This is a genomic window from Cyclobacterium sp. 10D3-21 (genome assembly GCF_055809755.1).
In genome coordinates this window covers 1,787,815-1,845,485 of the sequence record NZ_CM147924.1, presented here as the reverse complement: position 1 = coordinate 1,845,485, position 57,671 = coordinate 1,787,815, and the positions used below count along the sequence as shown (strand labels likewise).

The window sequence follows — 57,671 nt, the reverse complement described above, 5'->3', positions numbered from 1 at the left end:
TCCTCACGCTTCCGATTAATATTATCCAAAACGATGATGGCATTGTCAATAAGCATTCCAAGCCCCAAGGCCAAACCGCTCAGAGAAATCACATTTATGGAAATATTGAAAAAATAAAACACCATAAAACTGATCACAAGAGAGGCCGGTAGGCTAATACCAATAATGATTGGCGTCCGGTAATTGCCCATAAAAACAAACAGAATAGCGAACGCAAACAAACCTCCGAAAAGCAAACTGGTTTGTAGGTTATTTATTCCTGCATTTAACAAGGAAGACTGGTCCTGAGTCAATTCAAAATCTACCTGTGGGTAATCGACCTTAAATAATTCTACTGCCTCATAAATCAAAGGCATGGTTTCATTCATTTTGGCTGAGGTTTGTTTGTGCACTGTCACCACAAGTCCTTCTTTGTCTTGGAACAAATGGAAACCTGTTGGTTTAGATAGCGCAAAGTTAACTTCAGCTACTTTCGATAGGGTTACGGTATTTCCTGATGGCCCTCTGACGGGGAGATTTCCCACGTCTTCCGCAGTTTCAAGCTTTGAAGCCAAACGCAAATAATACCTGAATTGCCCATCTTCAACACTGATCCCAGGCAGCTCACTGTTCCCATCCTTGATCGCACTGATTAAGTCTGCTTCTTTAAGACCTAAACCAGTCATTAAAGGTTTATTTGGCGTCACCGTAATTACCTTTTCCTGCCGCCCATTTATATCTACAAGCGCCACTCCTTCCAATTGCTCCAGCCGCTTTTTAATCACATTCTCTGTGAGCATCGAAACTTCAGCGAAATCAACCCCTTCTTTTGGAATTACCTGCAATCGAACAATCGGAATATCATTGGAATTGATTCGGACCACTTGTGGCCTAGGCAAATCCTGCGGGAGACTGTTGGTAAGCCTGTCAATTTTTTCATTGACCTCAATATAAGCCAGCTCCATCCTGGTCTGGAAATCGAAAGTCAAACGAACATCCCCTACTTCAGAACCTGCCTTGCTTTCTAAATCTTGAAGGCCATTTAAGGTAACCATGCCTTCCCGGATTGGTCTGAGCACATTCCGTTCAATCGACTCTGGGGAGGAATTGGGATAGCTTACTTTTATGACAATTTGCGGCACATCTATAGGAGGCAACAATGAAATGGGCAATGTCCGAAACAAAATCACGCTAAAAATAAGCAATGCCAGAAAGGTCATTCCAACTGCAATCGGCCTTGAGAGTAAAAATTTTACCATAGCTTATTCAGTTGTTATCTGCACCGCTGCCTGATGTCCTAGCTGCACGTTATTGCTTACAATAACTGTTTTATCAGCTTCCAGCCCATCCAAAACCTCTATTTCTCTTCCATTGTCTTTCCCTACCTCTATATAATTCCAAATGGCTTCATTGTTGTCTATTGTAAAAACTACAGGCCGGCCAGATCGATAAACCACTGCCTCTTTTGGGACAACGAGGTTATTGTTCTGTGGTGCCCTGATGACTGCCCTTGCATTCATCCCTGGCAAAAGGCTTCCACCTTTGCCTAGTTTTAAAGTAACCTGAACCAGTCCGTTTTCATCCACCTTGGGATTGATGCTTGTAACTGTACCAGTTATACTTTCACTTGCTCCTGAGACGGGATAAACTTCTGCCTTTTGCCCTTTTTTTACATAGGAAATGTCTGACTCCAAAACTTTTACTTTCATCTCCAGTAAACCAGTGCTTAATACCAAGCAAATTTCATCGCCGGCATTGACAAGGCTTCCTTTTTTAATTTTCAAGTCGGCAATTGCACCCGTAATAGGCGCTTTGACTTCTGTTTTTGAGAGGTTATTTTCAGCTTCTCTCACGGCAATTTCTGCAGCCAACAATCCACTAGAAGCTTTCCAAAATTCATCTCTGGCATTTCTGTCCAGGTCCTCCGAAAAGGTGGTTTCTACTGTGGATACTATTTTTAGGCTTTTATACTCTGCACTGGCAGTTCGCAGGTTCACTTGGGCTTTCTCCCATTCCAGCTCACTGTCTGTTTTATCCAATAATGCGATAATCTGTCCTTCCTTTACTTGCTGCCCCTCTTCAACTTTGAGGTCAATAAGGTACCCGCTACGTTCTACAATGGACATGACTTCCTTCTCGGCTTCTATTTTCCCCGAAGCATTGATCAGGTAATCAAAGGACTTTTTTTGAGATACACCGACCTTCACAGGGGTAGCTTTAACTTCATCGCGAAAAGTCTCCATGGGAATTTCCTCTATCTCCTGGGTTTCTTCACCACAGGCGAAAAAGAAAATCAAGGAACAAAATAAGAGTGTTTTGTTCATGTCTGTATTTGGCTAAAGGGTTAATATTTTCTTTGGGATTAATGGAAAGAATTTAATTAACTAAAAATTTAAATCTCATCCAAATATTCTGTTTTATTTTTTGTCAAAAAGCAATGTTAAAGCCAGAATTGGCATCTTATTCCTTTATCCTGCTTTAGAATACAAGCTAATTATCAGTTCTGAAATGGCACAACACATAGGTCTACGCAAGCGAAGAGAATAAATAAAGCCCCAACAGGATTTTAATAGTAATGTTGCCTTTTTCGATTAAAGGTAAGCAACCAAAGTCACACACACCAACTTACAATGCTTTCCTAAAGTCAAAATCAGGTGAATTCGATAAAAAAAGGCATAATTCCTTCTCACCTTGGAAATTTACTCACTGCTACAAACAAAAAAAAACCGGATTGAATAAATCAACCCGGATCAATAGCTCTTGTCAACGCAAATTTTATTTAAACACCTTTTCATCTGCATGAACAAACTCAGGATCATCTTCTGTGTAATTCACGTGAATTATAGGACTAGCCTTGTGTAGCAATGCCCTACTGGAAGTGTCAAGGTGTCTGATATAAACCGTTTTCCCCAACTTATTGTACCTCTCAGTCACTTTATGTACAGCTTCTAAACCGGAATGATCCACTATCCTACTTTCCTCAAAATCAATGATGATTTCATCAGGATCATTTAATGGATCAAATTTCTCCCCGAAAGCTGTTACTGAACCAAAAAACAAGGGACCAAAAATATCATAATGTTTGACACCTTGCTCGTCAATACGTTTTCTAGCACGAATCATTTTAGAATTTTTCCAGGCAAAAACCAATGCTGCTATGATCACTCCTATCAATACTGCCAAGGCAAGATTATGTAAAAACACAGTCACCAATGTTACCAAAATCATTACCAAAACATCAGATTTAGGCACTTTTCTAAAGACCTTGAAGGATGCCCATTCGAATGTTCCTATCGCTACCATGAACATCAAACCTACTAAGGCTGCCATTGGTACCATTTCTATATATGAGGAGAAGAACAAAATAAAGGTCAGTAAGCCCAAGGCAGCCACTATTCCCGAAAGTCGTTTTCTACCACCAGCATTAACATTTATAAGTGATTGGCCGATCATGGCACATCCACCCATTCCACCAAAAAATCCAGTGGTAACATTTGCTACGCCCTGAGCAATACATTCTTTATTGCCACTTCCTCTTGTTTCGGTAATCTCATCCACAAGTGTCAGGGTAAGCAAGCTTTCAATCAAGCCTACTCCAGCCATAATCGCAGAATAAGGCAAAATGATCCAGAAGGTCTCCATAGTTAAAGGAACCAATGGAATATGGAATTCAGGTAGACCACCGGAGATAGAGGCCAAATCGCCTACTGTTCGGGTATCAAAATCACCAAAAATCACAATTAAAGTAACGGCAAGTATAGCGGCCAAGGCCGAAGGAACCACTTTGGTCAACTTGGGAAGGTATTTGATAATGACCATCGTGATCAGCACAAGGCCAATCATCATGTAAAGAGGCGTGCCAGTCATCCATTCAGTTACTCCCTCTGAATTAACTGTTTTGAACTGCGCAAACTGAGAGGTGAAAATAATGATCGCCAAACCATTTACAAACCCAAACATAACCGGGTGAGGCACTAGTCGTATAAGCTTTCCTAATTTCAGAACACCTACTAAAATCTGGAATAATCCCATTAATACAACTGCAGCAAAAAGGTACTCCACACCTTGATCAATAACCAAAGCCACCACAACTACAGCGATGGCACCAGTGGCACCAGAAATCATTCCTGGCCTACCTCCTAAAATAGAGGTGATCAAGCCAATAATAAAGGCCGTATACAAGCCGACCAAAGGGCTGACACCAGCAATTAATGAAAAAGCTACCGCCTCTGGAACCAATGCCAGGGCAACAGTTAAACCTGAAAGAACTTCATCTTTTAAATTTGTTTCTTTTGGTTTGAATAAGTTGTAAAAGGCCTGCGTCATAGGTCTGAATTATGTGTGAAATTTTAAATGAATTTTTGATGTACTAAAAAATTGGGCATTTGGGCAATTAGCTCTTAAATAAGGCGCAAAGATACCAAAAATATATTTAATTAAAATATTATATGGTTTTTTAGGAAGGGAATAAACTGAATGAAAGCATTATAGCGCTACCTTCAATGTCCTGCTACATAAGCATAAATCAACTGGCTGATCTTTGCAATACAATCTTTCCCTGCCTCTTCGTCCACAAGATTTTTACTCAAAACAACCAAAACATAGCGTGAACCATCCTCCAACTTCACTATGGCAGCATCATGTTGCACACCGGTAATGGCCCCTGTTTTATGCGCTACTTTCGCCGTTTTGGGCAAAAATTTAGGAATCAAACCATTGAAATGTTGGTCGGAAAGAATCTCTATCATTTTTCCGGCTCCTATTACTTTATTTTCGGCAATGGCCTCCATGATCAACATCATGTCCAGGGCGGTTGTGGTGTTGCTTAATCCGGCATCAAAAGCTTTCAAATCCTCCACTCCACGGAGAACCTGTATGTCATTTGCGCCCAATTCCCGCATGGTTTGGTTTACGTTTTCCGCAGCAACCATTTCAATCAATAGGTTTGTGGCCAGATTGCTACTGTTGACAATCATTTCATACATCAATTCATAGATGCTGCCTTTTTCACCGATTCGGCGGTATAAAGCTTCCTGACTGTCTACTCCCAGATCCATACTAAAGGTACTTCCATCCAAAATACTCTTGAACTCATTTCGAATCAATATGGAATCCTGTAAAGAGAAATTACCAGCCTCCTCCTGTTTAAAAAGCTCGATCATCACAGGAGTTTTCATGGTACTGGCAGCATGAAACACCTCTTTTTCATTAATAAATAATTCCTTGGCCGTATCATCCAAAAGCCTGAACGCAAGAGCAAAATCTCCTTCAGTAGCCTGCATCAGGTTGCGAATTTCATTCTCCAATTGATCCAATGCCTGTTTTTCCTTCGGTCCAGAACAGGAAAGCAACAGAAGTAAAGGTAACAACAAGTATAATTTCATAGCAATTCTTGGTTAAAGTAATACCATGACCCATACCATAACGGCCAAAAATGCCACTATTGGGCCGAGAATAATAAAGAACAAGCCACCAGTCCGGAAATCTTTTTGTTCCACCATACCTGTTGCAAAAGCAATGGCATTTGCGGGTGTAGAAACAGGGAGCAATAAAGAACATGAGCAACTAATGGCAACCATCACCGGTCCTGCTATTCCATAAATCCCTGGAAGGGCAAGACTCAGCGGAACCAGTATGGAGGCTGCTGCGGTATTGCTCATCACATTGGAGAGTAAGACCGCTATCAGGCAAAAGATAATGGCTATTAGAACTTTGGGCAAAGGGAGTGCATTGATTTTTTCCATGACGATTTCTGCCAAGCCCACCTCCACAAGAGCGATGCCCAGGGCAAGTCCTCCTGCCACCAACATAAGTGTGTCCCAGGGAAGGCTCCGCACGTGTTCAGAGTGAATCACCTGGGTCATGGTAAGCAGCACTATGGGGATTGCAGAAGTAGCTGCGACAGGTATCCCATGCAAGGGTTCAGTCAACCACATCAGCACCGTAACAATCAAAGTGAAAATTACTGCGTTTTTCTCAAACCGTCCCACATTCCCATTTCCTTTGGGCAAAAGGGAAAGATCAAGTTTAACGCCAGAGAAATCCTGCGTTTTGCAGAGAAATTTCCAAAACAGCCATACCAACAACAATCCAGTAGGAAAACCCACCACCATCCAGTCTACAAAGGTGATGCTAATCCCCTTTTCCTGTAATGCCCCCACGGCAATCGCATTGGGGGTGCTCCCTATAATAGTGCCTATCCCTCCTACCGATGCGGAAGCAGGAATAGCCGTCAACAAGGCCTTGCCATAAGGAGAACTTTTACCTATTAATCCTACCAAAGGAATTATGGACGAGATCATCATGGCCGTAGTGGCGGTATTCGACATCACCATACTTGCAATGGCTGTGGTCATCATCAGTCCGAGCAATAAACCCTCTGGTTTGTGCCCAAACTTTTTAACGGTAAATTGAAACAGTTGCTGATCCAATTCTACCAAACTCATGGCTTTTGCCAGGAAAAAGCCTCCCAAGAGTAGCCAGATAACATTGCTGGTCCAGGTACTTATATAGAGCTCGGCCGGCATGGTTTTATCAAAGAAGAAATCGGTACTAAATCCAAGCAACAAGGTCGCAATGATAAAAATACCCACGGCAAAAGGAGGCAAGGCCTCAGTAATCCACAAACCTATGGCCAATATGCTGATAAAAAACACAAAGTTAACAGGGGGATCATAACCTATTTTACTGAAAAAATAGGTTATCAATAAAGCAATTAGAAAATTCCCAATAAAAGAAGAAGTACTGAAAATCCAGTTTAATTTGAGTTTCCTATAGAGAATACGCGCTCCACTTCGGGAATCTGCATCGAACATGCACCATTGACTTTAAAGGTAAAAACCAGATTACTATCACTTAGTCAAGTGACTTGAGTTGGACCAGGTTTATATAACCTCCAACCATGGAGCAATTTAGCCCTTTTTTTAAAAGATTTAGCCTCTAATTTCTGTAATCCTTCTAAAGATCTTCTTAAAAGCAATGGTATATTTTTGTCCAAAACGAGTAAAACAAAAGCAAGGTCCAAAGCTATCCTTGGCACATTTATTGAATTGGATCCCCATAACCACTATAACAATTCCCGTCGTTTGTGGTTGGGAGAGTAATATGAATAACTGTCAGCTAATTATAGAATAGCTAAAGCAATAAAAAAATAACGGCTAAAATATTTCCCTTAAATCCAGAAAATGTCAGTTCTTCGTAACTGTTGAAGTGATCAAAATTAAAGCTGAGATAAAAAAAAATCAACCGCTATTATTAAGTGTCAAACAATATTTGAGAAAGTAATTTTTTTATCTTATCAAGTTCAAAGGCCATGGCTACGACTCCATGGCCTTTTTTTTGTAATAGACTTTTAAAATTGTAAGTCTATTCTGTATTGGAAACGACCTATAATTTTCAAAAACAAATTAAAAACCTAAGAAGGCCTATTGTGGAAACAGTCTATTTTTTTTCTGCTAAAAATATTTAGGTTTTGGAACCAAATTTGTGTTAGCTTTGTCAACTTAATTCAAATGGGGCTGACCGGTTTTGACAGTAGGAGTGAAGATTGGGCTCGCATGCAGGCTGGAGTATGTACTGCCTTGAACGATTCATACAAACCATAATTGGCGAATCTAATTACGCCATGGCTGCCTAATCTTACCCTTCGGGGACTAGATAATGCTTAAAGGGTTGAGTTTCGATAGATGCTCCCCGGCCACATCCCGCAACCCTGTGTCTTTTCGGGGTTGATACTGGGGTGTCGATAAGGAAGGACTAGTGCTTGTGATACTGCTAATCAGGTGCGAAATTAAGCAGATAAGCTGAAAGTAGGTGTGTCAACCAGCGGCTTTCGGTCGACAATTCAATAGTTGACTAAGCATGTAGACGGTACGGTGTTTCCCTATCTGGACGCGGGTTCGACTCCCGCCAGCTCCACAAAAGAAGCCCTGATTACTTTAAAAAGTAGTCAGGGCTTTTGTTTTTTTAGGTAAGGGGCGGATTGCTTAACGGTTCGGTTAAAGTATTTCATTTTTCCATAAAATATTTGCATACGTAAAAATGTTTTTAATCCATTATTTGAATATCTACTTATCTTAGTAGAGGTATGTGGATTAAAAATAAATTGTAACAAAATATTTATTGGTATATATAAAAATTTACCCACCTCCCGGCCAGTTGGGTTGAAAAATATGAAACGCCTTTTTCCAACATGTCAAAATTATCCGCTAAGCGCAAATCCTTGAACGTCCGGTTTGTTTTTTTTATGAAGGTAATGTCGAGAGAAAATTTATCGAATAGAAGAGACGATGATAAATTACTTGAATACAAAAGCTTAATTGACATTAATCCTTATCTTGGGCTCTCTGTCTCTGAAATTGGAGACAGAGACAAAGAAGCCATTAAAAACAGCATTACCACAAAAGCCAAACAGTTACTCCAATATTGCATAGAACCAAAGTCTAGGAAGGCAATTTTCGATAAAATTGGGATGTTCAATAACACCAAAAATTTTCGAAATCATGTCAAACCGTTAATAAATGCAGGTTGGCTTCAACTCACGCTTCCTGAGACACCCACGAGTAGAGACCAGCAATATCTTAGTACAGAACTTGGTAAGCAATTGCTATTAATTTTAGAGGAAGATAATACAGGAAAAACAGGACTCATTCCCGTAGTATCTTCCAATATTGCCTCTGTAGGCTATGATGCAGAAAAAAAGGTTTTAGAAATAGAATTCCACCATGGGGCTGTTTATCAGTATTTTGATGTACCGGAAAGGGTATTTGAAGCGTTGGTAAGTTCAGTATCAAAGGGAAGTTACTATTTGAATGAAATCAAGAAAAGGTATAACTACAATAGTAAATGAACTAATATTGCTTTAAATACGAAGGAAGACAAAATCGGCAAAGAAATTTTGAAACAATTGGAAAAATAAATCCTATTAATGAAATTTAACCAAGATTATTTGAAACGCTTTTTAAGCCAGGAAAATTAACCAAAAAGGACTTGCGAGACTTTTATTCAGGAGAAGATGGAAAGGATGAATACCGATTAATTGAAAAGGAGATCAATGAGTTGTAATTTACAGGAATACGCATTTTAATTTTAGGCTATGGCAACAAAATCACATAAAGCATTTAACGATTTACCTCTTCTTCCTCCAAAACAATCCTTGGTAGAGACAATTGCTATTCTCAAACAGGAAAGTAAATCTGCAGTTGCACTGGCAGAATTAAAAGGTCTTACAAATACATTACCGAATCCAAATATTCTCATCAATGCTGTTATTTTAAAAGAAGCTCAAGCGAGTTCAGGAATTGAGAACGTGATTACAACCCAAGACAAACTTTATCAGGCATTATACGCCAAATCAGCAAAACCAGATGTTGCAACAAAAGAGGTTTTACGATACAGAGAAGCACTTCTGATGGGTACGCTTTTAATCAAAGAAAAAAGATTTCTTAATACAAACGGAATAATTACCATTCAGAAAGAATTGGAAGAAAATAATGCTGGGCTCAGAAAACTTCCTGGAACGGCATTAATCAACGACTTGACTAATGAAGTGATTTATACTCCGCCTGATAATTTTGATTCGATTAGTGGCTTAATGAAAAATCTTGAAGAGTATATCAACATTGATGAAGATGATGTTTCTCCATTAATCAAGTTAGCCATTCAACACTATCAATTTGAAAGCATCCATCCTTTTTATGATGGTAATGGTAGAACTGGAAGGATTATCAATGTCTTGTATTTAATTTTGAAAGGTTTATTAAACGAACCTGTATTGTATTTGAGTTCTTATATTATCCAAAACAAGGGAGATTACTATCGGTTATTACAGGAGGTTCGGACTAAAAATAACTGGGAAGATTGGATTTTGTATATACTCAAAGGTATTGAGCAGACAGCGCTGAGTACAATTGAGCAAATAAATAAAATCAATCAACTGTTCAACGAAACACAAAAATTGGTGCAGGAGAAATTACCTAGAATCTATTCGAAAGATTTGATAGAGCAGCTTTTCGTTCATCCTTATTGTAAAATAGAGTTTTTGGTGAAAAATTTAAACTTAGAACGTAAAGCAGCATCCAGACATTTGAATAATTTAAAAGAAATAGACGTTTTAAAGTCACTTTCAAAGGGAAAAGAGGTTATATACGTAAATGAAAAACTGTATAATTTACTGAAAAATGGCTAAAAAAAACGTGGGACATTTTGGGACACGTCCTGAAAACGTGAGACAATTTACACCTTTTTAGGACATATAATAAGCAACTATGGATACAGACGATTTATCAATACCTACTTATAAAGGAATCATTTCAGAAGCCGAAAAATTCAATCACGAGTTGACTTTGCAATTTGGTATTCTGGCGTTCAGTTGTAAAGATGATGACGACTATTTGAATCAAGCGGAAGCCTTAATAAAAGATTGGCTTCAAGTGAATGATTTTGAAGATATTATTGATGGTATTTTCTTTGGGCAAAAAGTAAATGAAAATGCGTTCAGAAAAACTTTAAACATAATCCTATTCAATATTGCTGAAATCAGAAAAACACCAATGAAACAACGGGAATTTGAAGATTGGGAATAGGTATTATCAATAAAATGGTTTCCAATCACGAAAATATCAACCTTTTACGCTCCCTCTTCAAAGGGCGTGAAGACCTATTTGCCGTTCGTTGGGAGAAAGGAAACAAATCGGGCTATATGCCAGCCTATTTTTATGACCCATTTCGTTTAAGGGCGCACAAAATGAATGGAGGGACATTTCAGAATTTTACCGAAAAGTCTTATCTGAAATATACAGAAGAACAAATCCAAAAGCATTTGGACGGCTTTCATCATATTGGAATTTACCCTCTATTACAAGACAATACCACTTGGTTTTTAGTAGCAGATTTTGATAAAGCGAATTGGCAAGATGAAACCGTTACTTTTCTTAATGCTTGTAAAGAAAAAGAAATTCCAGCCTACTTGGAACGTTCCCGGTCGGGTAACGGTGGACACGTTTGGATATTTTTTGACAAACCATATCCTGCCATAAGAAGTCGCAAAATATTTATTTCCATTTTAGAAGAATCGGGTGCATTTTCATTGTTCGACAAATGTTCCAGTTTTGACAGATTGTTTCCCAATCAGGACTTTCTTTCAGGCAAAGGCTTTGGAAACTTGATTGCATTGCCGCTTTTTAAGCCAACTTTTGAAAAGGGAAATAACTGCTTTATTGATCCAGAAACATTTGAACAATTTACAGACCAATGGGATTTCCTGAAAAATATTCAAAGGGTTTCCACAGATTTTTTAGACGAGCTATGCAAAACATTATCACCTGATGTTCCGAAAATAAAATCGCAGCCAATAAATGGAAAACTTAGCATTTCTTTAAACAATACGATACGAATCAGCAGAAATGGATTAACGCCAACGCTTACTCATTTTCTGAAAGAAGAATTAAATTTTCCAAACTCTGAATTTTTCATCAAAAAGAAATCAGGAAGAAACACCTTTGAAACAGTTCGTTATTTTAAACTGATTGAGGAATCAGAAAGTGAAGTTTTCATTCCTCGGGGATTTATCGGAAGACTACTGCGCTTTTGCAAGGAATCACAAATCGAATTTGGGTTTGTTGATGAAAGAAAGCTAAAACCAACTATTCCTTTTGTGTTTAATGCTGCTTTGCGAAATCATCAACTTGGAGTAATAGAAGCGGTTTCTAAAAAGGACTACGGAGTGATAGTTGCACCACCAGGTTCAGGAAAAACAGTGATTGGATTAAAAATAATTGGGGATAAAGGACAACCTGCACTCATTATTGTTCACCGAAAACAGTTGTTGGAGCAATGGACAGAACGGATTGAAGCATTTTTGGGCATTCCCAAAAGAGATATTGGAGTTATCGGTCAAGGAAAATCTAAAATAGGCAAACAAATTACCGTGGCAACAATTCAAAGTTTGCCAAAACAAATAGAATCTGTTGAAAATCAATTTGGAACTATCATAGTGGACGAATGCCACCACGTTCCTTCCGAAACTTCCAGGAAAACAATTGAAAAACTACAAGCATATTATCTTTATGGATTGACTGCTACCCCTTTCAGAAAGTACAATGATGGGAAAATGATTTTTACACATTTGGGAGAAATTATTGCCAATATTCAACCCACTGAAATTGAAAATTATAAACAGGCGAAAATCATCATCCGCAACACTGAATTAAATGTTCCATATAATTCTAAGATAGATAGTTTTGAAACATTGTCAAAAATTTTAATTCACGATACTGCTCGAAACAAACTGATATTGGAAGATGTAAAAAAAGAACTGAATCAGGGTAAGAAAGCGGTTATCATCACCGAACGAAAAGAGCATATTGATACGCTGTATTTATTTATAAAACAATCGTATGAAGCTATTACTCTGAGCGGAGAAGATTCAGAAACTTCTAAAAAGGCCAAATGGAAAACATTAAAAAAAGGGAATTTCCAGGTTTTAATTACAACAGGACAATATTTTGGCGAAGGAACAGATTTACAAAATGTTAGCTGTTTGTTTTTGGTCTACCCATTTTCTTTTGAAGGCAAACTGATCCAATATATAGGCAGGGTGCAACGCTCGGAAATAAATCCGACCATTTATGATTATCGAGATTATAAGATTGATTATCTCAACAGACTTTTCTTAAAGCGAAATACGTATTATCGAAAAATCGATAAGCAGGCAACTTTTTTTGATGAACCAAAGGACGAAATCACAACTTCAAACCATGTTATATCCATAGAAAAGAAAATCAAAGTTCCAATTGAAGAATTGGATTTTCATTACGGAAGTATTGCGTTCAAATATTCAGTTGTAGAGATGAATACCGAACTTCAATTTCAGGTCGAAAACAACGAAATTAGACCCGAATTTGAGGTGCTTAAACCCTATTTCATCAAAACATTGAAGTCCAAAAATATTACCGTAGAATTGTTAGCCGAGTTTGAAAACGGAAAATTGGTTTCTCAATTAGCACTATCAACTGATATTGGCCGCATCAATAAAGAAGTGGTTGAGGGAGTGAAATTTCAATTTTTAAATAATGGATTGCTCAAAAAATTCAGACCCAAAAAGCAAAACATTCTGACTTCTGATGAATTACAAGAGCAGGATAAAATTTATTCAAATGCAGAAGAATTGTTGAATGAAATTCTGAAAAATAAGCAATACAAACATTCCCAACACATTCAATATTTAGCAGAAAGACATGAGAGTTTAATAATGAAAATGCGTTTTGTCCTCAATCCATTTTCATTCGTATTTCTGCTTGCAGGAGACCAAAGTTATTTTGTTGTTTTGGAAACCTTAGACACAGAAGAGGCAACTTACATTTGGCATACCCTTAAAAATAAATCGTCATTAATTGAGGAAGTAAAACAAATTGACAGCCAATTAAGCACTATTAGAAAAAAAGGAAGACAGACATTTTTAGAAAACTGCCCAGAAAACTTTGCTAGAATTATGCACGATTATTCAGATAAAAAAAAAGGATTTATAATATGGAAATCTGCATTAGAAGAGATTGTTTAGTATAGTACAAGGTGGTTAATATATCACACGGTCGCTGCTCTTTTTGCACATTAGTTTCTTTCCTAAAAGTTATCGTTCAATATTTTTCATTTCTTTAAGATTTCAAAAGAGAGTAAATTAAAGCTCCAAAGTTTTTTCTTGGTTTTAACGTACAATTAGGTATTCCTATGAAAGTAAGTGGGTGAGCCTCCCCCTCTAGCATAGGCCTACTGTGACAGAGGGTCCATCAGGAAGGTGTTGAATTATAAGCAGTCCCTGTCACTAACAATGATCAGAAAATTTAGTCAGTTGCTGAAAATACTGGCAGGATGAGGCTCATAATGGAATTCCCCCTAAGAAAAGTACTTTAAATAGGTTTTAGTTAACACTTTGATTTAATATCCTCTTTTTGTGGGATAAAATAAGCATCTACTAATTGCATTGGCTAACCTTTCATAGAACCGACTACAAACATTTCCAGGTATTTTTGGAGCTTTGAATGTCATAATGGTTTTGGTGGTCGAACTTTTTAAATTCACAAGTTTAATTCATTCATGAACTCCCCAAGCTTTCTGCATCTCGTTTCTTTTTCTTTCTTCAGTAACTCTAACATTCCTTTGAAAACTTTTATAATCGACATGCCCGGTTATCTTCATCACCGTTTCTGCAGGGGATTAAATAAATTGAGAAAACTGTAGCAATTCCTCGGTACCATTCGTCTTAAATGTATGAAGATTTATAAAGTTAAACCGTTACTATTTTTTCTCTTGCTGATTTTCTCCTGCGAAAATAACATTGGCCCAAATAGAGAGGGTACCGCCGAGGTGGCCATCTCAGTAGCTTCAAGGGGAGGGTATCAGTTTCTCATCGAATTCGACGGCGACCTTTATTTTCCTGAAAACTTACCAGAAGAATTTAGGGTAGTATCTCAGGAACCCATACCTGTAAACATCAAATTTCAGATCCAGGATAACAAGGAAGACATCTTTCAACCAGCTCCAAATGATGTGCCTATTTTTCTAATGTCTGTACCTGTGATCACGATAATATCGATCGAAAAAATTTAACCCGAAATATGCAATAGAAAATCTATTACGTGCTGAAATCGCTTCAAAATACCCAATCGTTGCTATTTTCAATTCTACCATAGCGTTGCTATGCTAAAATCTCCAAACCGCCTGATTTTCTTTCAATTGCAACACTTCCCGTAAACATGGGAAATCCTATTACATAATCCGGGTTTAAAAAGTAGTCAGGGGTTTAATTTTTTCACATCTATGTACCACGCAAGAGGGATTTGCGGAAAAATGAAAATTTAAAGGGTATTAAAGACATTGATACCGGCTGAGGAATTGCAAAATCAGGCACGAACTCGTCAGTCCTGAAAACGCCCCCCCATCAAAAAAGGAGGACAAAGAGCTTGTCCCGACCAAATTCTGGAGGGATTTCTGACGCAAACTTTCTAAATTATCAAGTTGAAATAGAATTACTTTCCCGTATAAATCCCCCTGCCCCCTTGTCAAGGGGGATTTGCGGCAAAAGAAATTTTATTGCTGAATTGATGGAATTGAAACGGGCTGACTCAATTTAAAGTCAGTAACGGAACTCGTCAATCTTCATTATCTGCTTTTTCTGTGGCTATCTAATGGAGGATGCTGCTTGACTAAATAAACGCCATCTTTCCTGATGGGATCAAATCATTCCCTACTCCTTTTCCATATTCACCTTTACCTCCCTGTCAAAGGCTTCCAATATGCTTTCGGGCAGCTTGGCTTTTTCTTTCCATGTCTCATCACCATAAACACCGCTTGCATCAAGATCAAATGGTTTAAAGTCAATGCGCTTAATGGCTTTCTTGCTACTGAATTCAAAGTTGAAATTTTCAGCATCTTTAAATTGGGGGTTCATGATCCTACTGTGTTGATCATGACCAAACTTCTGCCATTCCGAAAAAGATTTCCCATTGTAATCATATTTCTCTCCTCCCGTATTCCAATACATATTGTTATCCATGGCAATGTCAATCTTTTCCCAGGCACCTTGCAAGACAGCGCCTTCATCGAAGACGATAATATTGTTCATGAAATCAAAAGACCTGTGTTCCTCCACCCTGGTACACTGGGCTTGGTACATTTTGGCATAGGCGAAGATATTGTTTCGAATGGTATTGTTTGCACCGTAATGCTGGTGAAAACCTCCTGTTTTGGTGCTGTATACCAGGTTATTTTCCATCAGAATACCTGTAGAGCCTTCATCTGTATACAGGCCCCAGCCACCATAAGAGTAAGCATGCACATGATGGACAATATTGTTACTGATCACTGTTCCTTCTGATTTACCCAAGGTATAAACCGCTGCCATATCGCTGAGAAGGGTCCAGCCTATGTGGTGAATATGGTTATTAACTATTTTATTCCTTTTGGCATTGCTTTCGGCATATCCCCAAACCCAGCCTACAGAAATTCCTGTATAATAAAAATTCCCGATGTCATTGTTGCTGATTTCATTGTCAGAACTATGGCCTACCCAGACCCCCACAGCTGTAGGATACTCCAAACCACCGGTCTGTAAGATATTATTGTGCAGTTTGATGTGGGAAGTATGGTTGACACCTTCATGGGCCCTGGTCTCTCCAAGGTAAATTCCCCCTCCTCCAAGATCATGTAAATAACTGCGTTCTACGCTACTGTTATGACAGCCTTTGCCATACCAAAGAGCATGCTGGCCAGTTTTAGAAATTTCACAATCCACAAAATCAACATGGTTGGCCCCTTCGAGCATTACCGCGGCATTGATCATTGTTGCTGCCTGACTGGGTTCAGCACCGGAAGGAGGAACCGCATAATGGCAATGCATAAAAGAAAGACCTTCAAAACTTACATGTTCAACCGGTTTACCATTGGCAGCATCCCCTTTGACCAAAACCAGATTATCCAGCACCGGAGCAATTACTTCCGCATTTTCTGGTTGCTCACCCGGAAGAGGAATATAATACAAGGTTCCTTTCGAATTCAAATACCACTCTCCTGCTTCCTCCAATGCTGCTGCAAAATTTTCGAATACAATCCGCCCTCCTTCTTTGATTGGGTTCCATGGAGGCATTCCTCCACCTGAAGTATATACCTGTGCACTGTCTTTGTCCAAATTATCAAGATACCGCATGGTGAAATTCCACTTGTGGTAAGCCCTGAGGCGAACATTTTCCAAATCCTCATCGACAATCCCTTTTAAATGGGAAAAATTCTCTTCGTCAAAAGAAAACACATGCTGGGCTTTTTCTACTGCCCTTCCTGTACCTTTTATCCAATCATTTTGCTTCACTGCGCCTATGTGCATAAAACCTTCATTGGGTGTACGTGCCAATGTTGCCCTTTTTCCATTGACGTACAACTGGTCAAATCGCCATTTGTAATACCGGCTTTCATGGAGTTCCAGTTCCCAAATGCCTAAAGCATTCACCTTAAATCCAGATAGTTTTTTACCGCCACTGAACACTGGTTTTTCATTCGGATAGGCTTTGTACACCACTGGAGCTTCTTCGGAACCGCCATCCTCGGGATACAACTCCAGAGGTGCTAACATCTGAAATTCTCCGCCTCTTATCAGCACGGTAACCGGACCAGTAGACCCATTGTTCTTTTTGTGTTTTCTGATCCAATCACGAGCGCCTATAAGGCTGGCCAATGGTTGGTCTATCGTTCCTTCACTCTTATCGTCTCCATTTGGAGCCACATAGATTGTGCGCCCATTTTCTTTGACCTGCTTTGCTGTTGCAAAGGCCATGGGGGTAAAATGCATGAGAAAAACCAATAATAATCCAATAGCACTACTAATTTTTATATGATTCATTGTCCTTTTTCTTTGGTAAGCCAATTTACAATTATAGGGCAAACATTTCCTTCAAGGAGTGAATTTTCATTTAAAACCAGGAGGTATATAGAGGTGGTAGTCATCTTCGGTGGAGATTTTGTCAGAATTGTTGCGGAAAAAAAATGGCAACAATACCGCCAAAATCAAGATGTGTATAATCTTCCTTACCAAGGGCTGACACCCTTGGCTGATATATTGCACCCCGTCAGGGCTTGGTGTAATCCTAAGACTTGGTGTATGATTTTGGTAAGGAATGGACGTTGGGATTTTGATCTTCATCTAGGTTTAATTTGCAATTACACCTTTATATCAATAGCTATAAGCTTTAGAAAAGTCATTTTAAAAGGCCATTTGCAATGGCCTAAAACAAATCATCTAAGAAAATCTTACTTGTGTTAGCCTTGGCAATACCCTATTAGTCAACGGGAAATTCGCATATAGCAAAGGTCAGATATGGCATCCAACTGCGACGAAGTAAATACTTTTAAGCTAAAATAAAGCTCTATCCATTTTTAACTTTGTTAGGCTTGGTTTGCCTTTTCTAGGAGTAGCTAATGGCCTTAGAACAATTTGATCTTTCTCAAGAATCAGGTCAATTGTGTCTTTAATATTATACCGTTCTATAAGCATTTTACTAAGTCTAATCCCCTTAGAATTCCCTGTTTTCACCACTGATATTTCCATAATTCTAGCAGTTTATGTAATTACACAAGTAATCACATTGGGGTTGCTTTTCCTAATGTTCATTAAATGGCTTGGGAAAGAAATTCACGTCTTTTTTTTCAAAAAAAATATTGACTATCAAACAATTAACAATTGTTATCGATTCTCATTTTCATCAAACCAGCAATACTCCCTTTCCAATTACTACCAGGATAATATTTTGGGTAGAATGATTTAAAGTTTTATTGATAGCTCCAACTTTCCACCCAATCCATTTTCAATAATTCTCTTTAGTGTTGATATTTTTACTTCCTTTAAATTATTCTCAATCTTAGAGATATAGGATTTGGTTGTCCCTACTTTATCAGCTAATTCTTGCTGTGTCATTCCCCTATCAATCCTTGCTTGATGAAGCATTGCTCCAATTTTGAAAGACTTGTAACCCTCTTCAAAAGCATCCCTTTTTTCAGTCCCGGTTTTACCATAATGCACATCCTTAAACGTTTCAAGTGTCATTAGATCATTTTTTATTGCTTTCATAATCTGTCTTTATGCTAAGTGCCCTAATTATCTCGTTCTTTGGCGTTTTTTGAGTCTTTTTTTGAAATCCATTCATCAAGACAACAAGTTTACCTTCATCGAAAAAACAAAATATTCTGAAAATATCGTTCCCTTTTTGGACTCTTATTTCGTAAAGCCCATTCGTGTTTTTGATAAATTTTAAATACGTTTCCGGTATTCTATCCAGCTCTTCAATCAATCCTAATGTCCAAATAATCTTATCCTTTACTTTCTGATTTTGCTTAATGAAAAAATCTTGAAAGTAGCTTTTGTAAAAGACTATTTGACGCTTCTTACTCACGCCTCAAATATAAAGAAAGTAGCCCTTTAGTGCAACATTATTTTCATGGCCCAAAAAAACCATAACTAAAGTTCTCCGAAAAGAAATAAAAACTTGAATCCCAAGAGAAGATGTGTATAATCTTCCTTAACAAGGGCTGGCACCCTTGGCTGAGATATTGCGTCCCTTTGGGGCTTGGGGAGCTATTAGGGCTTAATGTGCATTTTTGGTAAGGAATGGACGGTGGGATTTTGTCAGCATTGTTGCAGAAAAGAGCAACAATGCCGCCAAAAACATTTGACGTTTTTTTCTCGTTTCCGTGGGTTGACACCACACGGTTAATATTGTTGAAGCCTTTCAGGCTTCTTCGGATATTGTAAAATTCACCTTTACATCAATTTTGGGATTTGATCTTCACCTAGGTGTAATTTGCAATTACACCTTTATATCAATAGCCATCTAGCAAATTGCTGTTGCAAAATTCAATCTTTTGCTGGAATTCTTCTGGTGTGATTTGTTGGGCGTATGCGCTTAGGGTTAAAAGAAGAAAGAAAACTATTGGTACAATTCGTTTATTTTGCATGTGTGTAAATCGGCCATGTCGAATCAAAATGAATATGCGCCCCAGTTGCTAGATGCATTGCAAAACCTCTTTTTGGGTTTCCTTTCAGAAGATTCGGTTTACCTATATTTTTTTTTAGTGTAAGTTTCCTACAGTCAGACGATATTAGGCTCGTTGTTCATAAGTTCGACCTTAAAATTGACCTTTGCCTTTAAGGCCTCAAATACTTTTAGAATGGTTTCAATGGTTACATTTTTGGCATTGTTCTCCAATTTTGAAATTTGTGATTTTTTCACTCCAATTAATGCCCCAAGCTGTTCCTGAGTTAGGTGGCGTTCCTTTCGGGCAGTCTTGATCATTTCACCAATAAGCTCGAGTTTAAGCTCAAATTCAAATTGGTCTCTGCGAGTTGTCCCCACCTTGCCAATTATTAAATCCTGTGCTTCGTCTAAACTGTATGTTTTCATTTTTCTTTCTTTTTCCGGTTAAAATAATCAACTCTGATTTTTTCAGCTTTTTCAATTTCTTTAGGGCTTACTTTTTCTGTCTTCTTTACGAATCCATGTGTGCCACAAACCAGTGTCATTTCATTATTCTCCTTGTCCCAAAAGGCAAGAATTCGGTATTGGAGTCCTGCATATTTAGTGCGTAATTCCCAAATGTTTTGATTTAGTTTTTAAAAAGTTTCGAGTCCTTTAGCAGCTGTGCCTTCCAAATAGTGTAGAATATCTTGTCCTGCACTTTTTCATTTTGGCTTTTGATAAATTCGAAAGCCTCTTCCAATAATTTGATATCAAATTTTTTCTCCACCAAATCAGCATTAATTAATACCTACCAAAGGTAGAAAAAGTTTCAATGAAAGGAAACTTTAATTCTTTAACATCTTGAAATAATGAATATTAGCCCAAGAACTAGTAATGGAATCTCACTTAGTTCAATTTTCCGCAACATATTTGGCTTCTTGATGGGGAAACCCTTTTTCTTTGCCATTTATAGAGAAGATTTTGTCAGCATTGTTGCAGAAAAAAGCAACAATACCGCCAAAATCGATGACGTTTATTTCACTAATCCAGTGGCAACAGCCACTGGCTACAAAAATATCACCCCTAAAGGGGTTTTCGATTGTCATAAAGTCATAAAGCCGTTGTGATTTTGTCAGCATTGTTGCAGAAAAAAAAGGCAACAATGCCGCCAAAATCAAGATGTGTATAATCTTCCTTACCAAGGGCTGACACCCTTGGCTGTGGTATTGCGCCCCGTCAGGGCTTGGTAATGTCAAAAAATTTGATGTGCGTTTTTGGTAGAAATAAACGTTAGGATTTTGTCAGCATTGTTGCGAAAAAATGGCAACAATACCGCCAAAATCGATTAGCGTTTTATTCACTGACCCGTTGGCTGAGGCCACCGGCTATAATCATGCCACCCCTGCCGGGGTTTTTAATTGGATTAAATGTTACTATGTGGATTTAGTAATAGGCAAGCCTGACAAAATCGATTGGTGTTTTATTCCGGTTTTGGTGGGTTGGCACCACACGGTTAATATTATTGAAGCCTTTAAGGCTTCTTCGGATATTGTAAAATTCACCTTTACATCAATTTGGGGAAATTGAACTTCGGCTAGGTGAATTTTCAATTACACCTTAACTGGGGAATTCTTCGTCAAAAACAAAGTACCGGTATTGCAGTAGCTGAAAGTCCCATGTTTTTATAGGTTTGGTAAGCGCTACGAATGGTATTCCCTGGTAAAAAACGGAAGATTTTGAGATTATGACTAAAACCATCCCTACCCTGCAAGGGGAAATTATAAAGCCCGACAGGATGAAAAGGCCTTTTGTGTACTAAGAAAAAGGGATCGTAAAGGTATTGGACCTGACCGGCAAGATGGAAAATGAATCCTTTATTGCTACCATTCCTGTAATAGAAAATGTTCAATACTAAAATGTATTTAACCCGAAATATGCAATAGACATTCTATTACGTGCTGAAATCGCTTTAAAATACCCAATCGTTGCTGTTTTCAATTTCACCATAGCGGTGCTATGCTAAAATCTCCAAACAGCCTGATTTTCTTGCGATTGCAACACTTCCCGTAAACACGGGACAGGCTATCACGAATCCTATTACATAATCCGGGTTTAAAAATATTGTATTGGGATAGTTAACTTTTCTATCTTGGTATGACGGATCCATTGAATTCAGTGAAATTTTATATGTATACAGTACCGAACCGAGCTCGGTTCATGGAAGGAAAGGCCAAAACCTGCGTATACTTATTAAACCAACCGTATAGCTATTGAACAATGATAAAACTACCTGTAAAAATTATCCTATTAGGCTTTCTATTTGCAGTGTCTTTCGGCGCACTACATGGATCAGTTATTCCTAAAAAGAAAAAACAACCTAATATCGTCTTCTTCTTTGTAGGAGACATGGGATGGCAAGATTCTTCGGTGCCATTTTACAAAGAGGTGACAGCACTCAACGAAAGGTATTATACTCCGAATATGGAGAGATTGGCCCGCGAGGGAATGAAATTCACACAAGCTTATGCCAGTGCAGTCTGTACTCCCTCCAGAGTAAGTTTAATGACGGGGGTAAATGCTGCCAGACATAAGGTTACCAACTGGACCTTGAAAAAAGATGAATCCCCTGATAATGATCACGAAGTAGTAAAGTCTCCCGATTGGAATCTAAACGGCCTGAGCCCAGTCCCAAATATTCCATACACCTTCTTTCATCCCGTAAATTTACCACTGCTATTGAGTCAAAATGATTATAGGACCATTCATGTAGGGAAAGCACATTTTGGGGCCTTAGGTACTCCGGGAGAGAATCCATTAAACTTGGGTTTTGACCTTAACATTGGTGGAAATGCGGCAGGTGGCCCCGGGAGCTATTTAGGTATTCATAATTTCAGCGTAGCCTGGAAAGGTTCGGGCAACCCTTTATTGGATTTACCCGGCTTGGAAGCCTATCATGGTAAAGCCATTTACCTAACTGAAGCGCTGACCAGGGAAGGGCTAAAAGCAGTATCAAAGGCAGTTGAAGACGACAAACCTTTTTACCTGTACCTATCACATTATGCCAATCACCCGCCTTGGGAAAAGGATGAACGCTATTACCAAAATTACATCGATCAGGGGTTAAATGAGCTGGAAGCCACCTACGCATCAATGATTGAAGGCATGGACAAATCCTTGGGAGACATTATGGATCACCTGGATAAACTTGGCGTGAATGACAATACAATTGTCGTTTTTATGTCAGACAACGGGCCCCATCCTCAGGTACCTCAGAACCTACCCTTGAGAGGGCATAAATTAAGTCCATATGAAGGAGGTATCAGGGTACCCCTATTGGTCAAGTGGCCAGATGTTACCAATCCGGGAACAACTATAGATGATTGTATTATCATTGAGGATATCTTTCCAACCTTTTTAGAAATGGCAGGACTTAATAGCTTGGTAAATAAAAGTATAGATGGTCAAAGCTTTGTTCCTCTTTTGAAAGGGGAGAATTCTAATTCCGTGGACAGACCACTACTTTGGCACTTCCCTAATACCTATTATAGCCCACCCTATAGTGCCGTCAGAAAGGGGAACTGGAAGCTGATCTACTACCATGTGGATCAGAAATTTGAATTGTTCAATTTAAAGGATGATATCGGTGAATCCACCGAGCTAAGCAAGTCCAATAAGATTAAAACCAAAGAAATGGCTGAATTGATGACAAAATTATTGAAAGAGACCAAAGCACAAATGCCGACAATAAAGGCTACCGAACAATTCGTACCCTATCCTGATCAGGTTTTTAGCCTGCATTAAGGAGATTTTGTCAGCATTGTTGCAGAAAAAAAGCAACAATACCGCCAAAATCGATAACGTTTATTTCACCAATCCAGTGGCTGATGCCACTGGCTACAAAAATATCACCCCTCCCGGGGTTTCGGTTTTCGTAAAGGTTACTATTATTATAAATTGGGAATGGAGACGTTGTGATTTTGTCAGCATTGTTGCAGAAAAAAGCAACAATACCGCCAAAATCGATTGGCGTATGGTCACAAGGTTCCATGGCCTGACAGCCATGGCTGTTATATTGCGCCCGGTCAGGGCTTGGTGATATTTTAGGACTTAATTCACTTCTTCGGTAATTAATTGACGTTGTGATTTTGTCAGCATTGTTGCAGAAAAAAAGCAACAATGCCGCCAAAACCGATTGGCGTTTGGGCTTTCTGTTGCCGTGGGTTGACACCACACGGTTATTTTTGTTGAAGCCATTCAGGCTTCTTCTGAGACTATAAAATCAACCTTCACATCCATTTTGAGAAATTGATCCTCATCTAGGTGTAATTGGCAATTACATTTCTTCCGGATCAGGAATTAAAGCATTCCATGATTTCTTTCCAGTTGGTGAATAGGATGCCTTCTTCTTCGAAGAATTGTTTCAAGTCCGGATCAGCAAACATTTCCGCTTCCCAAATCCTTTGTTGCCAGGAGCCGGTAATGGTTTTCAACTGTTCGGTATCTGCGGAAGGGTGGAAAATGATTTCTGTCAATCCGGGTTTCAGTGAGCGGATCAAAGCTTTAAAAACTTCCTTTTTTTCTTCGTAGGTATCTGCTTTAGGAGCAGAAGTAAAAAAGTCCAGCTTAGGCAAGGTGTAAGTAGCCATAAAATCTACTACCTCATCGGTGATGGGATAACCTACTTGCCTAAAGGCCTTCAGCACTTCAGGGTTTGAAAGGTCAATGGCATTGGCAGGAATACCGTATTCCATGGCAATGCTTAGGTTTAAAAGGGGGATTTACCTTGTCTGCTTTTTCTTTGTCTATTTCAGGGAGGGAACTGCTTGACTAAATGAACCTAATTTTACCAGCAAGTATTTAAATCGAACTCAGGTTGTCAGGTTAATTATCAACAAAACCTGTAAGGTTTGCGGATTTGAGGTAATCAATGAAAAGTTGCTAGATATAAAACCTTACAGGTTTGGCTTATCCATTATTTATTCTGGTTACCGGTATTGATTTGTTTGTTATTGATCAGGTTGATGTGTCTGATATTTTTCATTATCTCTATGCGGTTGATCAGGGAATCGATGATCAGCTGGTAAAGTTTATCTCCCAGCACCTGGTCTTCCACACCAAAGTCAATATTGGGATTGTCATTGACTTCAATTACATATACTTTATCCTCCACAAATTTGAGGTCCACGCCATAGAGTCCGTCCCCAATAAGGGAAGAAGCTTTTAATGCCAGGCTTACTATTTGCTCCGGCACCTGATCTATGGCTATTGTTTCATGGTTGCCGGACTTATCCTCTGCATCACTATTCCAGTTATAGATCTGCCAGTGGTCCTGTGTCATGTAATATTTACAGGCATAGATCGGTTTATTGTCCAATATTCCTATCCGCCAATCATAGGCAGAATACAAAAACTCCTGGCAAATTACCATATCGGTTTTCTTGAAGAGCAGGCCTAGTTCACGCTTTGCCTCCTCCTTATTGTTTACCTTTATCACCCCGAGAGAAAACGCGCTATCGGGTTGTTTGAGTACTGCCGGGTACCTGATATTGTCCAGCAGTTTGTCTTCAAACATGTTCTTGGTTAAAGTGAAAGATTTAGGGGTGCGGATTTTATTTTTCTTAAACAATTCATGCTGGTAAATTTTATTGGAGCAGCGCAGAATAGACCAAGGGTCATCTATCACCACCAGGCCTTCAGCAAAAGCAAGGCGGGAGAGTTCATAGGTATAATGGTTGACATTGGTGGTTTCCCGGATAAACAAAGCATCAAATTCGTTGATTTTATTGATATCTTCTTTACCAATAAAAGTAACATACACTCCTTTTTTATTGGCAATCTTACGAAATTTCTCAAGCGCTTCCTTATTTGAAGGCGGATTGGCTTCAAAGGGATTGATCAAAATGGCCAGGTCATACCTGTAATTGTTTAACCTGGGAAAATTGTACCGCTTTTTGTTGAAGTGCCGCTGTGCGGCATTAAACAAGGTTTCCTTTTGTGCCTCATCCAGCCCTTTAAAGGTCAGCACCTTAATGCTTTTAATTATCCATTTATCTACCTTTATAAAATTAATGGTAAATAAGGGCACCTCAAAAACCTGGTACAACCTGGCAGCCAGCACCTTGTAAGCCTTCAGTGGCGTTTGTCCAAAATACAAATCAAGAGACAGGCTATTGCCTTTTTCTTTGCTGAGGATTTGGTTTACCTGTTCATTCAACTCAAAGGAAAGTGCCTGCACCACATTGGCGATTTGCACATCTTTGATGGTAGAAGTACTTGGTATCACCCTTTGTCCCCGAGCAGAGGCCAAAAGAGAGACATAGTAACCATAGCTTTGGTACTTGTAAGAACTACAGAGGTTAAAGATCCTGAAATTGGCATTGTTTTGATACAAAGGATTATTAATATACTCTTTTACAGATACTATGGTGGCTTTTAGTCCCGTATTTTGCCAGACGTAAGGCTGATCGATTACGATCAGGTTTTTGTTTCCCTTATCTATTGCTTCTGTCCTAATTTTCATGCCCATCTTCAAGGCATCTTCACCGTTCTGATAATAGTTCTTCAATGTTTTGATCACTTCAAACCCTTTGGACAAATACCAGCCCGTGAGCTTGCTTTGGCTTTCCCTCACTTCCAGGGTAATGCTCCTAAAGTTATTAGAAAGCGCAAAAGCCTTGATGTATTCAATAAATGCATTGCCTATACCATCCTGCCTGTATGGAAGTGCTACACTGATAGAATACAAGCGCAGCATGTGCTTGTACTTAAACAATACAGCCGAAGCCACAGGCTGATTGTCCACTGCATTCTCAGCAATAATCAGCTCCTGAAAAGAACTTTTCAGTCCTTTTTTGAGGTTTGCAGGGGAGGTTTGTTGGAATTCAGGAAATGATTCCTTCTCAAGGTTCAAGAGAAATTCCAGGTCTCCTGAACCGGCCTTACGAAAATTTAATTTCATGGATCCTATTTATGCTTGGCTACACTACTTTCCCGATTAACCACTAAATAGGCAAAAACGCTTGGTTTACTTGCTGACACCACCTCAAACAACCTGACTATCTTGCCTTTACCTATCTCCCGCAAGTCCTTTTGGACAATGCGGGATAATGTTACAAAAGGTAAACAATTCCTTTCACACACTTACAGAAAAGTTCGTGCTCAGCTAAGTACGGATACCCCGGATGAAGTGTTGTATAATTTCGAAATATTATACGTCTTTAACTTAAATAGTGAATGCCCCGATAGCAGGCTTCAGCCAAAAGCGCATCACCAAAAATTTGACAACTCATCGAACTATATCCCTAAACAGGAAATAATTACGCTATTCTGTGGTACGGTTGAAAGCTTCCGTTCTCTGTCAGTAAATCGGAGCAAAAAAAACCCCACAGGGGTACTTCTGAAGTACCCCTGTGGGGTTTTGGAATTCGGAAGTTTCTGAATTGGGTTTTTAAAACTCATACCAAGTTTTTTGACCATCTACAATTCTACTACTTATAGATCAATCGGTTGCGTTTAGAAATCTTACCTTTTGATCACGCGTAACCAAAAGACAATAGCAATGGCCAAATGCCACCAGACACTTGGTTGCCACCACCAACTACTTATAATTTTATTCCAGCCCAATTCCCAAATTAAATTGGTATTTGGGTAACTATTGTCAAACCCTTGAAAAATATTGACTAGAAATTCAGTAACTATCGAGAAAAAAGCGCCGCAAAACGTTCCCAAAAACACAAAAATTACAAAAGGTGTCCTGACGAAGGTTGAAACAAATCCAATGTTCTGATTTTCAAAATCAATTTCAGCAGTGTCTATTTGTTCTTCTTGCGCTACCTCCAGAGGGCCATCTCTTTGCTGTGAATATCCGGGCCTGGACCCAAGAAAGGCCCCAATAACAAGCAACAAAATGAAAATTTTATTCAGCCTTGTATCCATTTTATAGAGTGGTTAATTGGTTAATACTATTGTTAAAATCAAGCACACAACTCTTCAATATAAATCGTGGCCATTTGATAAACTATCAAGTACAATATAACCAAATATACACTTTGAGTAAAATTTCAGAACACATATATGGATCTACTAGCATTTACCAACCATCATTTTATAACGTTTATTTTCAGGTGCAAATGCTACTCCATTAATAAAGAATTTGGAATATTCATACTTGTCTAAGTTGATGAGGATATTCCAGAAGCAATGGCCTCCATCCTCTACAATTATCAGTACCTCCCTCCATTGCCATGGTTCTAAAAAAAATTCTCCGTTCTTCTCAACCATACCTTCTTTAATTTCGCAGAGTGCGTTTACCCAAACCATCCGTTCGCCAGTGGCGTTTAGAAACCCTACATATTGTCGAAAATAGTTGGGTAGAGACGCTCTTGTAAGTAGGTCTGCCTTATTCTTTTGGACAGCATCCTTAATTAGTTGCTCAACGATAATTAAGTCGGTGGTGTTAGGAATCCAAGTGTCCGAAAAATCTTGAGCTATGAATTGAAGTTCATCTACTGTTGGCTTGATGATTGCAAATTCAAAATTGATTGGTTCAGAAGTTTTTTCACGGTACTTGTTTGTACAAGAATTCGCAAAGGTAAATAGCAATAAAGTAATGATTAAGTTTTTATGATTTCAGACGTGATTGGGAAACATGGCAATAAATGTTGGTTATTTGTGCCTTTTAATTGATTAAATTTTACGAGTAAAGTTAGCTTATCTCGCCATAAATCGTCCGAGAAGATTTTGTCAGCATTGTTGCAGAAAAAAAGCAACAATACCGCCAAAATCCGTTTGCGTTTGACCATAAATCCAGTGGCTTACGCCACTGGCTACAAAATATCACCCCTACCGGGGTTTTCGGTTGTTATAAAGTTTCATGTGTGGTTCCGGTAATCGACAGTTCTGTAGTGATTTTGTCAGCATCGTTGCATAAAAAAAAACAACAATACCGCCAAAATCAAGATGTGTATATTCTTTACCAAGGGCTGACACCCTTGGCTGGGATATTGCGCCCCAGTGGGGCTTGGTGATCACAAGACTTATTCGCGTTTTCTATAAGGAATGGGTTGGTAGTGATTATGTCAGCATTGTTGCAGAAAAAAAGCAACAATACCGCCAAAATCCATTTGCGTTTGACCATAAATCCAGTGGCTGACGCCACTGGCTACAAAAATATCACCCCTACCGGGGTTTTCGGTTGTTATAAAGTTTCATGTGTGGTTCCGGTAATCGACAGTTCTGTAGTGATTTTGTCAGCATTGTTGCAGAAAAAAAAACAACAATACCGCCAAAATCAAGATGTGTATAATATTCTTTACCAAGGGCTGACACCCTTGGCTGATTTATTTCGCCCCTGTGGGGCTTCGTGTCATCATCAGACTTTATTCGCGTTTTCTATAAGGAATGGGTTGGTTGTGATTTTGTCAGCATTGGTGCAGAAAAAAAAGGCAACAATGCCGCCAAAATCAATTGGCGTTTGATCATTCGTCCACGGGCTAACACCCGTGGCTGTGATATTGCGCCCCGTCCTTCTCTTTGTTATCGTAAAATTTACCAGCAAACATCCTATTAGAAAAATCAATCCTCTTTGAAGGGGCAAAGGAATACTAAGCCATTGGGCGGAAAGAATTAATAAATGCATTGCCGGCCTTAATTGCTTACCTGATCAGTTGCTGATACCTTCCCATCCAATAAGGCAAAAGCCAGTAAACAGGTTCTTTCTCTTCCATAGGATTGCCTGAGACAGCCAAGTATGGGTTGTTGTCCCAGCGCATGGTGCGGTATTCACTTGGTGGCCTTAGCGCACTTACCTGCACCTCTTCCAAAATTGGTGACCTCACCAATTGAAGGTCTTCCCTCCTACCATTGTCAATTTGCCAATCTACCAGACTCAATGGGGCATCCTGTAGAAAGAATATAGAAGCCTCCAGTTCATCGCTTCCTTGGGTCAACAGGTTGTAAGTAAAATTAAGCATAGGACTTTGCGTGTCTCTGAATTTTTCAAACCATTGATCCAAGTGTTTCCGGTACTCAGCCTTCAACTCAGGATCCTCTTCAAGTTTAATGAGCGGTGGATGAATGTACAAGGCCATGTAAATATCAAAATAGGTTTCAAAGGCCGGATTAGTGGTGTATAATTTTTTGGCATTTTCCAGGTAACCATGGTCTGTGATTAATTTCATATAGGCTTCCTGGTAGGCTGCTTTGCCTGTAATGGCATAGGCAAACTTTAAGAAAGACAATATCTCCAGTGAATTCAAAGGTTTCTCTGGTGCCCATTCGGGATCTTGATTTAGACTTTTGGGCGACCAGACGCCCCATTTTGTGGGTTTCCCATCCACACCTATCAAATAGAAATCATTCCGCAACAGATGATCCATGATTTGCTCCACATGCGCTGCAACCCGCTGTTTTTCGACCGCATCTGCCACGAGAAAATAATACCAATAGTAACCAAAGAAATGACCGGCAAATTCATCACTGCTGGTATCTCCCTTCCACAACCACTTGCCGTCTTCCGAAGGATGCCAACGCACTTCAACTGCCTTTTGCCTTGGATTGTTGATGATTGCTTCTGCCAACTCCCTGTCAGTATAAGTCCTGTTCATGTCGTGCATGGGCCTGTCCCAATCTATAGGAACCACCGTTCGGGCAAAGAGGCCATCCCTGCCAGTTACTTCCCGCAAAAGATACAAAAAGTCAAAGGCTTTCTTTGCCCTTTCTTTTGCTTCTTCACTGCCTGTAACAGCGTAATGAAAAGATTCCATGGCCAGGTACATGGCGGTATATTCTCCATCATTGTCATCGTCATCAGCCACTAAAGTACTGGTATCCCCAGGTGTTTCCAGTTTAAACCTTGCCACAATCCCGGGCTCCCTAACATGCCGTGTGAGCAATTGATGGTAAAAGTAATCCGCTTTTTCGGCCAAGGTCATTTCCTTCCTTCTGATAAGGCTGACACCATCTGAAGTCGCCACCCAGGCATTTCCTTTGGCATCAAAGTCAATGTCTCTTACCTCATCTGCCCTTAGCCATCGCTTGCTTAAGCGAACGGAATAATCACTTTCACCCGGCTGAAACCTGGTAATCCCATAATCAGTCCCTACCCAAATTTTCCCATCAGGTGCCTTTTTTACCACATTCACATTTACATGGGTAATGCCATTCGCAGGCTCTTTTTTATCGATTACCTTGTCTCCTTTTCTTATTGTAACACCACCTAGTCCTCCAACCCACAGGTTGCCACTGTCATCAAAATCCATCCCCTTGACATAAGCGCTGATTAGGTCTTCATTTTCCTGATATGCTACTGTTCCTTTTTCATTGCAATGGTACAATCCAACATCCGTTCCTAGCCAAAGACCATCATTTTTGTCAGCAAGCACCGCACGTATGCTCCTGACTTTGGTAAAGTCCTTGGCAACCCATTGATTGTCGCTATAAAGCCAAATCCCAAAGGGGCCAAAAGCATAGGCTCCCTCGGCGATGCCAAGTACCCGAGCGATAGGAGGCTTTGGTCCAGGGACTTTCACCAAGGAGGTATTTTCCAAAACATAAACCCCATCCCATGAAGCTACCCAAACCTTTCCTGAAGCTTCCGAATCCAGGTCGTATACGGGCCCGATATTTTCTTCTGGAAGCATTTGCTTCCAATCTGCTCCTGCCTCTTCTTTTTTAAAAACACCATACCCTGTAGCAATCCAAACATTTTGATCGGAGTCAACATGTATAGCCCGCACATCATTGGCGGCTGGAATTGCTTCATGAACCACAAAACCTTCATGGTACTCTTGCACAAAAGGGACGTCCGTATGGTTGCTCAACTGCCCATTAGGGATATCCACGGATTCAGTGGTTTTACAACATGCAATGGCCATACAGGCTACTGCCAGTGCAGAGATATAAATTTCAATCGCAAGCTTCATTTTCCGGTACTTTATTTAATATTGTATTGATCCAATTTCGGTAGAAGGATTTCTTCATTTAAAACCAAATTCAGTTCAATAGAATAGCTATTGCAGGATAAAATCACAGCAAATTCAGCTAATTTGGGGCTTTATTAGTGATTTACCCGAGTTCCGTTAGGAGGTAGCAAAACCTTCTGCTACCGTCGGAATCAGGAATTAAAGCGTTCCATGATTTCTTTCCAATTGGTGAATAGGATGCCTTCTTCTTCGAAGAATTGTTTCAAGTCCGGATCAGCAAACATTTCCGCTTCCCAAATCCTTTGTTGCCAGGAGCCGGTGATGGTTTTTAACTGTTCGGTATCTGCAGAGGGGTGAAAAATGATTTCTGTCAATCCCGGTTTCAGTGACCTGATTAAATCTTTAAAGGCTTCCTTTTTTTCTTCATAGGTATCTGCCTTGGGTGCACTGGTGAAAAAGTCCAGCTTGGGCAAGGTGTAGGTAGCCATAAAATCAACGACCTCATCGGTGATGGGATAACCTACTTGTCTAAAGGTCTGCAGCACTTCTGGGTTTGAAAGGTCAATGGCATTTGCAGGGATGCCGTATTCCATGGCAATGCTAAGGTAGGCAATGGCATATTTGGGATCTCCATACAAGGTACCCATATGGGTATCGATATGATCGGGACGGTAACCCAGGGCAAGGGATTTTTCAATCTGCGCCCTTATTTCTGTGGCTACTTCCTCCGCAGAAGCATGGGCAACCACCTCTTCTACTGATCGCCATAATTTACCTTCTTCATCAATAAGCCCGGGTACTTCCTCCGCCGGAGCAACAGATGGCCAACGCCAGGTTTTCCACTCACTGGTCAATGCAAGGTGCAAGCCAAGGTCTATTTCAGGATGCTCAATGGCCCAGGCAATGATCTCTTCAAAATTAGGACAGGGAGGCATGGCAGCGGCAGACTGTATGTCTCCTGCCATTAGCATTTCTTTGGCAGCAATATTGGCTTCAGGACTCATGCCAATGTCATCTGCATGCAGCATAATGACTTTCTTCCCTTCCGGATAACCCAGGCGTTCGGCCCAATTGGCTGGGGTTTTGGTCTCCACTTCTTGTACTTCAGAAGAGGTACTTTTTTGACCACAGGAACTTATTACTAATAGCGATGCCAGAAAGAGGCTGGAAAACAACTTGATTTGCATGACTTTTTCTTTTTACTACTCAAAAAGAGGTGTTTATGACTAGTTGGAAGAGGGGGAAATGTTGGACTTTTTTGGATGAGGGTGTGTGGGGGTCGGAAAGGTATTAAAGGAAAAGAATAGTTGATAACAAAAAAATATCTACCCACTAAAATGTAAATGATTCAAAGGAGGTTTTTAGAAGATATTAATAGGCATAAATGTTGGTGAAATATGGCAGTTCCTCTAAAATTCAATAAAGTTTCCCCTTATCATATTTATGACTGCAACAGAACTTTTAAACTGGACTATTCTAGCTAACTGAATGCATGAATGAGTGAGTGCACCTTGCACTTTATTCTCTTTTTATCTCCCCAAAATTTACTAAAACTCCCTGAATACAAAAGAAATAAAAATATTATTTCTCCATATATTTTTATTTAACATATACTACCGAATAATGGGTACTAAAACATAGATTCATTAGGTATTTCACTTACAAACAGGTGAACAACTAAGGCCCCTCTAGAAATTAGCCAAGAAAGATCATTACAGTTCCATTGTTAAGCATTTTGTGTTTTTTATATTCTAAAATTTGCATTTTAAAACATAAAAAAGTACTTTCATCCTATTCATTAAAATTCAAATCAAATTTATATGTCATACGCACAATGAACGCATTATTAATCGACATTCCGAAAGAGGAACTTACGGAAATGAAAAATGCCATTGCTATCCTTAAAACCAAACTGACCTGATTGCTTTTGGCCCTACCTAGCGACAGACGGCACTTAAAATGAGTAATGCCAACATTCTTTTTGTGGAAAAAGCTATTGTTTATGCCCGTGTAGACCGACAGATTCTACCCCCTACACCGATTTGAATGAATTAAACCCTAAATACACGATAGACCACCTTCTATTACGTGCTGAAATCGCTTAAAATTCAGCCCATTCTAATGAATTGGAAGGTTAAAATTTTAAAAGTTGCTTATGTCACCCAAAAGTAACTTAGGGGTGCGGTTGAAATCTTTCAGACTGCACCCTATTTTTTTGCTCAAAAATAGCTACAGTGGGCATACTTAACTTGAAAATAATCGTTCAAGTCTACTTCCTTTTCATTATTTTCCCATTCCTCATTATCAAAGGTTTACGCTAGTTAGATATTGGTTATACGTCGCCGTTTCCTGTCGGTAAATCGGAGTAAAAAAGGGCATAGGGAGAGTTTTGAAGTACCCGTAGCGAGTCTGGGTGCACCTGTTTGGGGATATTAAGCCTGGCCTAATTTCTCTTCTTCAGGTGATCCTAATGAAGCCTTGTGGGTTTTATTTTTGGAAGTTTTCTTCTAGCAAGGGGGGATTGTTTTGGTGGGGATTTATGCAAATTGGGAAACCTTGAATATTATGGCTATAAATAAGTAGATAAAGTAAGCCAATCTCGCCAAAAATCAACCGAGAAGATTTTGTCAGCATTGTTGCGAAAAAAAAGGCAACAATACCGCCAAAATCGATTGAGGTTTTATTCACGAATCCAGTGGCTGACGCCACTGGCTACAAAATTATCACCCCTAAAGGGGTTTTCGGTTGTCAGATAGCCAAATATGCGTCTTCAATTTAGAATAGTCTTCGTGATTTTGTCAGCATTGTTGCAGAAAAGAGCAACAATACCGCCAAAATCGATTGAGGTTTTATTCACTCAACCAGTGGCTGATGCCACTGGCTACAAAATTATCACCCCTAAGGGGTTTTCAGTTGTCAGATAGCCAAATATGCGTCTTTGATGAAGAATAGTCTTGTGATTTTTTCAGCAATGTTGCAGAGAAAAAGCAACAATACCGCCAAAATCGATTGAGGTTTTATTCACTCAACCAGTGGCTGATGCCACTGGCTACAAAATTATCACCCCTAAAGGGGTTTTCGGTTGTCAGATAGCCCAATATGCGTCTTCGATGAAGAATAGTCTTTGTGATTTTGTCAGCATTGTTGCGGAAAAAAGGCAACAATACCGCCAAAATAAATGGGCGGGGGCATTCCGGTTTCCGTGGGTTGACACCAACTGTTTTTTATTGAAGCCCTCCAGGCTTCTTCGGAAATGGTAAAATTTTTCGGTAAGCATCACTTTAAATAAATTACCTGGATAATTCCTTAAACTAAAGTACATAAATGGATGCAAGGCAAGGGAGTCCGTATTTAAAGATGCGCTTCCTGTCGCATTTTGGGTTAGCTATTTGAATGTTTTTCTAAATAAACTGCAAATTATTCAGGAAGTATTTGAGCTGCATCCTATTAAACCTGCTTATTCTTTTTTTTATGCGTTTCAATATGTTCGTACAGTAGCACCTTTAAAGAGGCTAAATAATCAGTCATTACTTTTGTATCAATATGCGGGTGTGCATCTGAAGGGATAGTTATCGGGCTTTCATTTAAGAATTTGTACAACTCAGGGTAATTAGTTTCAATATTCAATGTTAAACTAGTTACTTCATTTAATAATTGATTTAGATCTTTCATATTAAAATGCAGGAAAGTTAATGTCTTTTTGATTAGTTACAGCTTTAAAGTCCGGCGCAGCATCACCGATTCCTGGCATGCTAATTATTTGGTTTTCTTTATTCTCTTCCATAATTTTCTTTTATATGGGTTTAATGTTCAATAAAAGTAAAGTGAATTTTTATTTTTTAATATGACATAGGTCACCATTGGCTATAACTATTCTCTAATGTCGAAATCCACTGCAATGAATGCAAACATCATTGTATCGATCGTCCCTCAAAACCTTAAATGCTTGGAAATTAAGCAGTCATTAGTCTTAATTGAGTAAATAGGAAGAATACCATACCCTATCAAAAAATCAGTATCTAAAAGATACGCATAAAGTAAATCTTACTAAAAAGCACCAATTCTGTTATTTAATCCGCCCTTTCTCCTTTCTGGAAGATTTTGTCAGCATTGTTGCGAAAAAAAAGGCAACAATACCGCCAAAATCGATTGAGGTTTTATTCACGAATCCAGTGGCTGACGCCACTGGCTACAAAATTATCACCCCTAAAGGGGTTTTCGGTTGTCAGATAGCCAAATATGCGTCTTCATTTAAGAATAGTCTTCGTGATTTTGTCAGTATTGTTGCAGAAAAGAGCAACAATACCGCCAAAATCAATTGACGTTTTATTCACTCAACCAGTGGCTGATGTCACTGGCTACAAAAATATCACCCCTAGTGGGGTTTTCGGTTGTCAGATAGCCAAATATGCGTCTTCAATTAAGAATAGTCTTCGTGATTTTTTCAGTATTGTTGCGGAAAAAAGGCAACAATACCGGCAAAATCAAGATGTGTATAATCTTCCCTACCAAGGGCTGACACCCGTGGCTGAGATATTACGTCGCGGCGGGGCTAGGAGGTTTTTGGCGCTAATCAAAGGGATTTAGTTTGTCCTTCCAATCATTCAACTTGTCTTTGATTTCTCCTCCGACCTCAAAGGCTTTATTAAGCGCATCCATCCCAAACTTTCCGGTAGCCTTCATCGCTACAAGCACTTTATCACCGGCAAAACCAGCACCTTCCAATGCGCTTTTCATCAACCCTGGAGAGGGTCCATAGGCATTGGCTAAACCACTGGTAATTTCATTAAGGCCATATCCAAGCTCAGCTGCTTTAAGCAGACCAGCCATTTCATTTATATTCAGGCCAAAAACAGTCCTGACCACCTCAATGATCTCTACGATTCCATAATCGGCCTCTCGAAGCAACCTGATCATTTGTCCAGCTCCCACACCAAACACATCCTTGATATAACCAACAATTTCTACAATGTTGTACCCCGCAGTTTTGAGCAAATGCAACATTTGCATTTCTGTTAAGTTGAATGCAGTCTTAATGTATTCTAAAACCTTAAGCACCTCAAAGCCTGCACTTACCAAACATTCAAACATCAACTGGGCTGTCATACCAGGTAAATCAAAGAGGAATTTACCCACCTCTTCTAGGGTGAAACCCACCTCTTTAAGAATCTTAGCCGTTTCTACTTTAGTCTCCTTGAATTCATTCACCAAGACCAAAGCCACATTGTCTACCCCTGTTATCGTTTTATCAAAGAAACATTCAGCGTAATACTTTGCATCCGTTAAAAGTCCCTTAATTAAATTCTCTATCTCCTTTTCTGTATTAATAACCAAATTTTCAAAACTTGCTGTTGAGGTTTCTTCCTTGACAATTAATTTATGGGTCGTACCTGCAAAGGTGATTAAAAATTGGAATGAAAGACCAAAATTACCTTTATTGGCCCATATATGGGTGTCTGTCTGGATATGACTAGGAAGCTGCCATTCCCCCAAGGGGCCCAAACTTATTGAGGAAATCGATAGTATTTCAAGACTTCCTTCTGCATCAAAATGGGCATCCTTTAACAAAACGTACATGTCACCATGGACCAGGTTATTTTCTATAAAGAAATGAAAAACAAGCCCTTCAGAAGTGACGTTAGCGCAAATACCATAAGTTCCATCAAGCAAGAGTAAGTTTCCATTGATATAAAAATGCGGATCTACAAACTCCTTTGGGTTGGCATTTGGCTGTTTGTAGCTACAGATCGAAACTTTCGGCCCACCTGCGTTTCCTATTTCTCCCATTCCATCCATTGCTTTGATGCTGAAGAAACTATCGGGCACATTAGAAAGCCTGATTTCACTCATTTCTGCATCCACCTTAATTCCCTTGCCAAGAATCAGTTCAATGTCAGCATCCACAAAATAGGACAGAAATTCCAAACGACCACTTAGCATAAATCCTTGCTTATACTCGAGTGTAGCGATCTTAACCCCATCCGGACTAGGAACAAAATAGAATTGTGGTTCTTTAGATACTTCTAAAGTTTTATCTTCCTTCTCTATTATTTGCCAATGGGTAATAATGGGGTCTTGGCCGCCTGCTTGTTCTGTGACAAACCATTTTTCACTATTCTCAGTACTTCCTTTACTCTTGAAAATCATCAATTCAGGACTAGCACTTGGAAAACCATCCAGCTTACCATAAGCTTTAAAGGCTTCCGCTACCTTAGTCCCATCATAATTATCGAGTCCATCAGCAAGGGGCATCGTCCCTTCTAAAGGAATAGAAAATTTCCCCTCCTGAGTCCCAACTATTTCAATGGTCTTAAGCACTGAGATTAGTTCTTCTGAAGTCAGGAGCTTTTCAAATTCACGCGCTTTTTGCTGCACTATTTTTGCATTGCCTGCATCACTAAGCATTTTTAATTTATCAGGAACGGCAATGGTCAAATCATCCAGTTTCTGAATGCCCGTACCAGCTGCAGCATTGACAGCATTTATGGTTTCTTTATTAAAAATACTTCCGTATAAATCTCCAATATTAAGATCGCTCATGGAACCAGCAACCATGCATTTTAAGGGGTTTTCTCCATTTACAAAAAAAGCAAAGGAAAAATTAAAGGGATAGAACCCATCTCCTACTGTCAATTCTGCCGAAAACCCCATACTAGGGGGCAAAGGAACCAATGTTTCAGGATTAATTGAAATGCCCAATTCAGCAGCCAAATTCCCTAATTGCACAGGTCCTATAGTGATCGGTTTATCAATAGGTTCCATCGCTCCGGACATCGACAAGCCTACAGCTTCTGCCGAAGTATCCAGCTCAAACTCCATATTAAATTTCACCTTGGATTGATTGGCTATAAGCTCATTGATAATCCTGGTGATTTCTAGTTTGTTGTCAGCACTTACTGCTTCTGCAAAGTCAATAATGTTTTCTGTGGTAATATTTGGTACCAGTGTTTTTAACTGAGCAGCCATGCTTAAACCAAAGTTCCCTTTAGGCTCAGCTTCCACCATCAATGCGCCTGTAAATTGAACATTTTCATAAGGATAGCTAAGGTTCGGGCTTTTGCTCGCTTTAGCCATAAGGTAGGTAGTCAATCCTACTCCAAATTGAATTGCCGCATCTTCTTTGCTTTTTTTATAGGACAAAAAGGCATCTATCATTGTCCCTTCAGGTATCTTTAGCAGGTCAATTAGACTATTCTTTATTGCGATGTCGCGATTCTTATTTGTGTTTTCTTTCTTTTCAAATTTAGATTGAACAAATAGAAAGAAGCCCTTGCCCCGGTCGGGAATACTTGGCAAGGTAATTTGTGGACCATCTTCTTCGGATGCCTCTAGTGAGGGTTGTTGAAAAGAGGCAAAATCAGGAAAGACAGGCTCTTTTATGCTCGTAATGGCAAATGTAAACTTGTCTACCGGAATCCAATCTGACAAAGTCCCAATCTTATCGGTAAACGCTTTCCCACTTGTTTCTCCCAAAAGGACTGACAGGTTGTCCAAATGAATTTCTGCCGCCGCAGCAAAGCCCCAATCGGCTCCCGCCTTTTGGACCACAAAAGCTAAACGACATATGTCTTTGGGAGAAGCGGTCCCTGTTTGGATGGTAGTTCCAAGTGCCAAATTATAGCAATCCTCCTCTTTTGTAATGAGTAGGAAGGATTTTTCGAATGCAATGTCATTTAGGACTGAAGGCATCCATTCTGTGCTATCTTTCCCAGAAAACCATTTTACAATATCTCTTATTTTGACCTCAGGAAGTTCCCCACGAAGCTCAACATCCCCAGGCAAATTGTAATTTACCTTCAAGCTTAGGTAGGGTTTATCGAGCGGTGTTTCAGTAAAGTTAGCACTTCTACTACCCAGCATGGCGGTTCCATGAATATTACCAGAAACTGGACCTGTTTGCGGCTTCTTTAAAAAGAGCTCTAAATCACTAAAACTTAGCTTCAAATCCCATAAAGTTATTTCCCAAGGCTTAGGTTCTTGAGCCAGGGCAATACTTAAAGAATAGTATTGTTTGGGAGCAATGACAATACCTATATTGTCAATTTGAAGATCATTAACAGTAGGCACAGCTGTGTCGATATTACCGGCATAGTTTGAGAGAAGCTGCTTTAGCGGTACTTTTATTCCCTTTTTGGTATTGGCTGTAAGGGTAAATAAGTTCCCTTCCTCATTATTCTCCTTATAGGCATTTACTTCCACTTCTTCTCCCGCTAAGGTTAGCTTGCCGGAAAGACTGATTTCAACCTCTGGCTTAATAAATGGATTGGAAACTTTAAAGTTGGCAGATAGCTTATCGATGCTGAATTGATTGGGCCATATTTCCCAATTCAAATTGGGCATACCTACAGCCACATACACACAAGAGACACTCAAAGAAGGGTCTTTTGTTAGATTTAAATAAGCACTTTTAATTCCTAAGCCACCAAAGTCCCCATCTGTCAGTTCGGTAGGCAAAAAAGAATTTCCATTTTCTAAGCCTATTAAATCTCGCAGATCGCTAAAATTCTTGATGGGGGTTTTAGAAAAATCACCTACAACGCTTGCTTCTTCAGTACCTGGGAGCCTCAAAATGGTGATTTCCAAATCAAAATCATTGGCACTGGGGATTTTAAGGGAACCAGTAAAAGCGACGGCAGGTAAATAAGTAGGCGTTTCAGCAAAAGTTTCCCCAGAAATTGGACTGTAAATTCGTAATTCATCTGCTGAAAGCTGCATCGTATCACCCAATTGAAGTGGACTAACTTCCAGGCTTGCCTTCAGGTTAATACCTGGAGGTATTGTTTCTGCTGACCAGGGAAATTCATTTGCGTCCAGGACAGGCAATTTCGACAAATCGGAAGATATATTAATAGTGCCTTGCAACTTCAGCTTTATCGATATGTCGGTGTAGGCACTGAATACACCATAAAAAAAACCATCTGGCGCTAAGTCAGCTTGGAAATTAACTCCTGGAGACAAGGCTGTCTCCCCTTCTTCTATCGAAGCTGAAGAGATGTAAAATTGGGTGCTACCTAAATTCAGGTCATCAAGTGGAGAAGGCAGGGGATCATCAAGTTGATCCAATCGCGTTACCGTTGGAAGATCTGGAAAACTATCGGAAAACTTCCAATCATCAGGCATGGCGTACTGAACGACCAATTGGCCTTGCCCCTCTATCAGTTGTAGGGTGCACATGGCGTCAACCTCCACATTCCCGAAAGGCAATTCAGATTTACCAGTGACCATTAATTTATTGTCATTAGGCTCGCCCAAAACCTGAGCCTCAGTGATTATAAGTAGGGATTGTTCATAAACCGAAGTGATGAGATTTTTAATAGTTCCGTCTCCATCCACTGAGGTTAAGGCATCAATTGTAATGTTAAGGGTTCCATCGTTTATTGGAAGAAGGGCTTGCAAGAGGGTCATTGGTTTATCAATTACGTATTTTACAGAAAATCAAACAATTGAAAAAAAACTGTTTGCGGTACTTTTTTTGTTTATCGATTTATTAGCCCAGCACTTAGCTATTTAAGAAATTGGTAAAACCTCCCAATACCTTCGCAATGACGGAGGGAGTCTGCTGACTTCCCTTTTTATGAATTTTTTATTATGTAAAACAGGATTATCGACGGGCTTTGAATACACTACTAAAACAATAAATTTCACCTGAAATATCAGGACTCAAGTAGAGAATGATTGTGAAAAATGTGAACTTTAAAAGTGCTCAGTTTACTATATATACCTTTTTATCCCCACTAAACTAACTAAGTTTTTTCTGATATCGAAAGACTTTGGGGGTTCTGTATTAAAAAATTTTGTTTTTACACTTTTACTATACCTAAAACAATGAAAACAGTACCTCTACATACATATAGGTAGGCGTATAGACTTATTGACTGGTTTTTTGGTTGGCGTAAAGGTTAATGAGTGGTTTCTGTAAATACCAGTTCCGTTGTGATTTTGTCAGCATTGTTGCAGAAAAATGGCAACAATACTGCCAAAATCGATTCACTTTTATCCACGAATCCAGTGGCTGATGCCACTGGCTACAAAAATATCACCCCAAGCGGGGTTTTCGGTTGTTATAAAGTTTCATGTGCGGTTTCGATAGAGGACAATGCCGCAGTGATTTTGTCAGCATTGTTGCAGAAAAAAAAACAACAATACCGCCAAAATCGATTCACTTTTATCCACGAATCCAGTGGCTGATGCCACTGGCTACAAAAATATCACCCCAAGCGGGGTTTTCGGTTGTTATAAAGTTTCATGTGCGGTTTCGATAGAGGAAAATGCCGCAGTGATTTTGTCAGCATTGTTGCAGAAAAATGGCAACAATACCGCCAAAATCGATTCACTTTTATCCACGAATCCAGTGGCTGATGCCACTGGCTACAAAAATATCACCCCAAGCGGGGTTTTCGGTTGTTATAAAGTTTCATGTGCGGTTTCGATAGAGGACAATGCCGCAGTGATTTTGTCAGCATTGTTGCAGAAAAATGGCAACAATACCGCCAAAATCGATTCACTTTTATCCACGAATCCAGTGGCTGATGCCACTGGCTACAAAAATATCACCCCAAGCGGGGTTTTCGGTTGTTATAAAGTTTCATGTGCGGTTTCGATAGAGGACAATGCCGCAGTGATTTTGTCAGCATTGTTGCAGAAAAAAAAACAACAATACCGCCAAAATCGATAACGCTTTTTTTACTAATCCAGTGGCTGATGCCACTGGCTACAATCATTTCACCCCTATCGGGGTTTAATATTGTTATATAGATTAATCCGAACCTTAATTAGGCTAATTTAAATTTTCACTTTGCAGCAATGAATTCAATCTCAATTAGACAACCTTTGGCAGTTGCCAATAAGGGTACTGGAACAATGGTACTTGCTGGAATATTCTCCGTCTGCCATTCTTTGGAAGCCACCTCTATTAAAATATCCTTTTTTTCTTGTGTGAAATCTGCAATATAGACAGTTTGTTTTACGACATCATCTATAGACACAACTGCTGCTTCCATTGCTGTTTTAATATTGAACACCGTTTGACGAACCTGTTCTTCAAAATCTTGAGAGACAAGTTGTCCCTTTTCGTCAGATGCCCATTGTCCGGAAAAAAAGTATAGCGCTTTCCCTTCTGGCACCTTAACGATATGAGAAAATCCGTTGTTTAATGGATTGAACAAGCCTTTTGGGTTGATAAAAGAATTATTGTCGTTTTTCATTGCTTTAGTTTTAGTGATAGCATAACACCACAAAGAAAACACTGTTTATGAAGGCACACATTTACATAGGTAAAGAAAGTATACTAAAAAGATTTGGTCAGCATTGTTGCAGAAAAATGGCAACAATACCGCCAAAATCGATTGGCGTTTCATCATTTGTCCATGGGCTGACACCCGTGGCTGGGATATTGCAACCCGTTGGGGCTTGGTGGTATCAGTAGACTTAATGCATCAGGTAAAGAATTTGGGAAGTTGTGATTCTGCAATTTGTCTCTTGTTAGTTTTTCGAGGTATTAGAATCTATTTTAAATAAAAAATCCCCTGCATTTTCGTAAAGAATATGCAGGGGATTATAAAAAGGTTAATTTCTTCTAGAAAGTACCAATAAAGTGGTTTCCTGGTTTGTTGATTATTTTGGCTCCTATAGACACCTCGTTGGTTTGGCTATGTAGGATATAAATATTTCCATCTTGGCCAAGTGGTGAGATAGGCAACAAAAGATCGTTTCCACTTACCAGAAATCCCTGGAACTGGTTAAACCTTACGTCAGGATCATTTGGTAAGCCCTGTACAATAGCCGCAGTCTTTTGTTTAAGGTCCATGCGAACAACATATCCCTGGTCTTCTACACCATGACGGATCAATGCATATCCAATGCCATTGCTCACATATTTCCAAGCATCCACATAAGTGTCTGTTAATCCAAGTGCATCATCAAGACTCAAAGCATAGGTATTGTCGTATTCATTATTGGATCCAATTCTCAAAATATGAGAGCCATTGCTATTTCTCGTGGTAGCCTGATAAATATAACCATCATCAGCAAGTTGGTTCACATTGCTTCTGTAACCAGAGCAATCTCCGTCAGCTTGAGTTGAAGTTATTAATTTAGGATTCTCCAAAGAAGGGTAATCCACAACAAGAGTTTTAGTACCCAGTCTATCCCATTCCGTTTCTCTCTCACCTGTCGCAGGATTATATTTCCTCATCCAAGTACCGATAAGCAATTTATCACCGGCTTGGTTTAAAACAGGGGCATCTAATCTAAATATCGCATGACCCGCAAGTTCTTCTTCAGTAGACAAAGGAAGTTCGTAAGTTTTGTAATTGGAGATAAGGGTCTCTTGTAAATCCAAATCCAATACGGTGGCAGTACCTCTGTAATACTGAAAACCAGCAGTTTCATCTTCAACATTATTTGCTACTATATTTGCTACATTTACGGCAATACCTGTCTTATCTCCATCATATAGTTTACTCCACCTTGGTGAAGTTCCTGCATACTGAGAAATATTGACTGTTACATCTTCCTGAACATAATTGCTACCTCCACGAATGTCAAACTTAGCATATTCGCCTCCATTTTCACCTGAATAGGCAATATTAAACAAAGTACCACCATCTTCAGAAACCTGCAATCTGGCTGTACGGTTTGATTTTACTGGTGTACCATCAACAAACACATCAAATTCCATTTCTGGGTCAATGGCATCTTCATAGCTAACCGCATATATATTGGTACCGCCGTTTCCATCTCCAGGAACATCACCCATAAATGCGCCTACCAAGGTCACCCATCGATCCGCCTCCAACTCGTCCTCCTTAGGGACCTCATCCTCATCCGTAACACAGGCACTCATTGAAATCATCGCAATTGCTAAACTAAAAGCAAGTAACCTATTGCTTGTATTGATTTTTCTAAACATCGTTGTAATACTTCTATTATTAAACATTATCTATTTGAAATTACCTATTGTATAATTGAACTTGACATAGAATGCTCTTCCCGGCTTTTGCACCGCAAAATTGTCATAAACCTGTTTGTCAAACATATTCTTAAAGTCAATACTTACAGCTAGTTTCCGATTGGGGAAAGTGTAGGTTGCGCCAATGTCATTGATGTATTGCCGGGGAGTTCTAAAGTCTTCTATTTCCAGCCAGGTGGTATAAAACCTTTCTACGTATCCAAAATAATGAGATAGCCTAAGCAAAGACCCATGACTGAGCACATTTTTAAATGTATAGTCCATTGAGCTATTAATCGTGAAGAAGGGTTCATTTGGAATCTGTTGTTGATAATTCTCAAATACATTCCCATTGTTATCATACTTGGTATTGTATACCGAATTGAACTTTGAAACATTGGCAATGAATCTAAAGGAATCTCCATACGCATATTTCAACTGCCCTTCAAAACCAATAGATTTGGTTTTACCTAAATTTTCAAAGGCATTGGTCTGAACAGCATCATTGACTCTTGGGTTAATCTGTCGAATAATTTTGTCCTGAGTATCTCTGATAAAGCCTGTTCCAGTAAAAGAAAAAGTATGTGACTGCTGTTCAAAATCACCAAGTATAAAACCTAAATTCAGATTGTCACTCACTTCAGGTCTAATGCCAAGGTTTTGGACAATGTTTTCTCCGGGGCTACCAAAAATCTCATCCTCAGCTGGCATCCTAACTGCCTTTTCAGCTGATGCCATCAATACCAAAGGCTTAAACACCCTAAAGGAAAAAGCAGCACCATATCCACCGGTGTCACTTTTCCTGGTGACCCGATCCTCAATCCGTGTAGAAGTACCATTTTCCTCTACCAACAAGGGATCCATCTTTTCTATACCTTGCAAATAGTACTTACCAAAAACATTTCCTTTTAACCTTGACTGGAACAAATCAAGTTCATAAGAAAGGGAGGTGATGGACTTTTGAAGGTCACGGGTACCAATAAACTCTCGTTCTATGACACTTTTCATGAAATCCTGTTCATCCCTATCCAGGGTATAAAAAGTCTGGCCAACAAAAATATTATGGTTTTCATTGATAGCATAGGAAGCACCTGCACGAAAAGTGGCGATATTTCGATTGATATGGTTAAGGGTTGGCGCCCCTTGTTGTGCTCCTGCAGATGTTAGTAAAGGTTCGCCATCAAATCCAAGGCTTATTTCATCAAACCAATTGTAATTCCACTTAACCGTATCGGTTACAACCTCATTGACTTTACTCAAAGAACCATTGAAAGTTAAGTCTAGCCCCTTAGTCAAAAGATCTTCTTTCACATAAGTCAATCCAAGCACATGTGACTGAGAAGTGGTGAATCGCCCTTTGTAGGGAATGGACATGTAAGTTCCATGCTGGATTTCATTGTAATCATCAGATCCAGTATAGCTTACAAAAAACTGATCTGCCCATTTCACGTTGGTAAATCCAAAATCAACCTTTCCTCCAATCGAACGGTAAGCATCATTGAATCGCTTTGCCCTTACATAGTCATACCTTCCATTGGGAAGTATGTTTCTTACAAACTTTCCCCAAACCTCATAATCATTGTCAGAAGAGTTGGAAAAGGCTGACACCTTGGTAGTAAAACCTGTATTCTCATCTCTATAAGCGCCACTCACATTACTCTGAAGGGTGTTAAAAGAACCATAAGATACTGAGGCTGAAAGATTATTGACCATTCCCTTTTTCAATATAACATTGATGGCTCCCCCCAATGCGTCATCCGCAAGGTGTGCTGGAATCACCCCTTTGTAGACTTCAATCCGCTCTATCATTGCTGGAGGAATACTGTTCAGACTAAAAGAGGATCCATAAGTAGAAACAGGAAGTCCATCAATAAAAATTCGTACTGAATTTCCGGACATTCCATTTAAATTATAGTCTACCCGAGAGCCAATTCCACCATTTTGTCTTACACGAATTCCTGCAGTTCTATTCAGCAAATCATTGGTTTGTATGGATTGAAGTGCCGCCTGTTTGGTTTCTACAACTTCTACCGCAAAACCTGTGGTTTCTATTTCAGTTTTAACTGACTGCCCTTCCACAACAACCCCTTCAAGGTCAGTCGTAGATTCTATCAATGAAAAATCAAGCTGTATTATGGTTTCTTCTCTATCAATGATTATATTCTTACTATGCTCCTCGTACCCCATACTTGAAAGCAAAAGCTCAAAATTACCTTTTGGCACATTCGAAATTTGATAGCTTCCGTCTACAGCGGAAATGGAAGTAAACGGGCTGTCTTTTATCCGCACGATTACTCCAGGAATTGGATTGGATCCAGCGTCAAGGATTTTACCTTTTACAGTTGCGGCTTGTAAGGATTGAGCAAAAGAAAATGTGCTACAAAAAAATAGAAAGGCAAATAACCACAATTGTCTTTCCTGCGTAAATAATATTCTTCTCATGCTATTTATTAAAATATTTTAAGGTCAGATAATCACCGACACCTTAATTTCTTCTCGTATTTGGTTGTAGCGACATTAAAAACACCACCACTATTTAGACTTAATCTAATTGAACACAATATTACAAAAAGGGATTTTTTATAGCAATACTTATTTAGATTAATTTTTAATAAGGTAAAAACATTGTCAAAAAATCAATGTTAGCCTTGTCAATAATTGAGGTAAAAGTATTCGTTTTGCCCTCCTGTCTTTCTTCTTTCTGAAAACCTTCTTGGCAACCTTACACAAAAAAATCAATATTATTAAAATGAAGTCGTAAAGGAATTTAACAGGAAATCGGTCTCGAAACTAAGTTTAGGTGTCATTTCATTTTTCCATTTTTCCCGACAAAAAAAACTATTGCTGATTTTTCTTTATACTTTAACCCCAACCAACTCTAGCGTTCAAAATGGAAATTACACAATGACCTGTGCTTCAAACCCTTTTTCAAGAGAAGCTTTTTATGTGATACAAATCACTTTTTGGCAGCATGGTAAAAGATATCTTTGTAATTGGTTAAAAATAAAAATGTGAAAAACGCTCCCAAACCCATCATTGAATTAGCCCGTAGCATCTTTGGCTTGTCATTGGTTGTATTTATTTTGATTTCATTCATCGCTGCACTACTAGTAGTCAGCCAATTGGATATTCCATCCCCTCCTCAGGAGAAAAAGGAGATGGCTCAGGTAGAAACGCCAAAAGAAGATTTCCGGCTAATAAAAGAAGAAGGAATTTGGCAGGCCCCAGATTGGGCCAGCGTGGAATTAGCACCCAATTCGGAACAAGTTCGGTACGGTAGAGAGCTGGTTGCACATACTTCGGAATACCTTGGCCCTAAAGGAAAGGTACTCCAGATATCCAATGGGATGAATTGTCAAAATTGCCATTTAGTAGCTGGAACAGTTCCATTGGGCAATAATTTCAGCGGCGTTGCTGCCAACTACCCAAAAATAAGGTCGCGTTCCGGTCTTTCCGAAGACATACCCAAAAGAATTAACGATTGTTTTGAAAGGAGCCTAAACGGCAATGGCCTGGACCCCGAAAGCAAAGAAATGAAGGCCATGGTCGCCTATATGCAGTGGCTGGGTAATAATGTCCCCAAAGGAGAAAGGCCCTTGGGAGTGGGGGTATATAAAGTCCCCTTTCTGGACCGGCCAGCAGATCCTATTCGGGGCAAAGCCGTTTATGACAAACAATGTATCAGTTGCCATGGAACCGAAGGACAGGGCTTAAAAAATTCTGCTGGAACTGCCTACCTTTATCCACCCCTTTGGGGACCTGCCAGTTATAACAATGGCGCAGGATTGTTCCGCTTGTCTAAATTTTCCGGATATGTAAAAGCCAATATGCCCTTGGGTGCTACCTACGAAAGACCACTGCTTAGTGATGAAGAAGCCTGGGACCTGGCGGCCTATGTCAATTCAATGGACAGGCCGTCAAAGGATCTTTCAGGCGATTGGCCAGATTTTAGCAAAAAACCTATGGACCATCCTTTCGGCCCCTATGCCGATGAATTTTCGGAGAAACAGCATAAATATGGCCCTTTCCAACCCATTTTAGCCTTACAAAAATAGCGGTACATGAAAAAAATATTTACGCTCCTAATCGGTTTATTCTTTTGGATATCGGTATATGGACAGCAAGACACCACACTTTGGAAACCAGCGTTGCGTGTAGGGCTTCGCTCCTATTTTATGAGTACTTCCTATTGGGAGGATTACAAAAATGACTATGCCTTGGGCCAAATGGCCAGAATTGCTCTTACTTCCAAGTTGCCCTATCATTTTCAAGTAAAAGCAGAGTACCTGGGATTCCTCAAGGTGTTTGGCTCAGACCTTAGTGCACTAGACGCTCGGGTATCAAATCTAAACCGATATGAGGTCGGGCTTTTTGATGTGAATCATTTGGATAGAACTGTTTTCGGCAAAATAGGCAACCTCCACCTGGATTACTTGCAAACCAACTTTCAAGCAAGCTTGGGCCGGATGGAAATAAACACTCCTTTTGTCAATGCACAGGATGGGAGGTTGAGTCCTACCTATGTAGAAGGCATCCACTGGGATTACCAGGTAAATCCTGTGTTCTCTATTTCTCACCACCTCATCTCGGGGATTTCTCCACGGTCTACGGGAAATTGGTTCAGTCTTGGAGAAAGCATTGGCATGTATCCGGTAGGACGTGATGAATCAGGCCAACGTTCCGGCTATTTCGGAAATACCCGATCGGATTTTGTCAATATTATAGACCTGAAATTAAACCTTGAATCAGCCTCCACACTGCTTTTAAATCATACCCTGGTGAATAACATTTACAGTGCTTATCTGGCCCAGTGGGACAAAAACTGGAAATTGCCAAACAGTGCCTTGCAAGGAATAACAGGAGTTCAGGCTACTGTTCAACACGGTATAGGAAATGGAGGAAATGAAGATGTCGCCCTGAGGTACAAAAATCCAGAAGATTTACACTGGATACTAAGTGGCCGAATCGGGGTGAAATCTCAAAGAAGCTTATGGCATGTAAATTACACCAAAATGCAAGGTAACGGACGCTATTTAAGTCCCAGAGAATGGGGAAAAGACCCTTTCTATACCTTTATTCCAAGGGAAAGAAACGAGGGACTCGGGCAAGTAGATGCTGTCAGCACCTATTTTCAGTATGCTTTTCCTAAAAATCCCTTACAATTGTACAGCTATCTGGGTGTGTATTTTTTACCTGATCCGGCAGATGCGACAAAAAACAAATACGCCATGCCAAGCTATGCACAAGCCAACCTTGGCGTTCGGTACAATCCTAAAAAATGGATTAAAGGCTTAAATATGCATTTGATCCTCATGGGCAAAACGGCTTTGGACCAACAAGACCTCCGTCCTGCCTGGGTGTACAATAAAGTAAACCTTTTCCATACCAACCTAATATTAAATTATACCTTTCCTGGTATTTAATCATTTAAAGCCATCAGTAAAATCTATTTTTTATGTGGTAAGCCTACTTTCTGCAAGCTGGTATAGAGACAAAATCAGGACTTAAATTAACTGCCATATATTCCCAATTACCTATAATCAAATCAGATTGGTCTAACAACAGACTATATTATCATTGCAAACCTTTAAGAGCTATTGAGACCAGAACGAACAGGGTACTTCGGCTTTTACTCCTCCTCTAGTCCCCCTACAATTAACATGGGTTTGAACTTAATCATTCAAGGCTTTCTAACATGAGTTGAATTCTGATTATTTTCTATTGCTTATTTCGGGTTAAATCTATTCTCTAATAATAGGACCACTACCGCAAATTTCAGGTACTAACTCGCGACAAATCAAAAAAAGGTCTCCCCATCCAATGGGAAGACCTTTTTTTTTAATATTTCTTCAGAGGATCTGCTATTTATAAATAGCATCTGAATTTACCTGACCATCTGTATCCATGTACCAGTCTAAATAAGACAATCCGCCTGATTTTGCCCACTCAGTAAACTTGCTGTAAGCTTTTGTGAAATTCACCTTTTCCTGTGCATAAGAAATGCTTTGAGGGATATGAAGGGCCCAATTAAATCCTTTATTGCTGGTATAATATTTACCTGCCCCGATGGCACTGATATCATCTGCTGTTTCAAACCACTCTGTATCCATCAAGTCTGTAGGTTGTTTGTTCATAAGGTGAACTTCTCTTCCTCTATCCTGATTGATAATCATAAATGGGTTATAAGGTGCGGCACCCAAGTCATCTTTTCCTATTGACTCTTTAAAAACTATTTTCACGACTATTGTATCTGCTTCATGCTGTGCATTTCCAGCATTAACATTGGCCATGATCGGCAACTTATCATTTACATCGTCCATGATGATCACTGTAGCTAACCGCTGACCTTGCTCTACGCCACTAGATAAAGTTTTGATTGTTCCAGTTTTCAATCTGGTACCCTCTACACTTAAAACCTGGTCTGAAGACACGGGCAACTGTATGCCAAACCCATTGCGGTAACCTGCACCTGTGGCGCGCACTACTGTTGTCAACTCAATCTCTTTGATACGGTTATTAGCATTTGATATTTCATTGATATTATAGTCTAGGACCAAGTCATTCAGGTCATAGTCACCAAAGCTCGGCCAAAGGTCTTCGAATAAAAGGGTACCGTAAACATTGGCTCCTGGAGAGTAGTTATTGAATGCTCTTTGCGGATCTTCAGGATATTCATCCTCGTGGTCTGCTACGCCGTCTTCATCCTGGTCTTTTTCATCGGTATCAATCGGCACATAGTCTGATACATCAACACTATTGATAGGATTCCATGAAGCATAGAACATCACATCATTAAAATCATGATCACATCCATTATAATCTCTTCGAATATCTTCCCAACCCATTAACAGAATTTTTTCTGTTTGGTCATACAAAAACACCATTTGATCTCTTGTTGATTCTCTACGGTTTGCTGTATTAAGCTTTTTATCAGCATAAAAAATCCCATTTCCGTTCGATACTCTACTTCTCTGCCAGCCATTAGATATCAAAAACCATCCAATATAAGTGTCTTTTTCAAAAGCGCCGTCCAATGGTCCATTCAATTTCACCTTATCACCAGAGCTTAATACCCCTGCCTGTGCATTGGGAAATATAATGGTTTTGTTCTTAATGTCATCTGCAGTCCTAGGGGCCTCTCCTTTTTTATACCAATAATATCCAATCGCATTACGGTAACTCCCTCCTGTATGTACATAGGTCACCCAAACTTCAGCATCTTCACTTACAAACAATTCTCTTTCGTATTTAGTATCCAGTGCTTCAGGATGGTGTCCTCTTATATCCCTTCGCTCAGGCAAACTAGAATTAATATTTTTCAGTAGTTGATTGGTGATTTCATCAGGTGCCAACAAATAAGCTGGTTTACCATTATTATCCCACGAACCCAGAGTAAAGAAGTCTTCTTGGGGCGAAGATGTTCTGGCATTAATATTTTCTTCAACCGTTTCAAAATATTCATCCCCTAAAACAGTAGGGTTGGCGGCGTCATAAGCATAGCCAATACGGGTACCTGACACAGGTACTATAGCCATCGGCTCTACACCTATATAACTGGAGGTAACCCACAATTTCTCTAAATAGCCAGGAAGATCCATAAAAACAGTGGCACTTCCCTGCTCGTTTAAGCGAACAGTGTGTAATAGCTTTCCTTCTTCTTGTGGATTGGCGTCATATACTCTGTACACCACAAAAGGTATTGGACTATTGTCTCGGCTTTTAGCAGACAGATTAAATTCAACTGTTTTAGTAGTAGCAAAATCAAATCCTGCTGGGAAATTCAACCCAAGATAGCCTTCATTGGCAATGGATTCAGACATCTCATCCATTGGATCACAGGCAAACATTGTGACCACAGTGGCAAAAATTAGAAATAAGCTGTAATTTTTCATTTTTATATAGTTTAAAAATTTTTTTTTGTATTTGAATGACACAAATGTATATATAAAAATAGCCTAGCAGGAAGAAACTCGTTAGACAGCTTATTTTCAAAGGTAAAATGAATTATTCGGGGGTTGAATTGATTTTACCTTTTCGTAAAACCCAAATTAGGTATAGCCATTCTATTTCGTGAATGTGCCAGTGTATAAAACTAATGGCGGAGCAGGATTCCCATCGCCAAGGAATTGCCCTACTAGGTAACACCTGGCAAAAGCCAAATTTTCGTAGAAGAGCAATGAGCTTGATAAGTAATATAACTGACTTATAAATAGTTAATGACTACATTCCGATCGAAAATATTTGCCATCATCCTAATGCTTATCCTGATCGAATTCATTGAAGACGCACTTTATAGCCTACTTTTTATCATCCGAAAACCTGGTTTCTATTTAAATGGCCCAGGTAAAAGCCAAAACTATAGGAATAAAAAAACCAGCCTGGAATTTCCCCAAGGCTGGTTTAGAACTGAAAATCCAATCCAGATTTCAGCAGGCAATGCTTATTATTTTATATCATCTGCTATAACAGCATTGGCTGGTATAGAATAAAAACCTTCTGGTTTGGCTTCTGTGGATAGACTAATATTGTTAAAATTAACCCTGTTCCTTTCCTCTCCTACAACTCCTTCTTCAACAGTATGCCATGCGATTGCGGTGGGCAGTAGGACTCCGTCCACTTCCGCCCATTTATCATAACTGATAAAATTGGCCGACTCTGGTTTTTTCTCCGATCCAAAGGTTGCTTTATAAGCAAGCCAGCCCATCTTGTAGGTTTCAGTGTCATAGTAAAGGTAATATTCATCACTTGATGAGTCACCTACACCAGAATTAAATGTAACTTTTATACCACTATAGTTTTTACCCAATATCTCCTTGTCCTCTGTTTTTTCATAATTCAAACCAGGGTCGGCAAGTACAAATGGCATGGCATAAAAATAGAACATGAGGTTGTGCCTAAAAAGAGGATTTCCTTTGTATTCCCCCTCTTTGTTCAAGGCCCAGGCTTTTTCGCCATCAAAACCAATCTCATAATCTGAAGTGATCGTTTTGTCCATTCGACGGTGCAGGTCAATGATTTGTTGTTCACCTTCACCAGGATTACCAATCTCATACATCAATGTCTTTTCCTTTTTCCATTGATCGATACCGCCATGTGCTTCAAGCACTTTGGCGAAATCCGAAGGATAATCGCTTAGGGTCTTTTCCTGAAATTGTTCTCCTTTGACATTGTGGTTTTGAGATTTTTCCTGACAGGCCGTAAAGGCAAACAGGAAAACCAATATAAATAACTTGTTCATAACTTCGGATTTGGTTTTTATTTAAACTATCTCTTTGAATTCATTCTAAAATTTATGGTTGGGAATTCGCACATTGGGCTACAATGAGGTATTTCCATTGCCATTGTCCTTGGATCTTGTGGTTATGTGAGGTTTATATTAATTGCTGTTATGCAAGATTAATCTGTGCCATTCTATTTTTCTCAATTGTCTTAAAGTCGTTGACTCAAGATTCGCGCATTATTCCTAAAATCTGGCGAAAAATGGAAAAATCAAGAAATAATAATTAGGTTGATTTGGGGATATTGTTCATACGCAAATTATTAAGATTAAGTTTAACCCAAAATTTGCAATAGGTATTCTATTTCGAAAAGGAATACCTACGGCATAATTCGCCTTAAATTGTCACAAAGGACAGCAGTGGCAATGGCAACATTTAAAGATTCAGCCTTACCAAATGCGGGAATGGTCAATTTCTGGGTCACAATACCTTCGAGCTCGGCAGAAATGCCATTGGATTCATTTCCCATAAGCAAAACACCCTCAGCAGCTCCGCCTAGCTGGTGCACATTCATCCCTTCCAAAAAAGCACCATAGATGGGCAAACCTGAATCCTTTAGTTTTTTATGCAAATCCACATATTCAAAATTCATCCTTGTGAAAGACCCCATGCTGGCATTCAACACTTTAGGATTGTAAATGTCGGCTGTATTGGTTGACATCAACAATTTACTTATCCCATACCAATCCGCAATTCGAATAATAGTACCCAAATTCCCAGGATCTCTTACCTCATCCAGGGCAAGTATCAACTGCCCTTTTTCTAAGACCAACGAACTATTTTCTTTTATTTTTGCCACGGCCAGCGCTTGGTCATTGGTAGAAAAAGTACCCAATGACTCAAGCTCCTTCGGCTTTACTAGAATTTCAATCCCTGAAAAGTTGGCTACCAGGGATGTGTTTTCTTCCTGGTACTTTTCTGTACAAAGCAAATGGCTTACAGTGAAATTTGACAGCAACAATTCCGTTACATTCTTGGCTCCTTCCACAAAAAATGCTCGTTCTTGCTTACGGAATTTTTTCTGGTGCAAGGATTTAATAAACTTAACTGTATTTTTGCTTAGCATTAGTAATGAGCGTTGTTGTGAAGAAGACCAAATATATAAATTTTCTTTTTTTGATCCATTTATTGTGGAGTTGTTCCTTAACCAAGGGACTTCATGAGAATGAGCTATTGCTTACAGATGTAAATACTCAAGGCATTCAAAAAAGTAACGCTGAAGCACTTAAAAACCTTATTCAGCAAAAACCCAATACCACCATTCCAATTTTAAATATTTCCCCGGGGGTTATGGTTTACAATTTGGGTCATGCATTTTATGACAGTAGTAAGCTTGCCGAAAAGCAATACCAAACCAAACAGGTACTCCAGGAGACCGCAGAAAAAATTCGTCAGGGCAATACTTCAGGAAAAGTGCAAAAAAGATACAATAAGCTAAGCAGCAAAATAAGTAACCTGGAAAAAAAGCTTGAATATGGCAATTGGTTTATGCGGACTGGAAACCCCAAAGTGATTTTGGACAGTAGCAAAACGGCCTCCTCAAGGCAGCAGATATTTATTTATCTGCAAAACAATGGTTTTTTTGATGCGGTGGTGGACACAAAAATTGAAAGAAATACAAAAAAGGCAAAAGTTACTTATTTAATTAGCGAAAACAGTCCTTATAAAATTGACAGCTTGATCAATACCACTGCAGATACAACTTTAAATGGCCTTTTAAAAACCTACCAAAAGCATTCCTTCCTTAAAAAAGGTTCCAGGTATAGTCAGTCCAATGTGACAAAAGAGCGACAAAGAATCGAGGATTTACTAAAAGACAATGGTTACTATACCTTCTCCAAATCCTATATAGAATACAATGTCTACAAGGACACCCTTGAAAAGCATGTGGTAATCGAACAAATCATCAAAAAATCAAAATCAGGACAAAACCACCAAGTATACACGATCGATTCCGTCACCTTTTCGATAGCACCTCCAAGTGATTTGATACCAGATAATCAGGTAAAAACCACCTGGAAAGACATTCGGTTTTCAATGTATCAAGACAAGTATTCGGAAAAGATAATCAGCTCCAGGATTTTCCAACAAAAAGGGGATCTCTACAATAAAAATGCTGTAATAGAAACCCAAAGGCAATTGGCTAACCTGGACATGTTCAGGTTCGTAAACATATCTTTTGACACCTTAGGAAATAGCATCACTACAAAGATCTTTACTAGACCCAACCAGAAATTTCAGATAACCAACCAATTGGGAGCAAGTGTTACCGAACAGCTTCCCGGCCCTTTCTTCAGTCATTCTCTTCGCAATAGAAATATCTTTAAAGGATTAGAAATATTTGAATTCAATTTTCGGGCGGGATTAGAAGGGGTAGCTTCCGCCACTACTGAAGGGGGCGTTTATAGAAGTCGGGAACTTTCCACCTCAGCCTCCATCCTATTCCCCCAATTTTTGGTACCTTTTAATTTTGGCACCTTGGAAAAATTCGGTCGATACAATCCTAGAACCCGAACCCTACTTGGATACAGTTATGTCAATCGCCCTGAATACGTAAGAGAGGCCTTGAATACCATCTTAGCCTATACTTGGGCCACTAGAAACTTAAAACAACAGTTTACGGTCAGCCTTCTTGATGCCAATCTGATTCGTTCTTCTTTAGATTCATTATTTCAGGTACGCCTGGAAGAGATTCAGGATCAAGGGAACAACCTAATCAACTCATTTCTGCCTTCCTATGTAAGTAGTATTTCAGGACAGGTTATCATCAATTTCAACCAATACGGACTATTCCAGAAAAAAGAAGCCTCACTGTGGCGACTTTTTGCTGAGAGTGGAGGGACTACGCTCAATTGGATAGACCCAAAACGCTTTGGCGATAAAGATTTAAATTATTTTCAGTTTTTAAAATTCCAATCTGACTTTAGAAAATACATCCCATTAACCAACAAAAGTACCTTTGCCTACCGCTTAAATTTAGGATTGGCTAAGCCTTATGGGATTAGTGGTGGCGTATTGCCCTATGAGAAATATTTTTTTGCAGGAGGAAGTACGAGCATCAGAGCTTGGCAACCCCGTAGGCTGGGGCCTGGCAGTTTCACTCCTGAAACAAATGAAGATGGCACCTTCGATTACCGATTTGAGCAACCTGGAGAGATTTTATTTGAAGCAATGTTTGAATACCGAAGGAAATTGTTTGGCTATTTCGACGGTGCTATTTTTGTAGATGCGGGCAATACCTGGACCTTTGCAGTGGATCCCTCCCGAGAAGGTGCAGAATTTAAGGTCAATCGATTTTATAAAGAGATCGCTGTAGGGACAGGAATAGGCTTGAGAATGGATTTTGAATTTCTTGTATTGAGACTGGACATGGGCATCAAAGCTTACGACCCTGCCAGACCTGAAAATGAAAGGTTTATTCTAGATAAACTTTCCCTTAAAAACCCTTTTGGAGAGAGTGGACAACAAGTATTTAACATAGGAATAGGTTATCCTTTTTAACACCCATAATTACCCTGTTTACATGGAGAAAGAGAACAAAGAGATTATAGCGGAAAGATTTCGTGAGATACAGCAACATATATGTGATGCTTTAGAAAAAGGAGATGGTGTAGGTAAGTTTGAAACAGATAACTGGCAAAGAAGCCAAGGTGGTGGTGGTGCCACTAAAGTATTGGTCGATGGACAAGTTATCGCTAAAGGCGGAGTGGCATTTTCAGCCGTGCATGGTCCTACTCCAGAAAAAATCCTGAAAAAATTAGCCCTGGAAGAGGCTGATTTTTTTGCTACTGGCGTTTCTATCGTTATCCATCCCAAAAACCCAATGGTCCCTATTATTCACATGAATATCAGGTATTTTGAAATGAGCAATGGCACCTATTGGTTTGGAGGAGGGATAGACCTTACGCCACATTATGTAGATCAGGAGGATGCCAGTTATTTTCACCAGCAACTCAAAGCCCATTGCGATGCCTTTAACCCAACCTACTATGATAAGTTTAAAAAGTGGGCAGATGATTATTTTTATATTCCACATAGAAATGAAACC

General features: G+C 39.3%; 43 protein-coding genes and 1 other RNA gene (2 of these 44 only partly in view). 18 read left to right on the top strand and 26 right to left on the bottom strand.

The genetic code is table 11. The features are described 5' to 3' along the window. The 5 genes from AC0L7T_RS07570 to AC0L7T_RS07550 all read right to left on the bottom strand — a co-directional run. A protein-coding gene (locus AC0L7T_RS07570; protein ID WP_473341931.1) for an efflux RND transporter permease subunit crosses the window boundary here: on the bottom strand, positions 1–1,238 show its 5' end (the start). It extends 1,813 nt beyond the left edge of the window; only the first 1,238 of its 3,051 coding nucleotides appear in the window; its start codon is at positions 1,236–1,238; its stop codon lies off the left edge, out of view. A gap of 3 nt (positions 1,239–1,241) precedes the next feature. After that, entirely contained in the window at positions 1,242–2,303 is a 1,062-nt protein-coding gene (locus AC0L7T_RS07565) for an efflux RND transporter periplasmic adaptor subunit (protein WP_473341930.1), read from the bottom strand. Between the two features lie 451 nt (positions 2,304–2,754). After that, positions 2,755–4,305, bottom strand: a complete 1,551-nt coding sequence (locus tag AC0L7T_RS07560) for a SulP family inorganic anion transporter (RefSeq protein ID WP_473341929.1) — start codon at positions 4,303–4,305, stop codon at positions 2,755–2,757. A gap of 173 nt (positions 4,306–4,478) precedes the next feature. After that, on the bottom strand, positions 4,479–5,363 hold the full coding sequence (locus AC0L7T_RS07555) for a serine hydrolase (protein WP_473341928.1): 885 nt from the start codon (positions 5,361–5,363) through the stop codon (positions 4,479–4,481). A gap of 12 nt (positions 5,364–5,375) precedes the next feature. Further along, a complete protein-coding gene (locus AC0L7T_RS07550; protein ID WP_473341927.1) occupies positions 5,376–6,794 on the bottom strand; it encodes an SLC13 family permease in 1,419 nt (472 codons plus the stop codon). Between the two features lie 698 nt (positions 6,795–7,492). On the opposite strand from AC0L7T_RS07550, the gene ssrA reads away from it, so the two are divergent. From ssrA to AC0L7T_RS07520, 6 genes are all read left to right on the top strand, one after another. Next, positions 7,493–7,899: a transfer-messenger RNA gene (gene ssrA / locus AC0L7T_RS07545) on the top strand. 271 nt (positions 7,900–8,170) lie between these two features. After that, positions 8,171–8,827 (top strand): KTSC domain-containing protein, encoded by a 657-nt coding sequence (locus AC0L7T_RS07540; protein ID WP_473341926.1) that lies wholly within the window; start codon positions 8,171–8,173, stop codon positions 8,825–8,827. Between the two features lie 246 nt (positions 8,828–9,073). Then, positions 9,074–10,165, top strand: coding sequence for a Fic family protein (locus AC0L7T_RS07535; RefSeq protein WP_473341925.1), 1,092 nt, complete (start codon positions 9,074–9,076; stop codon positions 10,163–10,165). A 79-nt stretch (positions 10,166–10,244) separates the two neighbouring features. Next, positions 10,245–10,562, top strand: a complete 318-nt coding sequence (locus tag AC0L7T_RS07530; RefSeq protein ID WP_473341924.1) for a hypothetical protein — start codon at positions 10,245–10,247, stop codon at positions 10,560–10,562. 14 nt (positions 10,563–10,576) lie between these two features. Beyond that, on the top strand, positions 10,577–13,537 hold the full coding sequence (locus AC0L7T_RS07525; protein ID WP_473341923.1) for a TOTE conflict system archaeo-eukaryotic primase domain-containing protein: 2,961 nt from the start codon (positions 10,577–10,579) through the stop codon (positions 13,535–13,537). Between the two features lie 707 nt (positions 13,538–14,244). Continuing rightward, positions 14,245–14,583: a hypothetical protein gene (locus AC0L7T_RS07520; RefSeq protein WP_473341922.1), complete on the top strand. Its 339-nt coding sequence runs from the start codon at positions 14,245–14,247 to the stop codon at positions 14,581–14,583. A 637-nt stretch (positions 14,584–15,220) separates the two neighbouring features. Here the strand turns inward: AC0L7T_RS07520 and AC0L7T_RS07515 are convergent. The 7 genes from AC0L7T_RS07515 to AC0L7T_RS07485 form a co-directional block, all read right to left on the bottom strand. Continuing rightward, positions 15,221–17,365, bottom strand: a complete 2,145-nt coding sequence (locus AC0L7T_RS07515) for a right-handed parallel beta-helix repeat-containing protein (protein WP_473341921.1) — start codon at positions 17,363–17,365, stop codon at positions 15,221–15,223. Positions 17,366–17,875: 510 nt separating this feature from the next. Then, positions 17,876–18,070, bottom strand: a complete 195-nt coding sequence (locus AC0L7T_RS07510; RefSeq protein WP_473341920.1) for an AbrB/MazE/SpoVT family DNA-binding domain-containing protein — start codon at positions 18,068–18,070, stop codon at positions 17,876–17,878. Between the two features lie 213 nt (positions 18,071–18,283). Then, positions 18,284–18,589: a helix-turn-helix domain-containing protein gene (locus AC0L7T_RS07505; protein WP_473341919.1), complete on the bottom strand. Its 306-nt coding sequence runs from the start codon at positions 18,587–18,589 to the stop codon at positions 18,284–18,286. Next, positions 18,570–18,911 carry a type II toxin-antitoxin system RelE/ParE family toxin gene (locus AC0L7T_RS07500; RefSeq protein WP_473341917.1) on the bottom strand — a complete coding sequence of 114 codons (342 nt, stop codon included), beginning with the start codon at positions 18,909–18,911 and terminating at the stop codon, positions 18,570–18,572. The genes AC0L7T_RS07505 and AC0L7T_RS07500 overlap by 20 nt, the downstream gene beginning before the upstream one ends. A gap of 696 nt (positions 18,912–19,607) precedes the next feature. Further along, a complete protein-coding gene (locus AC0L7T_RS07495; protein WP_473341916.1) occupies positions 19,608–19,919 on the bottom strand; it encodes a helix-turn-helix domain-containing protein in 312 nt (103 codons plus the stop codon). After that, on the bottom strand, positions 19,916–20,071 hold the full coding sequence (locus AC0L7T_RS07490; protein WP_473343357.1) for a hypothetical protein: 156 nt from the start codon (positions 20,069–20,071) through the stop codon (positions 19,916–19,918). Before AC0L7T_RS07490 ends, AC0L7T_RS07495 begins: the two co-directional genes overlap by 4 nt. A 315-nt stretch (positions 20,072–20,386) precedes the next feature. Further along, positions 20,387–20,653, bottom strand: a complete 267-nt coding sequence (locus AC0L7T_RS07485; RefSeq protein WP_473341915.1) for a hypothetical protein — start codon at positions 20,651–20,653, stop codon at positions 20,387–20,389. Positions 20,654–20,795: 142 nt separating this feature from the next. On the opposite strand from AC0L7T_RS07485, the gene AC0L7T_RS07480 reads away from it, so the two are divergent. Beyond that, on the top strand, positions 20,796–21,062 hold the full coding sequence (locus tag AC0L7T_RS07480) for a hypothetical protein (protein ID WP_473341914.1): 267 nt from the start codon (positions 20,796–20,798) through the stop codon (positions 21,060–21,062). A gap of 49 nt (positions 21,063–21,111) precedes the next feature. Here the strand turns inward: AC0L7T_RS07480 and AC0L7T_RS07475 are convergent, their stop codons facing one another. Then, positions 21,112–21,384 (bottom strand): hypothetical protein, encoded by a 273-nt coding sequence (locus AC0L7T_RS07475; protein WP_473341913.1) that lies wholly within the window; start codon positions 21,382–21,384, stop codon positions 21,112–21,114. Between the two features lie 368 nt (positions 21,385–21,752). Here AC0L7T_RS07475 and AC0L7T_RS07470 point away from each other — a divergent pair, with 368 nt between their 5' ends. Next, positions 21,753–23,276: a sulfatase gene (locus AC0L7T_RS07470; RefSeq protein ID WP_473341912.1), complete on the top strand. Its 1,524-nt coding sequence runs from the start codon at positions 21,753–21,755 to the stop codon at positions 23,274–23,276. Positions 23,277–23,283: 7 nt separating this feature from the next. Further along, positions 23,284–23,571 carry a hypothetical protein gene (locus AC0L7T_RS07465; RefSeq protein WP_473341911.1) on the top strand — a complete coding sequence of 96 codons (288 nt, stop codon included), beginning with the start codon at positions 23,284–23,286 and terminating at the stop codon, positions 23,569–23,571. Positions 23,572–23,824: 253 nt separating this feature from the next. On the opposite strand, the gene AC0L7T_RS07460 is transcribed toward AC0L7T_RS07465, so the two are convergent. The 4 genes from AC0L7T_RS07460 to AC0L7T_RS07445 form a co-directional block, all read right to left on the bottom strand. Further along, on the bottom strand, positions 23,825–24,226 hold the full coding sequence (locus tag AC0L7T_RS07460; RefSeq protein WP_473341910.1) for a ChbG/HpnK family deacetylase: 402 nt from the start codon (positions 24,224–24,226) through the stop codon (positions 23,825–23,827). 221 nt (positions 24,227–24,447) lie between these two features. Next, on the bottom strand, positions 24,448–26,433 hold the full coding sequence (locus AC0L7T_RS07455; RefSeq protein ID WP_473341908.1) for a GNAT family N-acetyltransferase: 1,986 nt from the start codon (positions 26,431–26,433) through the stop codon (positions 24,448–24,450). A 563-nt stretch (positions 26,434–26,996) separates the two neighbouring features. Beyond that, positions 26,997–27,410 carry a hypothetical protein gene (locus AC0L7T_RS07450; protein WP_473341907.1) on the bottom strand — a complete coding sequence of 138 codons (414 nt, stop codon included), beginning with the start codon at positions 27,408–27,410 and terminating at the stop codon, positions 26,997–26,999. 147 nt (positions 27,411–27,557) lie between these two features. Then, a complete protein-coding gene (locus AC0L7T_RS07445) occupies positions 27,558–28,076 on the bottom strand; it encodes a hypothetical protein (protein ID WP_473341906.1) in 519 nt (172 codons plus the stop codon). 473 nt (positions 28,077–28,549) lie between these two features. On the opposite strand from AC0L7T_RS07445, the gene AC0L7T_RS07440 reads away from it, so the two are divergent. Next, positions 28,550–28,951, top strand: coding sequence for a hypothetical protein (locus tag AC0L7T_RS07440; protein ID WP_473341904.1), 402 nt, complete (start codon positions 28,550–28,552; stop codon positions 28,949–28,951). 177 nt (positions 28,952–29,128) lie between these two features. Here AC0L7T_RS07440 and AC0L7T_RS07435 read toward each other — a convergent pair whose 3' ends face one another. Continuing rightward, positions 29,129–31,396, bottom strand: coding sequence for a ligand-binding sensor domain-containing protein (locus AC0L7T_RS07435; RefSeq protein ID WP_473341903.1), 2,268 nt, complete (start codon positions 31,394–31,396; stop codon positions 29,129–29,131). A gap of 191 nt (positions 31,397–31,587) precedes the next feature. Continuing rightward, positions 31,588–32,583, bottom strand: a complete 996-nt coding sequence (locus tag AC0L7T_RS07430; protein WP_473341901.1) for a polysaccharide deacetylase family protein — start codon at positions 32,581–32,583, stop codon at positions 31,588–31,590. Between the two features lie 3,079 nt (positions 32,584–35,662). Between AC0L7T_RS07430 and AC0L7T_RS07425 the strand changes: the two genes are divergently transcribed. Next, the gene (locus AC0L7T_RS07425) at positions 35,663–35,983 is read left to right on the top strand and encodes a hypothetical protein (RefSeq protein WP_473341900.1); all 321 of its coding nucleotides are present in this window, start codon (positions 35,663–35,665) and stop codon (positions 35,981–35,983) included. On the opposite strand, the gene AC0L7T_RS07420 is transcribed toward AC0L7T_RS07425, so the two are convergent. Continuing rightward, positions 35,966–40,801, bottom strand: coding sequence for a hypothetical protein (locus AC0L7T_RS07420; protein WP_473341898.1), 4,836 nt, complete (start codon positions 40,799–40,801; stop codon positions 35,966–35,968). The genes AC0L7T_RS07425 and AC0L7T_RS07420 overlap by 18 nt on opposite strands. Positions 40,802–41,302: 501 nt before the next feature. Here AC0L7T_RS07420 and AC0L7T_RS07415 point away from each other — a divergent pair. Together AC0L7T_RS07415 and AC0L7T_RS07410 are read left to right on the top strand one after the other, a co-directional pair. Beyond that, positions 41,303–41,584 (top strand): hypothetical protein, encoded by a 282-nt coding sequence (locus AC0L7T_RS07415; protein WP_473341897.1) that lies wholly within the window; start codon positions 41,303–41,305, stop codon positions 41,582–41,584. Further along, positions 41,577–42,071 (top strand): hypothetical protein, encoded by a 495-nt coding sequence (locus AC0L7T_RS07410; RefSeq protein WP_473341896.1) that lies wholly within the window; start codon positions 41,577–41,579, stop codon positions 42,069–42,071. The genes AC0L7T_RS07415 and AC0L7T_RS07410 overlap by 8 nt, the downstream gene beginning before the upstream one ends. A 115-nt stretch (positions 42,072–42,186) precedes the next feature. On the opposite strand, the gene AC0L7T_RS07405 is transcribed toward AC0L7T_RS07410, so the two are convergent. From AC0L7T_RS07405 to AC0L7T_RS07395, 3 genes are all read right to left on the bottom strand, one after another. Beyond that, the gene (locus AC0L7T_RS07405; RefSeq protein WP_473341895.1) at positions 42,187–42,600 is read right to left on the bottom strand and encodes a RidA family protein; all 414 of its coding nucleotides are present in this window, start codon (positions 42,598–42,600) and stop codon (positions 42,187–42,189) included. Positions 42,601–42,971: 371 nt separating this feature from the next. Then, on the bottom strand, positions 42,972–44,333 hold the full coding sequence (locus tag AC0L7T_RS07400) for a hypothetical protein (RefSeq protein ID WP_473341893.1): 1,362 nt from the start codon (positions 44,331–44,333) through the stop codon (positions 42,972–42,974). Between the two features lie 3 nt (positions 44,334–44,336). Beyond that, the gene (locus AC0L7T_RS07395; RefSeq protein WP_473341892.1) at positions 44,337–46,787 is read right to left on the bottom strand and encodes a TonB-dependent receptor; all 2,451 of its coding nucleotides are present in this window, start codon (positions 46,785–46,787) and stop codon (positions 44,337–44,339) included. 569 nt (positions 46,788–47,356) lie between these two features. Here AC0L7T_RS07395 and AC0L7T_RS07390 point away from each other — a divergent pair. Beyond that, positions 47,357–48,400 carry a c-type cytochrome gene (locus AC0L7T_RS07390; protein ID WP_473341890.1) on the top strand — a complete coding sequence of 348 codons (1,044 nt, stop codon included), beginning with the start codon at positions 47,357–47,359 and terminating at the stop codon, positions 48,398–48,400. A 6-nt stretch (positions 48,401–48,406) separates the two neighbouring features. Further along, on the top strand, positions 48,407–49,768 hold the full coding sequence (locus tag AC0L7T_RS07385) for a hypothetical protein (protein WP_473341889.1): 1,362 nt from the start codon (positions 48,407–48,409) through the stop codon (positions 49,766–49,768). Between the two features lie 438 nt (positions 49,769–50,206). Here AC0L7T_RS07385 and AC0L7T_RS07380 read toward each other — a convergent pair whose 3' ends face one another. Then, on the bottom strand, positions 50,207–52,237 hold the full coding sequence (locus tag AC0L7T_RS07380) for an LruC domain-containing protein (protein WP_473341888.1): 2,031 nt from the start codon (positions 52,235–52,237) through the stop codon (positions 50,207–50,209). Between the two features lie 324 nt (positions 52,238–52,561). On the opposite strand from AC0L7T_RS07380, the gene AC0L7T_RS07375 reads away from it, so the two are divergent. Next, positions 52,562–52,834 (top strand): hypothetical protein, encoded by a 273-nt coding sequence (locus tag AC0L7T_RS07375; protein ID WP_473341886.1) that lies wholly within the window; start codon positions 52,562–52,564, stop codon positions 52,832–52,834. Here the strand turns inward: AC0L7T_RS07375 and AC0L7T_RS07370 are convergent. Next, positions 52,789–53,583 (bottom strand): DUF6503 family protein, encoded by a 795-nt coding sequence (locus tag AC0L7T_RS07370; protein WP_473341885.1) that lies wholly within the window; start codon positions 53,581–53,583, stop codon positions 52,789–52,791. The genes AC0L7T_RS07375 and AC0L7T_RS07370 overlap by 46 nt on opposite strands. A 359-nt stretch (positions 53,584–53,942) precedes the next feature. Next, the gene (locus AC0L7T_RS07365; RefSeq protein WP_473341883.1) at positions 53,943–54,689 is read right to left on the bottom strand and encodes a TrmH family RNA methyltransferase; all 747 of its coding nucleotides are present in this window, start codon (positions 54,687–54,689) and stop codon (positions 53,943–53,945) included. A gap of 50 nt (positions 54,690–54,739) precedes the next feature. Here AC0L7T_RS07365 and tamL point away from each other — a divergent pair, with 50 nt between their 5' ends. Both tamL and hemF read left to right on the top strand, forming a co-directional pair. Beyond that, complete coding sequence (gene tamL / locus AC0L7T_RS07360; protein WP_473341882.1) at positions 54,740–57,124, top strand: translocation and assembly module lipoprotein TamL; 2,385 nt, start codon at positions 54,740–54,742, stop codon at positions 57,122–57,124. A gap of 22 nt (positions 57,125–57,146) precedes the next feature. Beyond that, positions 57,147–57,671 carry the 5' portion of an oxygen-dependent coproporphyrinogen oxidase gene (hemF, locus tag AC0L7T_RS07355; RefSeq protein WP_473341880.1) on the top strand. It continues 384 nt past the right edge of the window, so the window shows 525 of its 909 coding nt (coding positions 1–525); the start codon lies at positions 57,147–57,149; its stop codon lies beyond the right edge, outside the window.

Bases quoted from the DNA above. Each gene is read 5' to 3' on its own strand.
- AC0L7T_RS07565 (WP_473341930.1), bottom strand. From the start codon at position 2,303: ATGAACAAAACACTCTTATTTTGTTCCTTGATTTTCTTTTTCGCCTGT.
- AC0L7T_RS07560 (WP_473341929.1), bottom strand. From the start codon at position 4,305: ATGACGCAGGCCTTTTACAACTTATTCAAACCAAAAGAAACAAATTTA.
- AC0L7T_RS07555 (WP_473341928.1), bottom strand. From the start codon at position 5,363: ATGAAATTATACTTGTTGTTACCTTTACTTCTGTTGCTTTCCTGTTCT.
- AC0L7T_RS07550 (WP_473341927.1), bottom strand. From the start codon at position 6,794: ATGTTCGATGCAGATTCCCGAAGTGGAGCGCGTATTCTCTATAGGAAA.
- AC0L7T_RS07540 (WP_473341926.1), top strand. From the start codon at position 8,171: ATGTCAAAATTATCCGCTAAGCGCAAATCCTTGAACGTCCGGTTTGTT.
- AC0L7T_RS07535 (WP_473341925.1), top strand. From the start codon at position 9,074: ATGGCAACAAAATCACATAAAGCATTTAACGATTTACCTCTTCTTCCT.
- AC0L7T_RS07530 (WP_473341924.1), top strand. From the start codon at position 10,245: ATGGATACAGACGATTTATCAATACCTACTTATAAAGGAATCATTTCA.
- AC0L7T_RS07525 (WP_473341923.1), top strand. From the start codon at position 10,577: ATGGTTTCCAATCACGAAAATATCAACCTTTTACGCTCCCTCTTCAAA.
- AC0L7T_RS07520 (WP_473341922.1), top strand. From the start codon at position 14,245: ATGAAGATTTATAAAGTTAAACCGTTACTATTTTTTCTCTTGCTGATT.
- AC0L7T_RS07515 (WP_473341921.1), bottom strand. From the start codon at position 17,365: ATGAATCATATAAAAATTAGTAGTGCTATTGGATTATTATTGGTTTTT.
- AC0L7T_RS07510 (WP_473341920.1), bottom strand. From the start codon at position 18,070: ATGGAAATATCAGTGGTGAAAACAGGGAATTCTAAGGGGATTAGACTT.
- AC0L7T_RS07505 (WP_473341919.1), bottom strand. From the start codon at position 18,589: ATGAAAGCAATAAAAAATGATCTAATGACACTTGAAACGTTTAAGGAT.
- AC0L7T_RS07495 (WP_473341916.1), bottom strand. From the start codon at position 19,919: ATGAAAACATACAGTTTAGACGAAGCACAGGATTTAATAATTGGCAAG.
- AC0L7T_RS07480 (WP_473341914.1), top strand. From the start codon at position 20,796: ATGGCAACAATACCGCCAAAATCGATTAGCGTTTTATTCACTGACCCG.
- AC0L7T_RS07470 (WP_473341912.1), top strand. From the start codon at position 21,753: ATGATAAAACTACCTGTAAAAATTATCCTATTAGGCTTTCTATTTGCA.
- AC0L7T_RS07460 (WP_473341910.1), bottom strand. From the start codon at position 24,226: ATGGAATACGGTATTCCTGCCAATGCCATTGACCTTTCAAACCCTGAA.
- AC0L7T_RS07455 (WP_473341908.1), bottom strand. From the start codon at position 26,433: ATGAAATTAAATTTTCGTAAGGCCGGTTCAGGAGACCTGGAATTTCTC.
- AC0L7T_RS07450 (WP_473341907.1), bottom strand. From the start codon at position 27,410: ATGGATACAAGGCTGAATAAAATTTTCATTTTGTTGCTTGTTATTGGG.
- AC0L7T_RS07440 (WP_473341904.1), top strand. From the start codon at position 28,550: ATGTCAGCATTGTTGCAGAAAAAAAGCAACAATACCGCCAAAATCCAT.
- AC0L7T_RS07435 (WP_473341903.1), bottom strand. From the start codon at position 31,396: ATGAAGCTTGCGATTGAAATTTATATCTCTGCACTGGCAGTAGCCTGT.
- AC0L7T_RS07430 (WP_473341901.1), bottom strand. From the start codon at position 32,583: ATGCAAATCAAGTTGTTTTCCAGCCTCTTTCTGGCATCGCTATTAGTA.
- AC0L7T_RS07420 (WP_473341898.1), bottom strand. From the start codon at position 40,801: ATGACCCTCTTGCAAGCCCTTCTTCCAATAAACGATGGAACCCTTAAC.
- AC0L7T_RS07405 (WP_473341895.1), bottom strand. From the start codon at position 42,600: ATGAAAAACGACAATAATTCTTTTATCAACCCAAAAGGCTTGTTCAAT.
- AC0L7T_RS07400 (WP_473341893.1), bottom strand. From the start codon at position 44,333: ATGTTTAATAATAGAAGTATTACAACGATGTTTAGAAAAATCAATACA.
- AC0L7T_RS07395 (WP_473341892.1), bottom strand. From the start codon at position 46,787: ATGAGAAGAATATTATTTACGCAGGAAAGACAATTGTGGTTATTTGCC.
- AC0L7T_RS07385 (WP_473341889.1), top strand. From the start codon at position 48,407: ATGAAAAAAATATTTACGCTCCTAATCGGTTTATTCTTTTGGATATCG.
- AC0L7T_RS07380 (WP_473341888.1), bottom strand. From the start codon at position 52,237: ATGAAAAATTACAGCTTATTTCTAATTTTTGCCACTGTGGTCACAATG.
- AC0L7T_RS07375 (WP_473341886.1), top strand. From the start codon at position 52,562: ATGACTACATTCCGATCGAAAATATTTGCCATCATCCTAATGCTTATC.
- AC0L7T_RS07370 (WP_473341885.1), bottom strand. From the start codon at position 53,583: ATGAACAAGTTATTTATATTGGTTTTCCTGTTTGCCTTTACGGCCTGT.
- AC0L7T_RS07365 (WP_473341883.1), bottom strand. From the start codon at position 54,689: ATGCTAAGCAAAAATACAGTTAAGTTTATTAAATCCTTGCACCAGAAA.